This is a genomic window from Janthinobacterium sp. NKUCC08_JDC (assembly GCF_019345575.1).
In the GTDB taxonomy this organism is placed as follows: domain Bacteria; phylum Pseudomonadota; class Gammaproteobacteria; order Burkholderiales; family Burkholderiaceae_D; genus Janthinobacterium; species Janthinobacterium aestuarii.
The window spans coordinates 1-55,587 of the sequence record NZ_JAHKQW010000012.1 but is presented as its reverse complement, the minus strand read 5'-3'; the positions used below and the strand labels follow the sequence as shown (position 1 = coordinate 55,587).

At 62.2% G+C, this 55,587-nt stretch carries 57 protein-coding genes (1 of these 57 only partly in view); 12 read left to right on the top strand and 45 right to left on the bottom strand.

Going from position 1 to position 55,587, the window contains the following annotated elements; all coding sequences use genetic code 11:
• Nucleotides 1–252, bottom strand: partial view of a CHRD domain-containing protein gene (locus KO538_RS22665; RefSeq protein ID WP_070305399.1) — the 5' portion only. The gene continues 186 nt to the left of window position 1, outside the view; 252 of the gene's 438 nt are visible here — the first part of the coding sequence; the start codon lies at nucleotides 250–252; its stop codon lies off the left edge, out of view.
• 167 nt (nucleotides 253–419) lie between these two features.
• Nucleotides 420–977, bottom strand: coding sequence for a helix-turn-helix domain-containing protein (locus KO538_RS22660; RefSeq protein WP_034753667.1), 558 nt, complete (start codon nucleotides 975–977; stop codon nucleotides 420–422).
• A 253-nt stretch (nucleotides 978–1,230) separates the two neighbouring features.
• On the opposite strand from KO538_RS22660, the gene KO538_RS22655 reads away from it, so the two are divergent.
• Nucleotides 1,231–1,467: a hypothetical protein gene (locus tag KO538_RS22655; RefSeq protein WP_219329715.1), complete on the top strand. Its 237-nt coding sequence runs from the start codon at nucleotides 1,231–1,233 to the stop codon at nucleotides 1,465–1,467.
• Here KO538_RS22655 and KO538_RS22650 read toward each other — a convergent pair.
• From KO538_RS22650 to KO538_RS22635, 4 genes are read right to left on the bottom strand one after another with little or no spacing between them, the layout of a single operon-like run.
• The gene (locus KO538_RS22650; protein WP_219329714.1) at nucleotides 1,464–2,471 is read right to left on the bottom strand and encodes a spore coat U domain-containing protein; all 1,008 of its coding nucleotides are present in this window, start codon (nucleotides 2,469–2,471) and stop codon (nucleotides 1,464–1,466) included. The genes KO538_RS22655 and KO538_RS22650 overlap by 4 nt on opposite strands.
• Complete coding sequence (locus tag KO538_RS22645; protein ID WP_219329713.1) at nucleotides 2,471–4,819, bottom strand: fimbria/pilus outer membrane usher protein; 2,349 nt, start codon at nucleotides 4,817–4,819, stop codon at nucleotides 2,471–2,473. The genes KO538_RS22650 and KO538_RS22645 overlap by 1 nt, the downstream gene beginning before the upstream one ends.
• A 46-nt stretch (nucleotides 4,820–4,865) precedes the next feature.
• Nucleotides 4,866–5,594, bottom strand: coding sequence for a molecular chaperone (locus tag KO538_RS22640; RefSeq protein ID WP_235194250.1), 729 nt, complete (start codon nucleotides 5,592–5,594; stop codon nucleotides 4,866–4,868).
• Between the two features lie 12 nt (nucleotides 5,595–5,606).
• Nucleotides 5,607–6,137, bottom strand: coding sequence for a spore coat U domain-containing protein (locus KO538_RS22635; RefSeq protein ID WP_034753434.1), 531 nt, complete (start codon nucleotides 6,135–6,137; stop codon nucleotides 5,607–5,609).
• A gap of 208 nt (nucleotides 6,138–6,345) precedes the next feature.
• Here KO538_RS22635 and KO538_RS29480 point away from each other — a divergent pair, with 208 nt between their 5' ends.
• Both KO538_RS29480 and KO538_RS22630 read left to right on the top strand, forming a co-directional pair.
• Nucleotides 6,346–6,474, top strand: a complete 129-nt coding sequence (locus tag KO538_RS29480) for a hypothetical protein (RefSeq protein ID WP_257620510.1) — start codon at nucleotides 6,346–6,348, stop codon at nucleotides 6,472–6,474.
• 12 nt (nucleotides 6,475–6,486) lie between these two features.
• Nucleotides 6,487–7,293: a response regulator gene (locus KO538_RS22630; protein ID WP_034753432.1), complete on the top strand. Its 807-nt coding sequence runs from the start codon at nucleotides 6,487–6,489 to the stop codon at nucleotides 7,291–7,293.
• On the opposite strand, the gene KO538_RS22625 is transcribed toward KO538_RS22630, so the two are convergent.
• Both KO538_RS22625 and pnuC read right to left on the bottom strand, forming a co-directional pair.
• Nucleotides 7,290–9,857 (bottom strand): TonB-dependent receptor, encoded by a 2,568-nt coding sequence (locus KO538_RS22625; RefSeq protein WP_034753430.1) that lies wholly within the window; start codon nucleotides 9,855–9,857, stop codon nucleotides 7,290–7,292. The two genes, KO538_RS22630 and KO538_RS22625, sit on opposite strands and share 4 nt — an antisense overlap.
• A 329-nt stretch (nucleotides 9,858–10,186) precedes the next feature.
• Entirely contained in the window at nucleotides 10,187–10,777 is a 591-nt protein-coding gene (gene pnuC, locus KO538_RS22620; protein WP_080698630.1) for a nicotinamide riboside transporter PnuC, read from the bottom strand.
• 137 nt (nucleotides 10,778–10,914) lie between these two features.
• Here pnuC and KO538_RS22615 point away from each other — a divergent pair, with 137 nt between their 5' ends.
• Entirely contained in the window at nucleotides 10,915–11,676 is a 762-nt protein-coding gene (locus KO538_RS22615; RefSeq protein WP_034753428.1) for an ABC transporter substrate-binding protein, read from the top strand.
• A 6-nt stretch (nucleotides 11,677–11,682) separates the two neighbouring features.
• On the opposite strand, the gene KO538_RS22610 is transcribed toward KO538_RS22615, so the two are convergent.
• Nucleotides 11,683–12,384 (bottom strand): isochorismatase family protein, encoded by a 702-nt coding sequence (locus KO538_RS22610; protein WP_198511246.1) that lies wholly within the window; start codon nucleotides 12,382–12,384, stop codon nucleotides 11,683–11,685.
• A gap of 78 nt (nucleotides 12,385–12,462) precedes the next feature.
• Nucleotides 12,463–13,329, bottom strand: a complete 867-nt coding sequence (locus tag KO538_RS22605; protein ID WP_219329712.1) for a pirin family protein — start codon at nucleotides 13,327–13,329, stop codon at nucleotides 12,463–12,465.
• Between the two features lie 119 nt (nucleotides 13,330–13,448).
• Here KO538_RS22605 and KO538_RS22600 point away from each other — a divergent pair, with 119 nt between their 5' ends.
• Together KO538_RS22600 and KO538_RS22595 are read left to right on the top strand one after the other, a co-directional pair.
• Entirely contained in the window at nucleotides 13,449–14,354 is a 906-nt protein-coding gene (locus KO538_RS22600) for a LysR family transcriptional regulator (protein WP_034753424.1), read from the top strand.
• Between the two features lie 46 nt (nucleotides 14,355–14,400).
• Nucleotides 14,401–15,204 (top strand): metallophosphoesterase family protein, encoded by an 804-nt coding sequence (locus KO538_RS22595; RefSeq protein WP_219329711.1) that lies wholly within the window; start codon nucleotides 14,401–14,403, stop codon nucleotides 15,202–15,204.
• On the opposite strand, the gene KO538_RS22590 is transcribed toward KO538_RS22595, so the two are convergent.
• The 3 genes from KO538_RS22590 to bla form a co-directional block, all read right to left on the bottom strand.
• A complete protein-coding gene (locus KO538_RS22590) occupies nucleotides 15,201–15,374 on the bottom strand; it encodes a hypothetical protein (protein WP_175444615.1) in 174 nt (57 codons plus the stop codon). The two genes, KO538_RS22595 and KO538_RS22590, sit on opposite strands and share 4 nt — an antisense overlap.
• An 11-nt stretch (nucleotides 15,375–15,385) precedes the next feature.
• Nucleotides 15,386–16,594, bottom strand: coding sequence for an RtcB family protein (locus KO538_RS22585; protein WP_219329710.1), 1,209 nt, complete (start codon nucleotides 16,592–16,594; stop codon nucleotides 15,386–15,388).
• A 279-nt stretch (nucleotides 16,595–16,873) separates the two neighbouring features.
• On the bottom strand, nucleotides 16,874–17,818 hold the full coding sequence (gene bla, locus KO538_RS22580; RefSeq protein ID WP_219329709.1) for a subclass B3 metallo-beta-lactamase: 945 nt from the start codon (nucleotides 17,816–17,818) through the stop codon (nucleotides 16,874–16,876).
• A gap of 124 nt (nucleotides 17,819–17,942) precedes the next feature.
• On the opposite strand from bla, the gene KO538_RS22575 reads away from it, so the two are divergent.
• The gene (locus KO538_RS22575; protein ID WP_219329708.1) at nucleotides 17,943–18,746 is read left to right on the top strand and encodes a metallophosphoesterase family protein; all 804 of its coding nucleotides are present in this window, start codon (nucleotides 17,943–17,945) and stop codon (nucleotides 18,744–18,746) included.
• On the opposite strand, the gene KO538_RS22570 is transcribed toward KO538_RS22575, so the two are convergent.
• Entirely contained in the window at nucleotides 18,743–19,270 is a 528-nt protein-coding gene (locus tag KO538_RS22570; protein ID WP_034753411.1) for a dihydrofolate reductase family protein, read from the bottom strand. The genes KO538_RS22575 and KO538_RS22570 overlap by 4 nt on opposite strands.
• A gap of 41 nt (nucleotides 19,271–19,311) precedes the next feature.
• On the opposite strand from KO538_RS22570, the gene KO538_RS29475 reads away from it, so the two are divergent.
• On the top strand, nucleotides 19,312–19,908 hold the full coding sequence (locus KO538_RS29475; protein ID WP_257620508.1) for a TetR/AcrR family transcriptional regulator: 597 nt from the start codon (nucleotides 19,312–19,314) through the stop codon (nucleotides 19,906–19,908).
• Between the two features lie 30 nt (nucleotides 19,909–19,938).
• On the opposite strand, the gene KO538_RS22560 is transcribed toward KO538_RS29475, so the two are convergent.
• From KO538_RS22560 to KO538_RS22415, 31 genes are all read right to left on the bottom strand, one after another.
• Entirely contained in the window at nucleotides 19,939–20,616 is a 678-nt protein-coding gene (locus tag KO538_RS22560; protein WP_070305371.1) for a type 1 glutamine amidotransferase domain-containing protein, read from the bottom strand.
• 22 nt (nucleotides 20,617–20,638) lie between these two features.
• On the bottom strand, nucleotides 20,639–21,802 hold the full coding sequence (locus tag KO538_RS22555; protein ID WP_219329707.1) for an iron-containing alcohol dehydrogenase: 1,164 nt from the start codon (nucleotides 21,800–21,802) through the stop codon (nucleotides 20,639–20,641).
• Between the two features lie 91 nt (nucleotides 21,803–21,893).
• Nucleotides 21,894–22,502, bottom strand: coding sequence for a TetR/AcrR family transcriptional regulator (locus KO538_RS22550; protein ID WP_219329706.1), 609 nt, complete (start codon nucleotides 22,500–22,502; stop codon nucleotides 21,894–21,896).
• A gap of 363 nt (nucleotides 22,503–22,865) precedes the next feature.
• Nucleotides 22,866–23,687 carry a DUF2971 domain-containing protein gene (locus tag KO538_RS22545; RefSeq protein ID WP_219329705.1) on the bottom strand — a complete coding sequence of 274 codons (822 nt, stop codon included), beginning with the start codon at nucleotides 23,685–23,687 and terminating at the stop codon, nucleotides 22,866–22,868.
• A 338-nt stretch (nucleotides 23,688–24,025) separates the two neighbouring features.
• Nucleotides 24,026–24,157 carry a hypothetical protein gene (locus tag KO538_RS29470; protein ID WP_257620507.1) on the bottom strand — a complete coding sequence of 44 codons (132 nt, stop codon included), beginning with the start codon at nucleotides 24,155–24,157 and terminating at the stop codon, nucleotides 24,026–24,028.
• A 273-nt stretch (nucleotides 24,158–24,430) separates the two neighbouring features.
• Entirely contained in the window at nucleotides 24,431–25,210 is a 780-nt protein-coding gene (locus tag KO538_RS22540; RefSeq protein ID WP_219329704.1) for an enoyl-CoA hydratase, read from the bottom strand.
• Nucleotides 25,211–25,283: 73 nt separating this feature from the next.
• A complete protein-coding gene (locus KO538_RS22535; RefSeq protein WP_034753391.1) occupies nucleotides 25,284–26,480 on the bottom strand; it encodes an acetyl-CoA C-acyltransferase in 1,197 nt (398 codons plus the stop codon).
• A gap of 69 nt (nucleotides 26,481–26,549) precedes the next feature.
• On the bottom strand, nucleotides 26,550–26,996 hold the full coding sequence (locus KO538_RS22530; RefSeq protein WP_219329703.1) for a PaaI family thioesterase: 447 nt from the start codon (nucleotides 26,994–26,996) through the stop codon (nucleotides 26,550–26,552).
• Between the two features lie 62 nt (nucleotides 26,997–27,058).
• Nucleotides 27,059–29,458, bottom strand: a complete 2,400-nt coding sequence (locus KO538_RS22525) for a 3-hydroxyacyl-CoA dehydrogenase/enoyl-CoA hydratase family protein (protein WP_034753388.1) — start codon at nucleotides 29,456–29,458, stop codon at nucleotides 27,059–27,061.
• 14 nt (nucleotides 29,459–29,472) lie between these two features.
• A complete protein-coding gene (locus KO538_RS22520) occupies nucleotides 29,473–31,263 on the bottom strand; it encodes an acyl-CoA dehydrogenase C-terminal domain-containing protein (protein WP_034753387.1) in 1,791 nt (596 codons plus the stop codon).
• 78 nt (nucleotides 31,264–31,341) lie between these two features.
• Nucleotides 31,342–31,944 carry a TetR/AcrR family transcriptional regulator gene (locus KO538_RS22515; RefSeq protein ID WP_034753385.1) on the bottom strand — a complete coding sequence of 201 codons (603 nt, stop codon included), beginning with the start codon at nucleotides 31,942–31,944 and terminating at the stop codon, nucleotides 31,342–31,344.
• Between the two features lie 258 nt (nucleotides 31,945–32,202).
• Nucleotides 32,203–32,592: an RNA-binding S4 domain-containing protein gene (locus KO538_RS22510; protein WP_219329702.1), complete on the bottom strand. Its 390-nt coding sequence runs from the start codon at nucleotides 32,590–32,592 to the stop codon at nucleotides 32,203–32,205.
• The gene (clsB, locus tag KO538_RS22505; RefSeq protein WP_034753382.1) at nucleotides 32,589–33,752 is read right to left on the bottom strand and encodes a cardiolipin synthase ClsB; all 1,164 of its coding nucleotides are present in this window, start codon (nucleotides 33,750–33,752) and stop codon (nucleotides 32,589–32,591) included. The genes KO538_RS22510 and clsB overlap by 4 nt, the downstream gene beginning before the upstream one ends.
• Nucleotides 33,753–33,761: 9 nt before the next feature.
• Complete coding sequence (locus KO538_RS22500; protein ID WP_034753381.1) at nucleotides 33,762–34,583, bottom strand: endonuclease/exonuclease/phosphatase family protein; 822 nt, start codon at nucleotides 34,581–34,583, stop codon at nucleotides 33,762–33,764.
• Nucleotides 34,584–34,653: 70 nt separating this feature from the next.
• Nucleotides 34,654–34,920: a hypothetical protein gene (locus KO538_RS22495; RefSeq protein WP_070305354.1), complete on the bottom strand. Its 267-nt coding sequence runs from the start codon at nucleotides 34,918–34,920 to the stop codon at nucleotides 34,654–34,656.
• A 109-nt stretch (nucleotides 34,921–35,029) separates the two neighbouring features.
• Nucleotides 35,030–35,323: a hypothetical protein gene (locus KO538_RS22490; RefSeq protein WP_072457749.1), complete on the bottom strand. Its 294-nt coding sequence runs from the start codon at nucleotides 35,321–35,323 to the stop codon at nucleotides 35,030–35,032.
• A gap of 19 nt (nucleotides 35,324–35,342) precedes the next feature.
• Entirely contained in the window at nucleotides 35,343–35,807 is a 465-nt protein-coding gene (gene nudB, locus KO538_RS22485) for a dihydroneopterin triphosphate diphosphatase (RefSeq protein WP_070305350.1), read from the bottom strand.
• 84 nt (nucleotides 35,808–35,891) lie between these two features.
• Nucleotides 35,892–37,688: an aspartate--tRNA ligase gene (gene aspS / locus KO538_RS22480; RefSeq protein WP_035824170.1), complete on the bottom strand. Its 1,797-nt coding sequence runs from the start codon at nucleotides 37,686–37,688 to the stop codon at nucleotides 35,892–35,894.
• A gap of 69 nt (nucleotides 37,689–37,757) precedes the next feature.
• Complete coding sequence (locus tag KO538_RS22475) at nucleotides 37,758–38,399, bottom strand: DUF502 domain-containing protein (protein WP_034753372.1); 642 nt, start codon at nucleotides 38,397–38,399, stop codon at nucleotides 37,758–37,760.
• Nucleotides 38,400–38,438: 39 nt separating this feature from the next.
• Nucleotides 38,439–38,747: an FmdB family zinc ribbon protein gene (locus tag KO538_RS22470; RefSeq protein ID WP_046682127.1), complete on the bottom strand. Its 309-nt coding sequence runs from the start codon at nucleotides 38,745–38,747 to the stop codon at nucleotides 38,439–38,441.
• A gap of 79 nt (nucleotides 38,748–38,826) precedes the next feature.
• Nucleotides 38,827–39,429 (bottom strand): methyltransferase, encoded by a 603-nt coding sequence (locus KO538_RS22465; RefSeq protein WP_219329701.1) that lies wholly within the window; start codon nucleotides 39,427–39,429, stop codon nucleotides 38,827–38,829.
• Nucleotides 39,430–39,447: 18 nt separating this feature from the next.
• Nucleotides 39,448–41,019: a ubiquinone biosynthesis regulatory protein kinase UbiB gene (ubiB, locus tag KO538_RS22460; protein ID WP_128141126.1), complete on the bottom strand. Its 1,572-nt coding sequence runs from the start codon at nucleotides 41,017–41,019 to the stop codon at nucleotides 39,448–39,450.
• Complete coding sequence (locus KO538_RS22455) at nucleotides 41,016–41,654, bottom strand: SCP2 domain-containing protein (protein WP_257620525.1); 639 nt, start codon at nucleotides 41,652–41,654, stop codon at nucleotides 41,016–41,018. Before KO538_RS22455 ends, ubiB begins: the two co-directional genes overlap by 4 nt.
• Before the next feature lie 147 nt (nucleotides 41,655–41,801).
• The gene (locus tag KO538_RS22450; RefSeq protein ID WP_219329700.1) at nucleotides 41,802–42,743 is read right to left on the bottom strand and encodes a Tim44 domain-containing protein; all 942 of its coding nucleotides are present in this window, start codon (nucleotides 42,741–42,743) and stop codon (nucleotides 41,802–41,804) included.
• A gap of 31 nt (nucleotides 42,744–42,774) precedes the next feature.
• Nucleotides 42,775–43,509 (bottom strand): bifunctional demethylmenaquinone methyltransferase/2-methoxy-6-polyprenyl-1,4-benzoquinol methylase UbiE, encoded by a 735-nt coding sequence (ubiE, locus tag KO538_RS22445; protein ID WP_034753359.1) that lies wholly within the window; start codon nucleotides 43,507–43,509, stop codon nucleotides 42,775–42,777.
• Nucleotides 43,510–43,538: 29 nt separating this feature from the next.
• Nucleotides 43,539–44,780 (bottom strand): RNA polymerase sigma factor, encoded by a 1,242-nt coding sequence (locus KO538_RS22440; RefSeq protein WP_219329699.1) that lies wholly within the window; start codon nucleotides 44,778–44,780, stop codon nucleotides 43,539–43,541.
• A gap of 2 nt (nucleotides 44,781–44,782) precedes the next feature.
• Nucleotides 44,783–45,127, bottom strand: a complete 345-nt coding sequence (locus KO538_RS22435) for a YciI family protein (RefSeq protein ID WP_219329698.1) — start codon at nucleotides 45,125–45,127, stop codon at nucleotides 44,783–44,785.
• 98 nt (nucleotides 45,128–45,225) lie between these two features.
• Nucleotides 45,226–45,678, bottom strand: coding sequence for a gamma-butyrobetaine hydroxylase-like domain-containing protein (locus KO538_RS22430; RefSeq protein ID WP_070305340.1), 453 nt, complete (start codon nucleotides 45,676–45,678; stop codon nucleotides 45,226–45,228).
• Between the two features lie 9 nt (nucleotides 45,679–45,687).
• On the bottom strand, nucleotides 45,688–46,131 hold the full coding sequence (locus tag KO538_RS22425; protein ID WP_070305338.1) for an HIT family protein: 444 nt from the start codon (nucleotides 46,129–46,131) through the stop codon (nucleotides 45,688–45,690).
• Complete coding sequence (locus KO538_RS22420) at nucleotides 46,128–50,168, bottom strand: DUF3683 domain-containing protein (protein ID WP_219329697.1); 4,041 nt, start codon at nucleotides 50,166–50,168, stop codon at nucleotides 46,128–46,130. The genes KO538_RS22425 and KO538_RS22420 overlap by 4 nt, the downstream gene beginning before the upstream one ends.
• 258 nt (nucleotides 50,169–50,426) lie before the next feature.
• Complete coding sequence (locus tag KO538_RS22415) at nucleotides 50,427–50,918, bottom strand: YqaA family protein (RefSeq protein WP_034753347.1); 492 nt, start codon at nucleotides 50,916–50,918, stop codon at nucleotides 50,427–50,429.
• 201 nt (nucleotides 50,919–51,119) lie between these two features.
• Here KO538_RS22415 and ilvA point away from each other — a divergent pair, with 201 nt between their 5' ends.
• The 4 genes from ilvA (at nucleotide 51,120) to hprK (ending at nucleotide 55,397) form a co-directional block, all read left to right on the top strand.
• Nucleotides 51,120–52,655 carry a threonine ammonia-lyase, biosynthetic gene (ilvA, locus tag KO538_RS22410; RefSeq protein WP_034753344.1) on the top strand — a complete coding sequence of 512 codons (1,536 nt, stop codon included), beginning with the start codon at nucleotides 51,120–51,122 and terminating at the stop codon, nucleotides 52,653–52,655.
• Between the two features lie 111 nt (nucleotides 52,656–52,766).
• The gene (queF, locus tag KO538_RS22405) at nucleotides 52,767–53,609 is read left to right on the top strand and encodes an NADPH-dependent 7-cyano-7-deazaguanine reductase QueF (RefSeq protein WP_034753341.1); all 843 of its coding nucleotides are present in this window, start codon (nucleotides 52,767–52,769) and stop codon (nucleotides 53,607–53,609) included.
• A 333-nt stretch (nucleotides 53,610–53,942) separates the two neighbouring features.
• The gene (locus KO538_RS22400; protein WP_034753339.1) at nucleotides 53,943–54,425 is read left to right on the top strand and encodes a PTS sugar transporter subunit IIA; all 483 of its coding nucleotides are present in this window, start codon (nucleotides 53,943–53,945) and stop codon (nucleotides 54,423–54,425) included.
• A gap of 36 nt (nucleotides 54,426–54,461) precedes the next feature.
• Nucleotides 54,462–55,397: an HPr(Ser) kinase/phosphatase gene (gene hprK, locus KO538_RS22395; RefSeq protein ID WP_034753337.1), complete on the top strand. Its 936-nt coding sequence runs from the start codon at nucleotides 54,462–54,464 to the stop codon at nucleotides 55,395–55,397.
• The last annotated feature ends 190 nt before the right edge of the window (nucleotides 55,398–55,587 follow it).

Sequence of the window (55,587 nt, the reverse complement as noted above, 5' to 3'; positions counted from 1 at the left end):
CGCTTCATGGATATGCGCGACGGTGGCCACCATGCCCGTGTAGCGCACGCCGCCGCTGACGCTGCGGTCGTGGGCGACACGGATATTACTGCTGCCGCTGGCCGTGCTCGTATTGGCCGGCACTTCCTGCGCGCCCGTCAAGGTGACGTCATGGCCGCCCGGCTGATGCGGGCCATGGGAACAGGCGCCCAGCAGGGCGGCCAGCGCCAGCACGGTGGCGGCGCGGCGAGCGTGTTGTGGCAATGTAGTCATCGCAGTACTCCTTCAACGGACATCGGGTCACGGATGGCGCCTCGCCCTGCACAGCCAGGCCTGCGCCGCACTTGCATTGCATTGCATTGCATAGTGCGACGGTAACGCCATGCCGTGCAGTCCGTCTTGCTTTGCGCCAAACTCGGCGCACCTCCGCCAGCGCGTCTTCAGGCCAGATGCCCTTCCGCCACCCAGCCGCGGTTGGCGGCCGGCGCCTTCGGCTTGGGCGCGATGCCGCTGCTTTTTTCCGCGTCGAGGATGATGCTGCGCATGCTGTCGCTGGCGGCAGGCCCTGGCGCGAACGCGTAATACTCGTCATTGATGGGCAGGCCCGTCGTGGCGTCGACCAGCACCGGATCGGCGGCCAGGCCCGTATCGCGGCTGGCGATGACGAGGCTGGCGCCTTCGGGCGCGAAGTTTTCATTTCCCCAGGCGATAAACGCCAGCAAGACGGGCTTGAAGGCGCGCCCGGACTTGGTCAGCACATAGTCGTAGCGGGGCGGCTTGGCGCAATACAGGCGGCGCGTCATCAAGCCGCCTTCCACCAGGTCGGCCAGGCGGCGCGTCAAGATGGTGGGGGCGATCTTGAGGCTTTTTTCAAATTCGTCGAAGCGCGTCTTGCCATAAAACGCTTCGCGCAGAATGAGGATGCTCCACCATTCTCCCACCTTGCCCAGGCTGCGCGCAATCGGGCAAGGCAAATTATTAAAGTTGGTATGTTTCATGGTCATCTCCTCACATTGATTCAACACAACAATCGAAAAGTATTTCAGTTGCAACACGGAAACTTAGTGACTATCATTTTGAAAGTGATGGGCTTGCCCCTGCGGCGGGCTGAAAATACACGAAAACTCACACTTTCCTTGTTCAAGTACAATCATGGCTGGTTCTGCTCTCCCAATCCCGGTGCGAAAAACGGTGCCAGCCACGCCTTCCGGCGCTGCTGCCCACGCCCGTTTTTCACTCGATGCGTTCACAATGACCCCTTTGAAGCTTGCCGTACTGCCTGCCCTGCTCGCCCTGTCCCTTTGCCAGACCACCACCGCCGGTACCACCGCTTCCGCAACGCTGCAGGCCACCTTCGTCGTGCAGGAAGCGTGCACCATCGTCTCGCAGCGCAACATCACCCAGGTACGCTGCCAGCACAACACGCCTTATCTGCTGCACCAGCAGGCGACGCCATCGGGCGCCGGCCTCGTTACCGTCACGTTCTAAAAATAAATCGTTGCCGTCACCGTGTCCTTGTAGTCACCGGGGCGGGGCGACACCTGCGCCGGCACGCGGCCGTAAATCGTCAGCGGCACGCTGGCGCCCGTGCCCGTGCCCGTCACCATGCTCGTGCCTGCCGTGCCATCGCCCCAGGGCGCGCCATCGAGCGTGGATGACAGCAGGTAGCTGACCTTGTCCGTCGTTAAGAGGTTTTTCATTTGCCGGTTGGCCACATTGGCCGCCACGCTGCCGCCGTTCAGGGCAATCTGATAGGCGTTGTTGTTCACGCAGCGCACGGACAAGGTGCTGGTGCTGCGCAAGTTGCCCGTCAGGATGGAGGCGTTGGCGAACGCCATCGGGCTGGCCGCGATGGTGCAGTCATTGACGGCCGTGGCACTCACCGTAAAACCGAAGCTGCCGCTGGTGGCCGTGCAACCCTGCAAGTTGACGAGGCCATACGTCGTGTACGTGTAGGTGCCCACGCCGGCAAAGCTCGACGTATAGGCGGTATTGGCGTTGGCGACCGTGGGCACGGCGGCCAGGGCCGTGCCGGCAGGAATCTTCGCGTACACGGTAAAGGTGGTGGAATACGTGCCGGGCGGGGCCAGCAAGCCGGCAGACAGGGTCATGCCGAAGGTCGATGGCGCGCCCGCCACGCCGGCGCCGCCCCAGATTTTCGCCGTCGCATATGAACTGTCCACGTACACGTTGTACTCCATGCGGTTGCTGCCATTGCCCAGCTTGCGCGGCAGGGCCGAGGTGGAATTCGTGCCCAGCCCCAGCGAGATGCACACTTGCGCATTGGGCGTAAGCAACTGTCCCAGGTTCAGCGACGAAAACAGGCAGCTGAAGGTGCCCGTGGCCTGCGCCACGTAATCGGTGCCGGAAATCGGGCTGACGGAGCCGAAATTGATATTCGTCATGCTGACCGTGCAGGTATCGGCCGCCTGCGCCACACTACCCCAGGCGCAGCCCAGCAGCAAGGTCAACCATGGCAGCAGGCGGCGCATCAGCGGCCTCCTCCGGTGGCAGCGCAGCGCAACGGCCCGATCACGGGCAAGCCGCCTGCGGCAGGACGCACATACGCAAAGCCGACCGTGCACGCGCTGTCGCCCTCGCCCACTTGCAATTGATTCTGTTCGCGCAGATCGTCGACGAAAATGATGCCGTCAAATCCCACGACCGTCTGCTTGCCGTTTTGCACATGCAGCACGGGCAAGCCCGTGGCCAGCGGCTTGCCATCGGCGCCCTGCACGATGACGGTGGCGGCGCTGTAGCGCTCGACGGGAAACGCCGCCAGCACGCCGGCCAGGTGTTGCGGTACAACCGTCATATTGGTCACGGGTACGCGCGCGTCGACGTCGAGTTCATCGGTGGCGATGCTGATCTGGTTATTGCCATAGGGATTCAAATTCGGTACCAGCAGATAGCCGCTCCCGCCCGTCACGCCGATCTGGCGGTTTTCATGCAGCACAGGAATATTGCCCACGCCACCAGTGGAGACCAGCGCAAAACCGTTGCCCACCTGGCGCGTCGTCTCGACATGGCCATCCATCAATACCAGCGCGCCGGCCGCGCCCAGCGAGGAGGCATTGCCCATGCTGCTGCTTTGCGTGCGCGCGCTCACTCGGCCGTCATTGCCCAGGTATTCCACTTGCGCCTGCCGGTAGGCATTGCCGCCCACCGTGCCTGCCTGCAAGTTCCAGCCGAAGCCGCCGCCAAAGTCGGCCGCGCGCTGCGCGCTGACGCTGTGGCCGCTCTCGCCGTTTTGCCGGCTGGCGCTTGTGCTGATGGACAGATTATTGTCGAAGGCCATGCTCAGGCCGACATAAAATCCCCGCTTCTCGCGTTGCCGCAAATCCTGGAACAGGCTGGCGTTCAGGAACAGGCCGTGCAACAGGGTGGCTGAATAGCCCAGGGTGGCCAGCTTCGATGACGGTGCGCCCGGTGCGCGGTAGCGGATATAGCTGCTGCTGATGCTGCTTCCCGCCGGCAAGGGCAAACTTACGGTAAAGCGGTCCGCCGCGCGCACCACGGGGCTGCCGTCGCGCGAGGCCAGGTCGCCGAATCCGGCGCTGGCGCGCACGCTTTGCACGTCGACGCTGAAGCGCGGCCCCATGTATTGGTAGCCTGCGCCCAGCTGCGCGCCACGGCTGTGGCCGGCACTGGCCGACAGCGATCCGCTGAGCACACCCGCCTGGCCCAGCCGCACCAGCGCGCCCGCCCCCGCCTGATACAGGCCGGCAGCCAGTTCCGCATGGCCTTCGATGGTGAAGCTGTCGCTGACGCCATGGCGGACGGAAGCGCTGGCAACGAGCTGCCGCTCATAGCCGAACAGGCGGCGGCCATAGTCGCGCCGCACGGCGCCCGCCTCGACCGAATAATCGCTCAAGCCGGCAGCCAGCATGCGCGTATCGACATACAGGGGCAGCACGGTCGTCACGCTGCGCCCCAGGGCATCGCGCGTGATGAGGGTGGCTTGCCCGGCGCCATTGATGCCGGCCACCTGGTTCAGCACGAACGGACCGCTGGGCACGCTGGCAGCATATTGCTGCACGCCATTGACGTACAGGCTCAGCGACGAAGGCACGAGCGCCGTGCCATCGACGGAGGCGACGGGAAAGGTCAGCAGGTCGGGGCGCAGCTGGAAATTCTTGCGCCACTGCACGCCGCCCACGCGCACGGCGCGGCTCCAGCTGAGCGAAGACGAAATCAGGTCGCCCACTTGCCACGTCTGCAGGGTTTCGGGGTCGGCATGGCTCCAGAAGGTGTCAAAGCGCATGTATTTGCGCTGGTCCGACCCCAGGTTCACGGTGCCGGTATTGCTGAACACGCCACTGTCATTGAAATAGCGCAAGTCGTTGAAGATGGCGGCGCGCCGCGTCCGGCCCAGTTCCGCATAGGCTTCGTAATTGAGGACGGCGCCGGGCGTGACGCGCGACGGCGGCGTCTGCGGGGCCAGGCGCGCGTTGATTCGGTACGGCGAGCGCAAGTCGTCCGCCACCTGCAGCGACACGCTTTGGCGCGCCGCATCATAGTCATAGCTGAGTCCGGGAATCGCATCGAGCGCCACCTCGGTCTGACCGGGTGCGACCAGGCGCGCCGGGTCCAGCCCCAGCTGCTGCAAGTTCGCCACACTGCTGCGCAAGCCTTTGCCCACCTGGGTAAAGCGCAAGATCAGCCCGGTTGATTCAGCATTCACAGTCACCTCCAGATACAGTTCATTCGGCGCCATCGGATCGCTCGGCAAGCTGGCCGGTCCCGGATCGGCGCCCGTTTCGGCGGCCGATCCATCGGCCCTGGCCACCGGTGCCATGGCCAGCAACAGCAACAGCAAGGATGCCAGTGCGCGTCTCATGGTTTAACCCGGTTCGCGGCAAACCCGCCCGCCATGGCGGCCCGGTTCAAGGTGTCGAATTCGTGGCAACGAGCGCCTTTGCATTCACGTTTGCCGCAATACTCAACGGTCCATCCAGTTCGGCCTCCCTGGCGACGGGCAAGCGCCAGACGCGCATGCGTGCCGCCAGCACATAACCAAACAGCCCCTTGCTGATGACAAATTCCTTGCCCGCCTGGTTCGTCAACGTCATCGCACCGATCTGTGCATGGAAATTGCCGCTGTTCTTGACACGCAACATCCACTCGCCCCGCTCGCGAAACACTTGCCAGTCGAGTATTTCCTTGCCCGGCGCACCGGCCGGCAGCACGAACACGGGCACCGAATAGCGCAGGCGGATATCGATGCCGCTGCGGCCCGCTCCATCTTCGCGGCTGACTTCATCGATGAGCACGCGATACGTCTTTTCCTGCGCCACGGGACCGGCCTGGGCACGCACGAGGCGGATGGTCTGCCGGCTGTTGGCGGCGATTTCCACGATCGGCGGACTGGCCACCAGTTCCTGCGTCGGCGCCAGGGTTTCCTCGCCATCGCGCTGCTCCCAGGCGAACACCCGCACCTGTCCGTAGATGGGCTGGTCGCCGAGGTTTTGCAGGCTGATGCCGGCCGCATTCTGTGGCGCGCGCAAATTGAGCGTCACCGGCGAAATCTGCAGATTGGCGCCGTGTGCGCCCGCCGCACAGCAGGCCAGCAGCGCCAGCACGCTTTTCATCAGGGAAACAGCACCGGCCTTCACGCAGCGCCTGGCTTAAAAGTACACGGTGGCCGTGATGGTCGACTTGTAGGTATCGGGCGCCGGTGTCGCTTGCGGCGGAATATTGCCGTACACCGTGATCGGCTGCGATGAACCGTTGCCTGTGCCGCCGACGGTATTCGTGCCCTGGGTATCGCCCCACAAGGTGCTGCCGGCCGTCTGGTACAGATTGAACTGCACCGTCCCCAGGTTGCCGCCCGTGCCGCTCATATAGCGCGTGGTGCCGCTCGATCCCGTGCCCGAGCCGGCCGTCAAGCCCACGTTATACAGCGTGGTATTGGTGCAGGTGACATTCACGGTCGTATTGACGTTAACGGCAGTAGCCAGTACACCCTGACTTTGGCCAAAGTCGAGATTGGCCGCCGCGATGGTGCAATTGGCGATGATTTTCAGGGTGACGTCAAAGGTGGTGGTGGCGCTGCCATTCAGATACACGGCGGCGTCGGCGCTACGCGGCAGGAACGCCGTGGCGGCAACCGCCACGCTGGCGGCAACGATAAGGCGGGGAAAAATAACTCGCAACATGATACCTCCTGATGATGGAACATCATTAATGAGCCCACCAATATGAAGGGCATCGAGGATAGTCACGGTATTGCCGGCGTTTTCTCGGGCACGCAAACCAGGACGACAAAAAACTTGTGCCGAGAGTCAGGAACCCGGGGACTCCGGCATTGTTTGCAGCATTGGCAAAACAGATTTTTTGGCAATCGACATTGCTTAAAATCAATGCATGAGCGAATTATTGGCGATCTGGGAAATCCGCGCTTCTTCTGGCGGAGAAACATCTTTTGAAACACGAGAAAAGCAGAAAAAAAAGAAAAAGCAGGGCATAATAAGCAACAACTTGCTATTTGGTTAAGTCATCCATGCCATGCCATTGACCAGCGAAACCATCAAAAAGAATATCCTGCTCGTGGACGATTCCGCGTTCGAGCAGCGCATGCTGATGGAACTGCTCAGCGAGCAGCCCTATCGCTTCAGCATTGCCTTCAATGGCTACCAGGGCTACCAGCTGGCATTGGCCACGCATCCCGACCTGATCCTGCTCGACGTGCGCATGCCCGAGATGGATGGCTACACGGCGTGCCGTTTGCTCAAGGCCAATCCCGAAACGGAACAGATACCCGTGATCTTTCTCAGCGGCGCCGATGCCGCCAAGGAACGCATCATGGGCTTGCAGGTGGGCGGCGTCGATTACATTTCCAAGCCCTTCCTGCCGGAAGAACTGGCCGCGCGCATCCATATCCATCTGGGATTGATGCGTAGAAGCAACAGCACGCCACCGACAGCGCCCCCGGTCAGCGAGCGGCAGCAGCATCCGGACCTCGTGTTTGTCAATGCCGTCAAACAACTGATTCTCGACAACCTGGGCAGCCTGCCCAACCTGTCCGAAATCGCCCGCAGCGTGGGTACCTACCGCGAAAAGCTGACCCTGATGTTCCGCGAGCAGACGGGCATGACGGTCTTCGCTTTCATCCGTGAAGCGCGCATCGCCCGCGGCGTGGAACTGCTGCAGCAGACCGAGATCGACGTGCAGGATATCGCCCTGCTGATCGGCTTTCACAACGCGGGCAACTTCGCCACGGCCTTCCGCGAACGCATGGGCGTCACGCCCAGCGCCTACCGCCAGCGCCTGCATGAACAGACGGGCCAGCGGCAGGTGTCAAACGGTCATTAGAACTTGTAGTTCAGCTTGAGCGAGGCGAAGCGGCCGCGCGGGTCGGCCTGCGTATAGTCGAAGCCCGAGGCCGAGTAATCCCACGGCGCGCGCTTGTTGGCCAGGTTTTGCACGATGAAGGTGACGTTCGCCGCTGGCGTGACCTGCCAGCTGGTGGTCACGTCAAACGTGCTGAAGGCGGCCACGGATTCATCGAGATGCGTGTTTTGCGCATAGCTGCCCACGTAGTTCCAGGTGAGCGTGGACGACCACTTGCCCTGCTCCCACGTGGCCGACGTGACGCCGCGCCATTTCGGAATCGAGCCGAAATAATTGGTGCCGGCACCATCGGTGAGCGGGGCGCCGTCGGACAGCGGTTCGGCAAAGCGCAGCACGCGGCTCAACTGGCCGGCCAGGGTCAGCTTGCCCCAGTCCTTGTCGACGAAGCGCTGGCGCAGGTCGAGGTCGATACCCGACACTTCGCGCTGTCCCTGGTTGCGGTACTGGCGGTACAGGGTCGTGATGCGGCCATCGGCATCGCGCGTGATCTTCTGCGGCGCCGACGCTTCATTGGCGAGCGTGGTGGTGGCGCTTTCCGTGCCGATCACGCCATCTTGCTTGATGCGGTAGTAATCGAGGCCGATGCTCGAACTGCTGGTCGGCGACACCACCACGCCCAGGTTCAGGTTATTCGAGCGCTCCGGACGCAGCGCCGTATTGGCGATGGTAATGGCCGTCACGCCCCGCGTCTGCGTGGGCGTGATCGGGTCGCGCGGATCGAGCACGCTGACGTAGCTGACGGCCGTGCTTTGCGTGATTTCCGGCAGCGACGGCGCGCGGAAGCCGCGCGACACGGTACCGCGCACCAGCAGCCACGGCGCCGCCTGGTAGCGCGCGCTGGCCTTCGGCGAAAACGCATTGCCGAAATCGCTGTAATGGTCGGCGCGGCCCGCCAGATTGACGGACAGGTCTTTCACGACGGGCACGTTGAATTCGGCAAACAGGGCCGACACGCTGCGCGAACCGTTGATGATGTTGATGGCCGGACGCAGCTCCGTGCCCGACAACACGGCCGTCGAGGTTTGCGAATCCATCTTTTCGCGGCGCCACTGCGCACCGGCGGCAAAGCCCAGCGGACCGGCCGGCAATTGCCACAGGTCTTTCGCGGCCGAGAAATCGACGGTGTCGAGGGTCGACTCGGCCGGACGCAGGGTCGACAGGCGCAGGCGGTTGCGCACCGCTTCGCTGTTTTGCGACTGGTCGAGGAAGTTATAGCTGCCATCGGCCAGCACCTTCTGGAATTCGTAGCGGTTGACGAAGTTCTGCACGGTTTCTTCCAGCTTGCTGCTCGAGTGGCCCACGGCCGTATCCCAGTCCCAGCCCGCCAGCGTGCCTTTGACGCCCGCCAGCGCGCGGTAGAAGGTGACCTTGTCCTGTTTCAGGCGCGGTCCCAGGTCGAACAGGGTGGCCGTGAACGGCAGGGGCGTGGCGCCCGGATTGTTCGGATGGCCGACCGGCAGCACGACGGGGATGGTGTCGAGCGCCTGCGTGGCGTTGTTCCACACGCGCGTGGCATTGTTGACGGTGAGCGGCGCGCTGAAGGTCTGGTCGGCGCGCGAATAACTGTGCAGCAAGTCGACGTACGCTTCCGTGTCCGCGTTCAGTTTGAAGGTGGCGCGCGCGGCCGTGTGCACGCGCTGGATGCCGGGGATCAGGGTTTTATACGGCGACGGGTTATACGCGAGCACTTGCCCCGTCTTGCCGGGCGTGATGTCGCCATAATTGACCAGCTGCAGCGGTCCGCGCACCCCGCCCAGGGTCCGCGTCGGATCGCTGCCCGCATAATTGGTGGCTACCCAGCCCAGCGCGCCACGCTGCTGATTGCGGAAGTCCGCATCGCGCATCCACGCCACGTCGCTTTGCTGCAGCTTGTCGCGCTGCTGCGCGTCGATCGAGAAGACCAGGCTGTAGCCGTCTTCCTCGAGCTTGCCGAAACCCGTCTGCAGCGCCGCGCTCTTTTCATGCTGGCCCGTGCCTTCGGTCGAGCCGCCCCACTGCGCCGTGATGTCCGTGCCCGTGAATTCCTTGTACAGGATGATGTTGACGACGCCGGCCACGGCATCGGAACCGTAGATCGACGAGGCGCCATCCTTGAGCACCTCGATGCGCTGTACGGCCGCCATTGGCAGGCTGTTCAGGTCGACAAAGGTTTCCTGCAGGTTTTGCGCCGTCGCATAGCTGGCCACGCGCTTGCCGTTCACCAGGATCAGGGTATTTTTCTGGCCGATGCCGCGCAGCGACAGGCCCGACGTGCCGGCCGAGAAACTGCCCGTATATTGTTCGTTGTAGCTGTTGCCGCTGTTGGCGGAGATGGCGCGCAGCACATCCGACACGCTGGTCTTGCCGCTGGCTTTCAATTCCTTGGCCGTGATGACCTGCACGGCGCTGGCGCCCTCTTTTTCGCTGACGCGGATATTCGATCCGGTGACGTTGACGCGCAGCATGTCGTCCTCGGCATGGGCGATGGTGGAGACGGCGGGAAAGGCGGCGGCGATGGCAAGACTGATGGCGAGTGGTTTGAACATGGTTTCCTCTTATTGGGATTGCAGCCTTTTTCAGATAAAAAAGGCCGAGCAGGGGCACGCGGGCCGGGTTGGCCTGCGGGCAAAACGACGACGGGGGATGAAGGAATTACGGGATGCGTGGACGGGCACGCATCGGCATCCACTGCGCCATGCATTGCATGGTCAGCTGGTGCCGGACGGCGTAAAAACAGGCAGAAAGGGTAAAACGCAACATAAAAGACACCGGTAAGCGGGGAAAGGCCACTATATCCCGGTGTCTTTATGGGGTGAACGAATTAAAAATTGAATGTATATACGATTTAGATCTAAGGACTTGGTTTTTGGCAATATCAGGCGTCGGCCAGCGCCGGCGGCACGGCCGCCGCGCGGCGTGCCTGCACGCTCCACCAGTACCAGGAAATGACGGCGTTGACCCAGTAGGCCGCATACAGCACGGCCGTCAGGTGCAGGCCGCGGCTGTAGTAGAGCGGCACGGCGACGGTGTTGACGAGCAGCCAGAAAGCCCACGTTTCGATGCGGCGGCTCATCAGCAGGAATTGCGCGATGATGCTAAATACCAACACCGCCGAATCGATGAATGGCGCGTAGGCGTTCGTGAAGCGGTGCAGCAGCATGCCGTAGATGGCCACGGAGGCGATACCGGCCGGCACGACCCAGGCCAGGCTGCGCCAACCCGTGCGCGTGATCGGCAACGGCTTGCCGCCGGCGCCGCGCCGCCATTGCAGCCAGCCGATGACGCAGGTGACGATGAAAAACAGCTGCAGCATCACGTCGGCGTACAGGTTGACCTGGAAAAACAGCACGGCAAACAGCACGCAGCCGACCATGCCGATCCACCAGGAATGAATGTTGTTGCGTCCGGCCAGGATGATGGAAGCAGTCATCAAGACATTGGCGGCGATCTCGAGCGGGGGAGTCAAGCGGATTTCCTTTGGATGAAGACACGCCGCCACTATAGCCCATTTGATATCCGCAACCCGCCATGCACTGCTTGACTTCCGTGGCCATTCTGGCAAATTGCTAAGCAGTACCCCCTGAACCACTGCGGAGATGTTCCATGCGCTTGCGCCACGTGCTGCTTGCGGCAACGCTGCTTGGCAGCGTCCTGCCCGCCCTGGCCTGCCGCATGACGATGGCGCTCGAGCAATGGCCGCCGTATGTCTACCGCGACGCCCAGGGCAGTTATACGGGCCTGGACCTGGAACTGCTGCGCGCCATCTTCAAGGAAGCGCACTGCACCTTGGTCACCTTGCCGGAATTGCCGACGGCGCGGCGCCAGTTGCTGTTCCAGAAAGGCGAACTGGACCTGCTGCCCGCCGCGTCCGAGACGCCGGAACGCCAGTCCTATGCCCGCTTTTCCCTCTCGTATCGCGATGAAGCCGTCGGTGTCTTCAGCAAATCCGGCGCGCACGGCAACCACCGCCAGGTCGCCAGCTTCGCGCAGCTCGCGCGCGGCAAGTCCACCCTGCTGGCGCCCAAGGTGGGCTGGTACGGGGCCGACTATGCGGCGGCCCGTCCGGCAATGGAAAAAGACGGCCGCCTGAATACCTTCGGCAGCTTCCGGCAAGGCATCCTCATGCTCGACGCAGGCCGCGCCGACCTGTTGCTGGGCGACGTGCTGGCCGTGCGCCACGAAGCGCGTCTGCAGGGCGTGGCCTTGAACACCCTGCCCTTCCTGGCACTGCGCGCGCCCGTGCACCTGATGCTCAACGCGCGCACGACCAGCCCCGCCGACCTGGCGCAGCTGAACGCCGCCATCACGCGCCTGGAACAGCGCGGCGTGCTGGCGGCGATACGCAGCAGCTACGAAGCGCCGTAGCGGCGACTAACCCTTCGATGCCGCCTCGAGGATTTCCAGCTTCGTTTCGCGGCCATTCTTTTGCACGCCCTGCGCCTTGTCGTAGCTTTCGATCAGCGCGCGGTACGGCGGCACGATGTGGTCGGTCATGATGGCGGCGAATTCCATCGCATCGGCGCGGTTCCAGGTGCTCATCACTTCAGCCAGCACGGCATACGTGTCGATCGGCACGGCGCCCGCTTGCGTGACGCGTGCCATGGTGATGTCGGTGGCCATCTTCGACCAGTTGCCCGAGGCGTCGATGATGGCAAACACCTTGTAGCCGGCCGCCAGCGCGCTGATGGTGGGAAAAGCCATGCACACGCTGGTGAGCGTGCCGGCGATCAGCAGGGTCTTGCGGCCCGTCTTCTCGATGGCTTCGACCCAGGCCGGATTGTCCCAGGCGTTGATCTGGCCCGTGCGCGGGATGTAGACGGCTTCCGGATTGAAATGGTGGATTTCCGGGATCAAGGGGCCATTCGGGCCGTCGGGCACGGACGCGGTGGTAAACGTCGGCATCTTGGCCAGGCGCGACAGCTTGGCCAGCGCCGTGACGTGGCCGCGCAGCACGTGCTGCTCGATGTCGCGCACCAGCTGGAACAAGCCGCTCTGGTGGTCGATCAGCAGCATGACGGCGTCGTCGGGATCGATCATCGGTGGCAAACCTTGGAAGTTGGCGGGGGTGCTCATGGTGGTCTCCTGAAAAACCGTGCCGCGGGATGCGGCACAGGTACTACACAAATTCGCTACACAAACTCACTGCACAAATTACTTCGCGATGCGGGCGAAGCGGCCGCTGTTGAAATCCTCGAACGCCTGCGCGATTTCCGCTTCGGTGTTCATGACGAAGGGGCCATGGCCGACGATGGGTTCATCGATCGGCTCGCCACTGAGCAGCAGCACCACGGCGTCGTTGTTCGCCTCGACGGTGATGCTGTCGCCGTCGCGCTCGAACAGCGCCATCTGCGCTTCGCGCACCACGCTCTCGCCGTTGACCAGCACCGTGCCATGCAGGACGATCAGCGCCGTGCTCCAGCCGCGGGTCACGGGCAGCTCCGCCAGCTTGCCCTGGGCCAGGCGCACATCCCACACCTGCATCGGCGAGAACGTGCGGGCCGGGCCATGCTGGCCAGCGAAATCGCCGGCGATCACGCGCACGGAACCTGCATCGTCGGGCAGCGCCAGCGTGGGTATCGTGTCGCTGGTGATGGCCTGGTAGCCGGGCGCCGTCATCTTGTTTTTCGCCGGCAGATTCACCCACAGCTGCACCATTTCCAGGGTGCCGCCCGACTGCGTGAAGGCAGGCGAGTGAAACTCTTCATGCAGGATGCCGGCGCCGGCCGTCATCCACTGCACGTCGCCGGGGCCGATCACGCCGCCCTGGCCCGTCGAATCGCGGTGCGCCACTTCGCCCTTGTAGACGATGGTCACCGTTTCAAAGCCGCGGTGCGGGTGCGAGCCGACGCCGGGCGGACGGGTGCCGGGGGTAAATTCGGCGGGGCCGGCATAGTCGAGCAGCAGGAATGGGCTCAGCTGCTTGCCATGGCCGTTATACGAAAACATCGAGCGCACGGGGAAACCATCGCCTACCCAGTGCTGGCGCGGTGCGCTGTAGATACCTGTGACTTTGTTCATCTCGATCTCCTGTTGAGGTTTGCATTACGATGGAGACAGAATAGACCTGCAACGATGAAGCGGGTAGACGGTAAAATAGGCCATCAGCGTTCCAAAAATAGAACGATCAAGGAGATGGCATGCAAGATCTGAATGACTTGTATTACTTTGTGCAGGTGGTCGACCATGGCGGCTTCGCGCCGGCCGGGCGCGCGCTGGGCATGCCGAAATCCAAACTGAGCCGGCGCATCGCGCTGCTGGAAGAGCGCCTCGGCGCACGCCTGCTGCAGCGCACGACGCGGCATTTTTCCGTCACCGACGTGGGACAGACGTTTTACGAGCATTGCAAGGCGATGCTGGTGGAAGCGGAAGCGGCGCAGGAAGCGATCGAACTGACGCGGGCCGCGCCGCGCGGCACGGTGCGCCTGTCCTGCCCCATCGCCCTGCTGCAATCGCTGGTCGCGCCCATGCTGGCCGGTTTCATGCGCGCGCATCCGCAGGTGACTCTGTTATTGGAAGCGAGTAACCGCCGCGTCGACCTGGTGGCCGAAGGCATCGACGTGGCCATCCGCGTGCGTCCGCCGCCGCTGCCCGACAGCGACCTGGTGCTGCGCGTGCTGGCCGAACGGGGCCAGTGCATGGTGGGCAGCCCCTTGCTGTTCGCCGGTGCACCGCTGCCGAAGGCGCCGGCCGACCTGGCCGACTGGCCCAGCCTGGCCCTGGGCATGCCGCAACAGCACTACCAGTGGGATTTGCATGGCCCCGATGGGGCGCGCGCCCAGCTGCGCCATACACCGCGCTTCGTCACGGGCGACATGCTGACTCTGCGCGACGCGGCCGTGGCCGGCGTGGGCGTGGTGCAGCTGCCGACCATGATGATCACCGAGCAGGTGGCCAATGGCAGCCTGCTGCCGCTGATGGAGCAGTGGCGGCCGCAGCGCGAAATCATCCACGCAGTATTTCCCTCGCGGCGCGGCCTGCTGCCGGCCGTGCGCGCGCTGATCGACTACCTGGCGCACAGCTTCGCCGCGCTGCCGGAAGAGTGAAGGTTTTCAGGTACGATGGTGCTCTTTCAACAGGCGTGAAAACAGCATGCGTTTATTGATACTGTCGGACCTGCACCACGAGCTATGGCGCGACGAAGCGCCGCAGGGCGACCTCGCGCTCAGCTGCCCCGACGCCGTCATCCTGGCCGGCGACATCGACACGGGCTCGCGCGCCGTCGGCTGGGCCGCCAGCGCATTCGCGGGCCTGCCCGTACTGTACGTGCATGGCAACCACGAAGGCTATGGCCACCATCTGGACAAGGTGCGCCAGGAGCTGCGCGCGGCCTGCGCCGCCACGCCCAACGTGCATTTTCTCGATGCCGGCACCCACGTCATCGCCGACCAGGCAGCCAAGCAAGTGCGCTTCCTGGGCGCCACCCTGTGGACGGATTTCCGCCTGCTGGGCGACGATACGCGGCAAGCGGCCATGCGCGACGCGGAAGCCGTCATGAACGACTACAAGCGCATCCGCCTGGCCGGCATGGGCTTTCGCAAGCTGCGCGCGGCCGATACGGCCATGTTCCATGCGCAGCAGAAAGCGTGGCTGGCGCGCGAACTGGCGCAGCCCTTCGACGGACGCACGGTGGTCATCAGCCACATGGCGCCGTCGCTGTTGTCCGTCGACGATGCCTACGGCAGCGAAGGGTGTTCGCCCGCCTACGCCTCGCGCCTGGACGACCTGGCCGCGCAGGCGGACCTGTGGGTGCATGGCCACCTCCACGTCTCGCGCGACTACCGCATCGGCCGCTGCCGCGTCGTCAGCAACCCGTGCGGCTACAAGACGCGCAGCGGCACGCCGCAAAATCCCGCTTTTGATCCGAACTTCATCGTCGAACTGCCGGTCCGCTAATCGTCAGCTTTGAGGCGGCCCGCCAGCATTTGCTGCAGGCGGTGCTTGCCGGCCCGGCGCGCCGCGCGCGGCGACGCCTCCGACTGGTGCGCGCCGGCGCCGCCGCGCAGTTTCGCTGCCGCCACCAGCGGGTTGCGCGGCTTGGACGTGGCTTTCACTTTGATTTTCATATGCTCTCCTTTCAACCCTTGATGCAGACGACCTGGCGCAAGGTATGCACCACCTCCACCAGGTCGCTCTGGTGCGCCATCACGGCGTCGATATTTTTATAGGCGGCCGGAATCTCGTCGACCACGCCGCCATCCTTGCGGCATTCGATACCGGCAGTCTGCTCGGCCAGATCGAAGCGGTCGTAACGGCGCTTCGCCTCGCTGCGGCTCATGCTGCGCCCCGCTCCGTGCGAGCAGGAGCACAACGACTCCGGATTGCCCTTGCCGCGCACGATGAAGCTGCGCGCGCCCATGCTGCCGGGGATGATGCCCAGCTCCCCCTGCCGCGCCGAAATGGCGCCCTTGCGCGTCACGTACAAGTCGGCATTGCCATGCGTTTCGCGCGCGATGTAGTTGTGGTGGCAGTTGATGGCTTCTCCATCGAGCTGGAACGGCGGTGCAAACTTCGCCAGTACATCGAGCACGCGGCGCATCATCTCGCTGCGGTTGAGCAGCGCATAATCCTGCGCCCAGTCCACCGCTTCCACATAGTCGTCGAACACCGTGGAGCCTGCACTCAGATAGGCCAGGTCCGCGTCCGGCAGCTGCAGCTGGTGGCGCCGCATGTCCTTCTGCGCGGCGGCGATGAAGTATCGGCCGATGGCGTTGCCGATGCCGCGCGAGCCCGAATGCAGCATGATCCACACGCGCTGTTCCTCGTCGAGGCAGATCTCGATGAAATGGTTGCCGCCGCCGAGGGTGCCGGCCTGGCAGATCCACGTGCGTTCGAACTGGCGCAGCATCTTGGCGATACCGCGGTGACGCTCGACGATGTGCTCCAGGCGGCCGGCGAGGGGACGCGCGGCGCGTGCATGGCGCGAACCCTGCACGCGGCTCCAGTCGTGCTGCTCGAAACCGACGGGCACGTCCGCTTCGATGGCGCTGCGCAGGCGCGCCAGGTTGTCGGGCAAGTCGCTGGCCGTCAGGGTGGTGCGCACGGCGTTCATGCCGCAGCCGATGTCCACGCCCACGGCGGCCGGAATGATGGCGCCGCGCGTGGGAATCACGCTGCCGACGGTGGCGCCGATGCCGGCATGCACATCGGGCATGGCCGCCACATATGGATGGACGATGGGCAGGCTGGCGATATTGTGCAGCTGGCGCAATGCCTGCGCGTCGATATCGTCGGTAAAAATATGCACGGGCACATGGGCGCCGCGCAGGGTCTGATGAATGGGCATAACGATGTTCCTGATGTCTGCGTTATGCCGGGGTCCTGGTAAACCAAAAAACCCCGGCGAGTTTCCTCACCGGGGTTTTCAAGGACACCGGCTCGGGATCGGCAAGATGCCGATGGCCCCGAGCGTCATGCACGGGGCTAGTGGAAGTACGACTTGCTGCCAGCCTGCTCGAACATGGGTATCCTTTCTTTTGTTGGGTTAATCTGCACTGCGGACGATGATTCTGCACCGGATGCTGCAGTGCGTCAACCGCTTTTCATGGCGAACGCGCCAACGTTGTTATTTTGTCGCAGCCGCTTTTTCCTTGGCGATGCGCGCATCGAGCTTCGCTTCATTTTTGGCCGCGTAGCTGCTGCACGCCTGCGTATCGATGAAGGGATTCGGCGTGACGCCTTCCAGCAATTGCGTCAGCTTGCGGTCGCCGCCGGAATGGTCGGGATGGGCCGAGATCAGGATGTCGCATGGCAGTTTGGCGAAGTCCTGCATGACGCGGCGGAAGGCCGGCGTCAGGTCAGCATGGCGTTCATCGCCCAGGTAGTGAAAATCGTCGGCCGCCACCGGCGTGAGGCTGGCGCCAAACACGACGTTCAGGCAGTCCGTACGCTCCGCATCCTCGCACGACACCCAGGTCCAGCTGGTGCTGCCCGGCGTATGGCCGGGCGTGTAGCGCGCCGTGATGGTCACGTCGCCCAGCTGCAGGGTTTCGCCATCGGCGATTTCGCGCACGTTTTCCACGGCCGGCATGGGGTCGATTTCGCCCGCTTGCGGGTCCATGGCGAGCACCGAGCCCGCGCGCAGCGCCTGCGCGCCGAGCGGGCTGGCGACCACTTGCGCGCCGCTGTCGCGGGCCAGGGCGGCGATGCCGCCCGAATGGTCGAAATGCGCTTCCGTATTCAGGATGAACTTGATGTCTTCCAGGCGAAAGCCCAGCTCGAGGATATGCTCCTTGATGGCGGCCACCGATTGCGGCAGCGCGCCGTCAATCAGGATCAAGCCCTCGCGCGTATCAATCAGCACCACGCTCAAGCCGCCCGCGCCCACGTAATACGTGTCGCCGTGGATGCGTGCCGGCTGCTGCGGGCGGTTCCATTGCGCCGCATACGGCGAGGCGATCGGCTGCGTCAAGGGATCGATGGCAGGCGTTTCCGCATGTGCGGCAAACGGCAGCGCCATGGCGGCCAGCGCGATGCTGAGCAAGGACTTGGGAAGGAAGAAAGGCGGCATGCGGCTCCAGGGTAAGTTGCGGTAATCGATGCCACAGGGTAACGTCGCTACCCTTGCGCGGTCAAGCAGACGGACGCGGCAACTTGCGCTACGATAGAGGCCCAGTCACTGCACCCCTATTGCCATGCGTTTGCTGATCCTGTCCGACCTGCACCTGGAAGTCTGGGGTGACGACACACCCGCCATCGACCTTGCCGCCTGCCGACCCGACGTGGTGATCCTGGCCGGCGACATCGACACGGGCAGCAACGCCATCGCCTGGGCCGCGCGCACCTTCGGCGCCCTGCCCGTGCTGTACGTGCACGGCAACCATGAAGGCTATGGCCACCAGCTCGAACACATGCAGGACGCCGTGCGCGACGCCAGCGCCAGCGCGAATGCGCAAGGCGCCAACATCCGCCTGCTCGACGGCGACGCCGTGACGCTCGGCGGCATGCGCTTCCTCGGCATCACGCTGTGGACGGATTTTCTGCTGTTCGGCGAGGAGCGCCGGGACGAAGCATTGAGCGCGGCGCAAGCCTACATGCCCGACTACAAGCGCATCAGCACGGGCGGCGACACGCCGCGCCTGCTGTGCGCCAGCGACACGGCGCAGCTGCACGTACAGCACCGCGCCTGGCTGGAACAGCAGCTGGCGCAACCCTTCGAGGGCAAGACGGTCGTCATCACGCACATGGCGCCCTCGATGCTGTCGGTGGAAGCGCAATACGCGACCAATCTCGGCTCGCCCGCGTTTGCCTCGCAGCTCGATGCACTGGTGGCGCAGGCGGACCTGTGGGTGCATGGCCACATGCACGCCTCGCTCGACTACCGCGTCCAGGATTGCCGCGTCGTGTGCAACCCTTGCGGCTACAAGCGGCCCGACGGCACGCCGGAAAATGAACGCTACGATCCCGGCTTCATCGTCGATATCGCCAGCGCGGGCTAATTTTTCCGATAGCGCAGCTGCACCACGCCGCTGGGCAGCTGGCGCGTGCCGTCCAGGCGCCAGTCGCTGCGCGGCAAGCCGTCCTCGAACAGGCGCACGCCCTTGCCCAGCACCACAGGCAGCACGGACAAAGTCAGGCTGTCGATGACGCCCTCACGCAAACCGGCGCGGATAACGGCGCCGCCATCGAGATACACGTGGCGGCAACCCTCTTCCGCCAGCGCCTCCAGCACGTCCCGCACGCTGCCTTCGCGGCGCTGTTCGCCATGGCGCGGCGCGAAGCCGCGGTGGCTCAATACCTGCACGCGCTTGCCCGCATACGGCCACGGTTCGAACCCCAGCACGGCGTCATACGTGGTGCGGCCGATCAGCAAGGTATCGACTTGCTCCATCAATGCCGTGTAGCCGGTGGCATCGGGCGAGTCGGGCGCCAGTTCGGCCAGCCAGGACAGGTCGCCGTTCTCTCCCGCGATGCAGCCATCGAGGCTGATACCGAGAAAAACGCTGACGAAAGTTTTTTGCATGGGTGCTCCTTGATTTAATTCTACAGTGTAGAATTATGCCCATGAAAACCCAAAAACTTCAAGACCTGGAATCTCCCGTGCGCCGCGCCGGGCGTCCGCGCCGCACCAAGCCCGCGTTGGACAACGCCGCCATCCTGCAAGCGGCCCTGGCCCTGCTGGAAGAAAAAGGTGACGCGTTTTCCATGCGCGCGCTGGCGCAGAGCCTGGGCGTCGATGCCATGGCCCTGTATCACTACTACGCGGGAAAAGAGGAACTGTTGCTGGCCTTGATGGCGCAGCGTTTTGCCGCGCTCGATCCGCAGCAGCCGCCATTTACGCGACGCCAGGCAGCGCCACGACGTGTGCTCGCGCTGTGCGCGCTGTACCTGGAACTGGTCAGCGCCACGCCGTATTTCGTGCGCCTGATGGCGCGCGGGCTGGTGGAGCAAGCCGACGTGGCCCAGCGGTTCACGGCGCTGTTTGAGCAAGCCCTCGACGGTCTCGCGCTGGACAAGAAAACCCGGCTGCGCGGGCGCGATACGCTCGTCGATTTCCTGCACGGCTATGCGCTGGCGGGCAGGCCGGCCAGCGAGACGCAATGGCACGCCTCGGTCGGCCTGATCCTGGCGGGCATGGCCGCCGGACGCACTGCAGTGTGACGTCCAGCGGCCGGACGCACTACCCGGGCATCAGCCCAGCAGCTTGAGCAGCGCCTGCGCGGCCGCTTCAGACGATGCGGGATTCTGGCCCGTGACCAGCAAGCCATCGGTGACGGCGTACGGCTGCCAGTCGCCCAGTTTCGAGTAGACGCCGCCGTTTTGCTTGAGCATGTCCTCGACGAGGAAAGGCACGATGGCCGTCAAGCCGACGGCGTCTTCCTCGGTATTCGTAAAGCCCGTCACCTGCTTGCCGCGCACCAGCGGCGTGCCATCGGCTGCCTTCACGTGGCGCAGCACGCCGGGCGCGTGGCAGACGGCGGCGACGGGCTTACCGGCGGCGATCATCTGCTCGATCAGCGCGATCGAGTGCGGGTCTTCGGCCAGGTCCCACAGCGGGCCATGGCCGCCCGGGTAAAACACGGCATCGAAGTCCCCCGCCTTCACGTCGGCCAGCTTGCCCGTGTTGGCCAGCACAGCTTGCGCATCGGCGTCCTGCTTGAAGCGGCGCGTGGCGTCCGTTTGCGAATCCGGCTCGTCGCTTTTCGGGTCCAGCGGCGGCTGGCCGCCGTGGGGCGACACTACCGTCAGCTTCGCGCCCGCTTCTTTCAGGGCATAGTAGGGCGCGGCGAATTCTTCCAGCCAGAAGCCGGTTTTCTTGCCGGTATTACCGAGTTGGTCGTGCGAGGTCAGTACCATCAGGATGTTCATGTTGTGTCCTTTTATGTCAGGGTTACAGTGCTGCTTCGAGGATACGGCGGCTGCGCGCGAGGTCGATATCGCGGTGTTCGCCGAGTGAGGTCATGCCATGTGCTTCCAGTTGCGTCAGTACCGCTTCCACCGCTTCCTGGCCCAGCTGATAGGCCGACAAACGGGTCGGGATGCCCAGGCCTTCAAAGAAGGCGCGCGTGCGGGCGATGGCGGTATCGATGCGCTCGTCGTCGCTGCCCTCCGTGATGTTCCAGACACGTTCACCATACTGTAGCAATTTGCCGCGTTTCTGCTCGCGCTGTACGTCCAGCAGGGCCGGCAGCACCAGGGCCAGGGTGCGTGCATGGTCGATGTCGTACAGGGCCGTCAGCTCGTGGCCGATCATGTGGGTGGCCCAGTCCTGCGGCACGCCGGCGCCGATCAGGCCATTCAGGGCCAAGGTGGCGGTCCACATCAGGTTGGCGCGTGTTTCGTAGTCGTCGGGCGAAGCGACCGCCTGCGGCGCGATCTCGATCAGGGTCTGCAGCAGGCCTTCGGCAAAGCGGTCCTGCACCTTCGCCTGCACCGGATAGGTCAGATACTGTTCCGTGGTGTGCACAAAGGCGTCGACCAGGCCATTGGCCACCTGCGTGGCCGGCAAGGTAAACGTTTTGCTCGGGTCGAGCACGGAAAACTGCGGGTACAGCAGCGGGTTGCGAAAACTCAGCTTGTCATGCGTGGCTTTTTTCGTCACCACGCCGCCGCTGTTCATTTCCGAGCCCGTGGCCGGCAAGGTCAGCACCGTGCCGAATGGAAGGGCGCGCAGCACATTAGCGCCACCGCGCTCGGCGATTTCCCACGGCTCGCCATCGTACAGGGCGGCTGCGGCGACGAACTTGGTGCCGTCGATCACGGAGCCGCCGCCGACGGCCAGCAGGAAGTCCAGCTTTTCGCTGCGCACCTGCGCCACGGCGCGCATCAGGGTTTCGTAGCTGGGGTTGGGTTCGATGCCGCCAAACTCCTGCACGCTGCGCTGGCCCTGCGCAAGCGCGGCGCGCACTTCGGCCAGGGTGCCCGTCTTTTCCGCGCTGGCGCCGCCGTACAAAATCAGCACGCGCGCATCATGCGGCACCAGGGTGGACAATTTGGCGACGGTATCGGCGCCGAACACGATCTTCGTCGGGTTATGGAATTCAAAATTCTTCATGCTGCTGCTCCTTTATTATTAGACTGGTCGTCTAGAATGCAGTTCAAAAAATGCGGACATGGTGCGTCCGCTTGTTTGCTTGGTTTGCTGCCTATCGGTCGCTGTCCGGCGGCAGCTGCAACATCGCCAGGGTCGCACGCCACGCTGTTTGCAAGGCGCTGGCGTCGCGCCGCAGCTTGGTCAGCATGGCCGCGCCCAGCCACAGCTGGTACAAGGTGGCGGCCATTTGCGCCGGATCGGCCACCGATGGCAAGGTATCGTCCACCCTGCCCCGCGCGATGGCCAGGGCCAGTCTGGCGATGATGCGATGCGTGCCGTCGAGCAGCGCCACGCGCATCGGTTCCGACATGTCCGCCACCTCGCTGCTGAGCTTAACCACCAGGCAGCGGCAGTCGCAACCGCTGCCATCAAAGCTTGCGCTGGTCCAGCTGGCCCAATACGCCATCAGCGCCTGCGCCGCGTTCTGGCCCGGCTGGCCCAGCACGTCTTCCATTTCCGCCAGGTAGCCGGTGACGTAATCTTCCAGCATCGCTTCGCCAAACAATTCCTTGGACTTGAAGTAATGGTAGAACGAGCCCTTGGGCACGTCGGCGGCCGACAGGATCTCGTTCAGCCCCACCCCGGCAAAACCCTTGCGCGTGATGATGGCCTTGCCTTGGTCGATAATGTGCTGGCGCACGTCGGTGTATTCAGCTTTCATGCGAGGCATTGTAGCACAATTAGACCAGTCGTCTAGAAGAAAATTAGACCCAGAAAAATTCTGGGGTCAGACCCTCACGGCCGCTAACGCAGAGGCTTGTGCTAACGGGCGCGGGGGTCTGACCGTTGAGTCTCCCATAAGTCAGGACTGGAAATTGTGAAAATCAAGGGCTCACCACGAAAATTCTCGCATAAGTCGGGACTGAATCTCACATAAGTCGGGATTACTCAGCGAAATCTCACATAAGTCGGGATTATTCAGATTGCTCATTTTCTTTGCAGATGAGCTTCCTCTTTTTTTCACTGGAGCCCAAAAAAATTAAGGGACGTATGTCCCTTGACTGAAGCTAGTGCGCGGGCAATCCTAGCAGTCCATCACTTGGAGGCCGACGTTTGGCACAAACTCGATCTTCTTCAGCGCCACGTGTGGGGCCCGATTCGCCAACGCGGCTTCGACCGTGGCGCGGTCTTCAGGGGACATCCTGAAGCCGAAAATCACCTCCTTGATTGCATCAGGCGGTACTTCAAACAAATGGATTGGTAGCCCGTTCGGCACCTCTATCACTTCTTGGGCCTGAGGCAGAAACTTGATGACCCGCGATTCTTTTTCGTAGCCCCAGCACTCCGCCTTTGTGAAGAACAGCTCTTTGGGGGGTACGAGGGTCCCCGCGTCCACAAAGACAACGGGTGGCGTGTTCGTGTAGTCGACCGGCACCAATTCGCCGCAATTCTCTGGCTCGCCCTTATTCGGGCGGAAGAAGTTACTGTCGGAATCAAAGCCCACGGCAAGCCCTCTATACGTGTCGGCATAATGAGCCCACATTGGTGCGCTACTTGGATCTGTCGTCAGAGACAAAACACCAACGTTCTGATTGGTCACCCTCATAAACGAGTTGAAGTGTTCGCGCTCCTTTTCCTGTGGGTCCATCGAACCCTCCAGTTGTTGGGCAGCCGACGTCAATAAAGCGCGTACTTTCTCTTGCGGAACGTAGGGGTGCTCGATCTGATAGCGCATGATGGCCGGCTCGAGATTCCGGGCGGTAATGGCTCGGGCGTAGTTGTCTGGATCACGAAGACAAATCTTGGGGACCAACTCAAGCGGGTCATTCAGGTCGCCTGGTGGGGTGAAACGAATCTTGAAGTTCGTGAAGAACCTCACTGTCGGCATGTATTTGTAAATTAGCATTTGAATAAAAATTCCTAAAGAACCACTCGCAATCAATTGCAGGATCTAGGTCCATAGAGTCCTCATCGTCGCCTTCTGGGCTAGTCGCGAGGCGCTGTCATTAGTCCTTCCGGAATTATAGCGTAGCCACTTTCCGGCCTCTCGGCCTAGCCACACGTCTTTGTCGGATCTCTATTACTCCTTGGTGCAAGACAGCTACGACACGGTTGGAGATCGAAATTTCTCGTAATAGCTGCTCCAGCGCCTAGCTGGAGCCACCACGTTCCGGTAGCTGATTTCCGGCCAGGACCACATCGGCGCCGCCGGCGCGTTACGCTTGAGCACCGCGGTGACCAACACTACGTGGACAGTGTGCTCCAGCTGCTGGCCAGCGCCTGAGCGGCGCCACCCTGTTCCGGCAGCTGATCACCGGCCGGATCCTCGCCGACGCCGCCGGCGCGCCGCGCGGCCCCCGCAGTGGCCAACGCCACGTCGACAGCGCGCACCGGCCGCTGCTCGGCGCTTGGCCGGTGCCATCAGCGCAACGTCGAAACTACCCGAGAAGCATCGGCGCAACATGTCCGGTTTGCCGGGGCGTGGTTAGTGGCGCACTGAGCTTTTCAGACGTATATTTGAACAAATTGCCAAAAAAATTCCGTTTCAGCAACTTCTGTTCAACTTATGCGAAAAAAATCCCGACTTATGCGAGAAAAATCCCGACTTATGTGACATTCAACGCTGACCCCGGCAGCCGGCCAGTCGGCTTAGGCAAACTTCTTGAAATCCGGCTTCCGCTTTTCAAAGAACGCCGTAAACGCTTCCTTCGCCTCGGCGCCACCCAGCATGGCGCTGAACAGTTTGTTTTCCTCGGCGATGGCCGCCTTCATCGGCTCCATGCGGCTTTGCTTCATCAATCGCTTGGTGGCGCGGATGGAGGCCGCTGGCAGGGCTACCAGCTTGGCCGCCTGGCCTTGCGCGTACGTCATCAAGTCGTACAGGGGCACGACTTTCGAGACCAGGCCCATTTCCAGCGCTTCGCTGGCCGGGAACGCTTCGCCCAGCATCAATTTTTCCGCCGCGCGCGGGTACCCGGCCAGTTGCGTGAGCAGCAGGCTGGAGCCGAATTCCGGGCACAGTCCCAGCTGCGTAAACGGCATCGAGAAGCTGGCGTTGTCGGCCGCATAGACGAGGTCGCAATGCATCAGCAAGGTGGTACCGATGCCGATGGCGGGACCGGAAACAGCCGCCACCACGGGCTTGCTGCTGCCGTACAGGGCGCGCATGAACTGGAACACGGGGCGGTCATGGTCGAGCGAGCCATCTTTCGGGCGCGCCGTCTTCATGAAGTCGTCGAGGTCGTTACCGGCCGTGAAAATCTCGCGCTTGCCGCAGATCAGGATGGCGCGTACTTCATCATCGGTCTCGGCCGCCACCAGCGCGTCGGCCAGGGTCTGGTACATGGCGCCCGTGATCGCATTCTTGCGTTCCAGGCGGTTGAATTCCAGGGTCAGGATGCCCTCGCTCTTGCTGCACAAAATATCCATGTCGTCTCCAAAAAGATAAAGGGCGCCGGGGTAATCCCGCAGCGCCCTGTTTTATTGCTTTAGCCCGTCGAACTTAGACGCGTTCGAAAATACCTGCCGCGCCCATGCCGGCACCGACGCACATCGTGACCATGCCGTACTTCTGCTTGGTGCGCTGCAGTGCGTGGATCACGGTGGCGGCGCGGATGGCACCGGTCGCGCCCAGCGGGTGGCCCAGGGCGATCGCGCCGCCCATCGGGTTGACCTTCGATGGGTCCAGGCCCAGGTCGCCGATGACGGCCAGGGCTTGCGCGGCAAACGCTTCGTTCAGCTCGATCCAGTCCAGCTGGTCTTGCGTGATGCCGGCGGCGGCGCATGCCGCTGGAATGGCGAATTTCGGACCGATGCCCATGATTTCCGGCGGCACGCCGCGCACGGCGAACGAGGAGAATTTCGCCAGCGGGGTCAGGTTGTGCTCGCGCAGGATTTTTTCGCTGACGATCAACAGCGCGCCGGCGCCGTCGGACATCTGCGAGCTGTTGGCGGCCGTCACGCTGCCCTTGGCGGCGAAGACAGGCTTCAGTTTTGCCAGCGACTCCATCGACGAATCGGCGCGCGCGCCTTCGTCGGTGTCGACGGTGCGGCGCGTTACATCGACCTGGCCGGTAGCCAGGTTCGGCGTGCGCGTGATGATTTCCACGGGCGTCGTTTCCGCCTTGAAGAAACCGGCTTGCTGCGCGGCGATGGCGCGGCGGTGCGATTCAACGGAGAACGCGTCCTGCTGTTCGCGCGACACTTTCCATTGCTGCGCCACTTTCTCGGCCGTCAGGCCCATGCCATAGGCCATGCCGATGTTCTCGTCGCTGAACATGTCCAGGTTCATCGATGGGTGGTGGCCCATCATCGGCACCATCGACATCGATTCGATGCCGCCGGCGATCATCACGTCGGCTTCGCCCACGCGGATGCGGTCGGCCGCCATGGCGATGGCCGTGATGCCCGAAGCGCAGTAACGGTTGACGGTGACGCCGCCCACGGTTTTCGGCAAGCCGGCCAGCAGCACCGAGTTACGCGCGATATTGAAGCCCTGCTCCGCTTCCGGGAACGAGCAGCCGATGATGGCGTCGGTGATCAGTGCCGGGTCGAGGCCAGGCGCTTGCGCCAGGGCCGATTGCAGCACGCGCACCAGCAGGTCGTCCGGGCGGGTGTTCTTGAACATGCCGCGCGGCGCCTTGCCGATCGGGGTGCGGGTTGCAGAGACGATGTACGCGTCTTGAAGTTGTTTGCTCATTTTATGCTTTCAAAGATGTTGAACGAGGTTCGTGTTCTGTCGAATGTCCGGGACTGCTCAGGTAATCTCTTATCGCTTCTGCGACAAATACCAGTCCACCGTCACCTGTGCCGCCAGCGTGCCTTCGGCGTCGAAAATATCGACTGCCACGGGAAACGCCACCTTGCCATCCTGCGCCAGCTGCGCCTTCAAGGCAACCAGGTCGCCCGGTACCCGGCCTTCGGCGCGCGTCGCGCCCCGGGCCACCTTCTGGTACTGGATGCGCGACTCCTTGGCCACCGGGCGCAAGCCCAGTATCAGCTCGGCGAAGCCGCCAGCCATGGCCGCGCCGGAAGCCGTTTCGGCCAGGGTAAACAAGGCGCCCGCATGCTGCGTGCCCAGGTGATTATTCAGTTTTGGATCTTCCGGCATCGACACCTTCGAGGTGCCGGCGCCGATGTCGTCGATGCTGATCCCCAGCAGCCGCACGAAGGGCAAGGTGTCCATCATCTGTTGTTTGATACGGTCATACACCATGCTTGGCCTCACGCGCAGCAATACTTTAAGAATAATGGACAGGATCGTCATCGACGTCAGGCTTAGTTGCGTACCGGCTTACCGGTTTGCATCATGCCCATGATCCGTTCCTGGGTTTTCGGATGGTTCAACAGCTCCAGGAACGCCTTGCGTTCCATATCCAGCAGCCACTGTTCGCTGACGAAGCTGCCCTGGTCCACGTCGCCGCCCGATACGATCTCGGCGATCATCTCGCCCAGCTTGAAATCGTGCGCCGAAATGAAGCCGCCGTCGCGCATGTTGACCAGCTGCGCCTTGATGGTGCCCCAGCCGTAACGGCCCGTGACCTGGATCAGCGATGGGAGCGCTGGACGGAAGCCGGCGTCGAACATGGCGCGCGCTTCGACCTTGGCCACGTGCAGCAGCTCGTAGGCGTTGAACACGATCACGTCGTCTTCCTTCAGGTAACCCATCTTCTTCGCTTCCAGCGCCGATTTTGACACGTTGGCGGTGGCCGCATTGGTGAAGCCCGTTTTCAGGAATTGCAGGATGTCGTTACCCTTGGCTTCCTTGTAGGCGCGCTGCGCCGCTTCCTTCAAGCCGCCGCCGGCAGGAATCAGGCCCACGCCCACTTCCACCAGGCCGATATACGACTCGATCGAAGCCACGCGCTTCGATGCATGCAGCGCCAGTTCGCAACCGCCGCCCAGTGCCAGGCCAGCGACCGCGGCGATCACCGGCACGTTCGCGTATTTCAGCGACATGAAGGTGTTCTGCAGTTCGGCGATGATCGGATCGACGGCTTTCACGCCGCCTTGCATGAACGCCGGCAGGGCCGATTGCAGGTCGGCGCCGGCCGAGAACGCGCCGCCTTCGGCTGCGTCCGCGTGCCAGATCACCAAGCCCTTGAAGTTCTTCTCGGCTTCGGCCAATGCGAGTTTGAGGCCGTTGATCACGCCTTCGCCGATCACGTGCATCTTGGTCTTGAACGAGATGATCAGGACATCGTCGCCCGTATGCCAGACGCGCACGGATTCGTCTTCGAAGACGGTGGTGCCGGCGGTCTTGCCATCGATGGCGCCGCTGCCCAGGACGGGCGCGCGGAATGGCTGGCGGTCATACACGGACAAGGTCGAACGTGGCACGAAGCTGTTCGACACGGCGGAGTACGAACCTTCCGGCGTGTGCACGCCGCCTTTTTCAGCGACCGGACCTTCGAAGACCCAGGCTGGCAGCGGCGCGTTGCACAGCGCGTGGCCAGCGTCGATGTCTTCCTTGACCCAGTTGGCCACTTGCAGCCAGTTCGATGCCTGCCACGTTTCAAACGGGCCGACGTTCCAGCCGAAGCCCCAGCGCATGGCGAAGTCGATGTCGCGCGCATTGTCGGCCACGGTGTCGAGGTGGATGGCGATGTAGTGGAAAGCGTCGCGGAAGATCGCCCACAGGAACTGGCCTTGCGGGTTCGTCGATTCGCGCAGCGCCTTCATCTTCTTGACCGGATCCTTTTCTTTCAGGATGCGGGCAATGATGTCGGCGGCCTTGGCGCCGCCAGCCACGTATTCACCGGTGGCGAAGTCCAGGCGTTGAATTTCCTTACCGACCTTCTTGTAGAAGCCTGCGCCGCTCTTCTGGCCCAGCGCGCCTTTTTCCACCAGCTTGGCCAGCACTTCCGGCGTCTTGTAGACGGCGGCGAACGGATCGTTCGGCAGGTAGTCCTGCATGGTCTTGATCACATGGCCCATGGTGTCCAGGCCGACCACGTCCGCCGTGCGGAAGGTGCCCGACTTGGCGCGGCCCAGCTTGGCGCCAGTCAAATCATCGACGACGTCCACGGACAGGCCGAATTTTTCAGCTTCGTGGACGATGGCCAGGATGCCGAACACGCCAACGCGGTTGGCGATGAAGTTCGGCGTATCCTTGGCGCGTACCACGCCCTTGCCCAGGGTGGTGGTCAAAAAGCCTTCCAGCTGGTCGCTGATTTCAGGCTTGGTGAACTCGGTCGGGATGATTTCGACCAGGTGCATATAGCGCGGCGGGTTGAAGAAGTGCACGCCGCAGTAGCGCGATTTCAGGTCGGCGTCGAAGCCTTCGGCCAGCTTGGTGATCGACAGGCCCGAGGTGTTCGAGGCGAAGATCGCGTTCGGGCCGATGTGCGGTGCGACCTTCTGGTACAGGTCGTGTTTCCAGTCCATGCGCTCGGCGATGGCTTCGATGATCAGGTCGCAACCGGCCAGCAGGTCCAGGTTGTCTTCGTAGTTGGCGACCTGGATCAGCGCGGCGTCATCCTTGTTGCCCAGCGGGGCAGGCGACAGCTTTTTCAGGTTCTCGATGGCGCGCAGCACGATGCCATTCTTTGGACCTTCCTTCGCTGGCAGGTCGAACAGCACGACCGGCACTTTCGCGTTGATGCAATGGGCGGCGATCTGCGCACCCATCACGCCGGCGCCGAGGACGGCTACTTTTTTAACGATGAAATTGGTCATATTTTCCTCAAGTCTTAGAACAGGTCTGCGTCGAGTGCCATCAGGTTGGCCGAACCGGAACGCGCCTGACGGATCAGGGTTGCCGTTTCTGGCTGCAAGCGGGCGAAGTAGAAACGTGCGGTAGCCAGTTTGGCGGTGTAGAACTTGTCGCCGCTGGATTCTTTTTCGAGGGCGATCTTGGCCATCTGCGCGAACAGGTAGCTGTAGATCATGTGGCCGACGACGCGCAGGTAAGGCACGCATGCCGCGCCCACTTCGTCCGGATTCTGGAAGGCCTTCATGCCGATTTCCATGGTCAGCTTGGTGACTTTGTCGCCCAGGTCGCCCAGTGGGGTGACGAATTCGCTCATCGCTTCATCGGTGCCGTTGTCTTCGACGAAAGCCTTGATCTTTTCGCCGAACTTGCGCAGCTTGGCGCCGTTGTCGCCGAGGATCTTGCGGCCCAACAGGTCCAGCGACTGGATCGTGTTCGTGCCTTCATAGATCATGTTGATGCGCGCGTCGCGCACATACTGTTCCATGCCCCATTCCGAGATGTAGCCGTGGCCGCCGAACACTTGCATCGCGTCCGAAGTGGCGATCCAGGCGTTGTCGGTGATGAAGGCCTTGATGACAGGGGTCAGCAGCGCCACTTCGTCGGCCGCTTCCTTGCGCACGTCGGCGTCGGGGTGGTGCAGTTCGCGGTCGATCTGCAGCGCCACGTACGAGGTGAAAGCGCGCGCGCCTTCGGCGTAGGCTTTGCCCGTCAACAGCATGCGGCGCACGTCAGGGTGCACGATGATGCGGTCGGCCGGCAGTTCCGGGTTCTTGATGCCGGACAGCGAACGCATTTGCGTGCGGTCCTTGGCGTAGATCAGCGCGTTCTGGTAGGCGATTTCCGTCAGGCCCAGCGACTGCATGCCCACGCCCAGGCGGGCCGCGTTCATGAAGACGAACATGGCGTTCAAGCCCTTGTTCGGCTGGCCGATGATCCAGCCTTTCGCGCCGTCCAGGTTCATCTGGCAGGTCGAGTTACCGTGGATGCCCATTTTTTCTTCGATGGCGCCGCAGGTGATCGGGTTGCGTTCACCGACCGTGCCGTCCGCGTTCGGCAGGAATTTCGGCACCAGGAACAGCGAGATGCCTTTCGAGCCTTCCGGCGCGTCCGGTACGCGGGCCAGCACCAGATGCAGGATGTTTTCCGCCATGTCGTGCTCGCCGGCCGAGATGAAGATCTTGTTGCCGGTGATGGTCCAGGAACCGTCCGCCTCAGGCAGCGCTTTCGAGCGCAGCAGGCCCAGGTCGGTGCCGCAGTGCGGTTCGGTCAAGCACATGGTGCCCGTCCATTCGCCCGACACCAGTTTCGGCAGGTAGACTTCCTTCTGGTGGTCGGTGCCGTGTTCCTTCAGGCACTCGTAGGCGCCGTGCGACAGGCCCGGGTACATGGACCAGGCCTGGTTCGACGAGTTCAGCATTTCATAGAAGGAATTGTTCAGCACGACAGGCAAGCCCTGGCCGCCGTATTCCGGATCGCAAGCCAGTGCCGCCCAGCCGCCTTCGACGTACTGCTTGTAGGCTTCCTTGAAACCTTTAGGCGTGGTCACGCTTTTCGTGACGGGGTCGTGGTGGCAGCCTTCGCGGTCGCCGGAGTGGTTCAGCGGGAACAAGACTTCGGAGGTGAATTTGCCGCCCTCTTCCAGCACCTGGTTGATGATGTCGGCGTCGACGTCGGCATACGACGGCATTTGCTTCAGTTCTTCTTCCACTTGCAGGAACTCATGCAGGACGAATTGCATATCCCGGATTGGCGCGACGTATTGACCCATAATTTTCTCCTGAAGGCGATTAGCTAAAGTGTTGTACTTGTAAGTGCGTGTGCGTTGTTGCGGATACTGCCTGACGGCTTATTTGCTTGTGACGGAATTCTGGTACGACGCCAGCAGGCGGATAAAGCCCGCTTGCGCCCGTTCGATGCTGCCCGGCACGCGCAGGAAGCGCGCGTCGTGATGCAGGGCCAGGATCAGGCCATACATCTCGTACACCAGTTGCTGGGCGTCCGTGTCCGCTTTCAGGTCGCCCGTGGCGATCGATTGCTCGACACAGCGCAGCAGCGCGCCCTGCCAGGCCCGCACCATGGCCACGAGGGCCTCGCGGATGGGACCGGGACGGTCGTCATACTCGACGGCGCCGCTGATATAGATGCAGCCGGAAGCGATTTCCACGCTGACCCGCTTGACCCAGCGTGCAAACATCGATTGCAGGCGCTGGATGCCGCGTGGTTCTTTCATGCTGGGGAAAAAGACTTCTTGCTCAAAACGATAGTGGTAGAGCTTCAGCACTTCCATCTGCAAGTCTTCGCGCGAGCCAAAGTGGGCAAACACGCCCGACTTGCTCATGTTCATTTTGTCCGCAAGCAGTCCGATGGTCAGGCCTTCCAGGCCGTCGCGGCTGGACAGGTCCAGCGCCACGTCGAGGATGGCTGCACGGGTCAGTTCGCCCTTGCGCATGAATTTGACTGAAGTATTCAAGAGGTCCGTTCTCAAAGTGAGGTTGCCGATCTGGCGGACGGAAGCGAGGGTAAAAAAAAGCACGCCTCGAAAAAATCCGAACGCTCGTACTATTATCCACTACCACGTAAAAGTCAAACGGGAACTTTAGAGCCGGTGTTCTATTGGTGCAGCGCAGCATTTTTTGGCCGCGTGTTTGTAGCGATTTCAGACAGGCAAAAGCGTCGCGCGCCCCTGCCGCCTGGGTAGCAGCGTTCCTCAGTCGAGGTCGCCTGCCTTGCTCAATTGACGGCGGTCGCGCTTGGTCGGCCGCCCCTTGATGGTGCTGCCCGGCTCGCGGAACAGCTTGCGGTCCTCGACCAGCTGCTCGCGGCGGGCGATGCTGGCCGGCGTTTCGCCATACAGCAAGCGCGCCACGGGCGCCGCGCTGCGCTTGTCGGACAGGCCCAGCACAGCCACTTCCCACGTCTCCGCGCCATTGTCGATGGCCAGCTCGTCGCCCACGCGCACGCTGCGCGCCGGTTTCACGCGCTCGCCGCCCACTTTGACCTTGCCCGTGTCGACAGCTTCGCTGGCCAGCGAGCGCGTCTTGAAGAAGCGCGCCGCCCACAACCATTTGTCCAGCCTTACCGTTGTCATCTCGCTCATGCGTACTTGCCTACTGAAAAAATGCGCATCACCAGCCGGTACGCGAGGAACGCGGCTTCATAGCCGATGCGCCGGAAGCGGCCGATGTGCTTGAAATCGTCCTGGTGAATGACGATGCCGTCGGCCACGCCCTGCTCGATATGCTGGCGCAAGCTTTGCGCGAAGGCCACGTCCTTGATCACCACGTTCGCTTCCTGGTTCAGGAACAGGCTCAGCGCGTCAATATTGCTGGAGCCCACCGTCGCCCAATCGTCGTCGACGACGGCCACCTTGGCGTGCAGCTGCGTCTTGCGGTATTCGACGATTTTCACCCCGGCGGCCAGCAGTTTCGGATAAAACGAGTGCGCCACGGCATCTTGCATACGGAACTCGCCCACGCCGATCAGCAGCACCACGTCGACGCCCCGCTGGGCCGCCTGGGCCAGGGCATGGCGCAGCTTGTGTCCGGGCGCGAAATACGGGTTGGCCAGCATCACGCTTTTACGCGCCTGGCCCAGCGCCTGCAGGTAGGCGCGCTGGATGGTGCGGCGGTTGCGCAGGTTGTCGCGCACGACAAAGCCGGCCACGACGGGGTTCTTCGCCAGCTCCTTGCTGACGACGCGCATCTTGCGGTACAGCTTGATACGCCGCACCAGATTCATCTTGCCCAATCGCGCCCACTGCGCCTGCACTTCTTCGTGGATGGCATCGACCAGCGGGCCCTTCACCTGCACGGCGAAATCCCAGCGCGGCGCTTCCAGGCTGATGTTGTGGTCGTAGTCGCAAAACATGTCGTCGTTGATATTGATGCCGCCCACCAGCGCGATCTCGCCATCGGCCACGCAGATCTTGCGGTGCGTGCGCGTGATGCCGCGCCGGAACCACGGGTTGAAGATGCGGTGGTGCACGCCGGCCGCTTCCAGCTGCGCATGCATGGCATTGACCCGGCGGTTGCCCGTGCCGAACCAGTCCGTGATCATGCACACGAGCACGCCGCGCGCGGCGGCACGCTTGAGGGCGTCGAGCACCAGGGTGCCCGTGGCGTCGTCGGCAAAGATATACGTTTCGAAATAGACTTCCGAGCGCGCACCGTCGATGGCGGCTATCAGCGCGGGAAAGTAATCGGTGCCGCAATACAGCAGCTTGATGTCGTTATGGGCGATAAAATTGACTGTACGCATGCCGGCAGTCTACGCGAGTTTCAAAGCGGCAACGATCGGCGCGTGGTCCGACAGTTTTGCCCACAAGGTGCCATGCATCACTTGCGCGCCTTCCACGTGGAAACCGCGCACATAGATGCGGTCCAGGCGGAACCATGGCAAGGCGGCGGGAAAGGTGCGCGCCGGCACGGGGATCGGCGTTTTCGTCTGGCGCCGCGCCAGGGTGCGCACCAGGTCGCCCAAGGCCGAGTTCGACGCCCGCTGGTCGAACACCTCGACCACGCCCAGCGCATTGCGCAGCTTGTCGCTGAGCGTGTTGCGCCAGTCGTTGAAATCGCCGGCAATGATGACGGGTTCGCCATCGGGCGCCGATTCCATCACGGCGTCGATCAGCGCCTGCGTCTGGCGTCCCCGTCCCGACTCGAACAGGCCCAGGTGGACGACATAACAGTGCACGTCGGCCTGCGGCGTCTTCAGCACACAATGCAGGATGCCGCGCTGCTCGTAGGCATGGTCGGAGACGTCGTGGTTGGTTTGCGACGCGATGGGAAACTTGCTGAGCAAGGCGTTGCCATGGTGGCCGTGATCGTACACGGCGTTCATGCCATACGCGGAATGGTGCTCGGCACCGGCAAAGAACTCGTGCTGCGACGCTTCCGGCCAATGCTTGTGGCCGTTTTTCTCGGCACCATAGCGGGCCGCATTGCGGTCATGCTTGCCTTGCACTTCCTGCAAAAAGACGACATCGGCATGAAACAGGGCGATCGCCTGTTTTAAAGCATGTACGCGGGGCAAGCCTCGCACGGAGGAGACACCCTTGTGAATATTATAAGTTGCTACGCGGATTTTCATGCATTGATTCTACTCCCAGACGGGCCCCGCGCGGCGCCAGCGTAGGTGCGCGTGCGCACCTACGGCAGCTTTATTTGCCTGCAGCCGACAGCAGCAGACTACTAGCGGCACTGATGCTGCCGACGATGGCGCCTGTCACCCACAAGCCCTTTATTAAACTGGGCGCGCTGCTCCAGCTGAACGGTCCGCGTCCGCCAGCGAAGAAACGCGGATGCAGCAAAAATCCCAGCATCAACAAGGGCAAGCCCGCCTGCGGAAAACTGGCATGCGGCTGCTCCGGGAAACAGACGGCATACAGGCTGCCCAACACCCAAGACAGGAATAGCACACTGATCATGCGCTGCCGTAAAGAAAGTTGAGACCAATTCAGCATGCCATCCTCTCGTCATCGCTGACGTTGTTATTCATATCAAAATGTTGCCGGGTAATCGTTCGCTATCGGGTGTTCAGGCCAGCATGCGTCCCACGCCCGCCGTCACGCTGACGAGCAGCGCCGTGATGCCGGCCGCCCAGACGATCTTGACCAGCAACGGTGCGCCGCGCCAGGCCACGGTGCGCTTGCCCTTGGCAAACGCGCCCGGGTGCAGCAGCCAGCCGATCGCCATCAGCGGCATGCCGATCGGCGGCGTGCGGCCGGGCACGGTGGAACTGAACAGCAGGAAGATAAAGCACAGGCAAAAAACGATGCCCAGGGTGCCCAGCAGTTTTTGCTGCGCAGTCAAATGTAACCAGTTCAACATGGAATGCTTTCTAGGAAAATCAGGTGGGACGCGCCAGGCCCGTCATGGCCGGCAATTGCAGAATCGCTTCCGCGTTGGACGACGAGAAACAGCGGTCGGCCGCCGCCAAGTACGGCAGCCACGCATATTGCAAGTGTTCGCGCGGGCTCAGGGTGATGGCGATGTCGCGCGGCACTTGCACGCTGAACACGTGCTCCGTGTTGCGCGTCACGCCGGGCGCATAGCGGTGGCGCCAGATCGGATAGATCTCGTACACATTAGACAATTTCCAGTCGCGCAGCACGATATCGTGTCCATCGGCAACGATGCCGGTTTCCTCGAACAGTTCGCGCGCGGCCGTCTGCAGCAGCGGTTCGTCGACGGCATCGACGGAACCCGTCACCGATTGCCAGAAACCGGGCTGGCCCGCGCGTTCGATGAGCAAGACGTCAAGGTCAGCCGTATGAATGACGACCAGCACGGAAACAGGGATTTTATGAGTCATATCAACAATGAAAAAGGCGCCACGACAGCGCCTTTTTTTGCATAGTGGATCAAACAGCGGCCGCCGGGGCAGCCGCATGCTTCATTACACTACTTTTGGCTCGGCGCTGCGCAAACGGATGTGCAGTTCGCGCAGTTGCTTCTCGTCCACTTCCGACGGCGCATGGGTAAGCAAGTCTTGCGCACGCTGGGTTTTCGGGAAGGCGATCACGTCGCGGATCGATTCGGAACCGGTCATCATGGTCACGATACGGTCCAGGCCGAATGCCAGGCCGCCATGCGGTGGCGCGCCGTATTGCAGGGCGTCGAGCAGGAAGCCGAACTTCAGCTGCGCTTCTTCGGCGTCGATCTTCAGTGCGCGGAACACTTTCGACTGCACTTCTTCGCGGTGGATACGGATCGAACCGCCGCCCAGTTCCCAGCCGTTCAAGACCATGTCGTAGGCCTTGGCGATGCAGGCGCCCGGATCGCTTTCCAGCATGTCTTCATGGCCGTCTTTCGGCGCCGTGAATGGATGGTGGGTCGCCGTCCAGCGGTCCGCTTCTTCGTCGTGCTCGAACATCGGGAAATCGACCACCCACAATGGCTTCCACACGTCTTCGAACAGGCCGGCTTTCTTGCCGAACTCGCTGTGACCGATTTTCACGCGCAGCGCGCCGATGGCGTCGTTGACGACCTTGGCCTTGTCCGCGCCGAAGAAGATCAGGTCGCCGTCTTGCGCGCCCGTCTGCTCGAGGATCGTGGCCAGCACGTCGGCAGGCAGGAACTTGACGATCGGCGACTGCAAGCCTTCAGGACCCTTGGCTTTCTCGTTGACCTTGATGTAAGCGAGGCCCTTGGCGCCATAGATGGCGACGAATTGCGTGTAGGCGTCGATTTCCGAACGGGGCATGCTGCCGCCTTGCGGTACGCGCAGGGCAACCACGCGGCCGCCTTTCATGTTGGCGGCGCCGTTGAAGACCTTGAATTCGACCGACTTCATGACTTCCGTCAAATCGGTGAAGGCCAGCTTGACGCGCATGTCCGGCTTGTCGGAACCGTACAGGCCCATCGCTTCGGCGAAATCCATCACCGGGAACGGGTTCGGCAGGTCGATGTCCAGGGTGTTCTTGAAGACGACGCGGATCATGTCTTCGAACAGGTCGCGGATTTCCTGTTCCGTCAGGAACGAGGTTTCGCAATCGATCTGCGTGAATTCAGGCTGGCGGTCAGCGCGCAAGTCTTCGTCGCGGAAGCACTTGGTGATCTGGTAGTAACGGTCGAAGTTAGCGACCATCAACAGTTGCTTGAACAACTGTGGCGATTGCGGCAAGGCGAAGAAGCTGCCCGCGTTGACGCGCGACGGCACCAGGTAATCGCGCGCGCCTTCTGGCGTCGACTTGGTCAGCATCGGCGTTTCGATGTCGATGAAGCCCAGCGCGTCGAGGTACTTGCGCACTTCCATCGTCACCTTGTAGCGCAGGCGCAGGTTGTTCTGCATTTGCGGGCGGCGCAGGTCCAGCACGCGGTGCGTCAGACGCGTCGTTTCCGACAGGTTGTCGTCGTCCAGCTGGAACGGCACAGGCACGGAAGGGTTCAGCACTTCCAGCTCCGAGCAGACCACTTCGATCTTGCCGGACTTCAGGTTGTTGTTGATCGTGCCTTCGATACGGTTGGTCACGACGCCCGTCACGCGCAGGCAGAATTCGTTGCGCACGGCTTCGGCGACCTTGAACATTTCCGCTTGTTCCGGGTTGCAGACGATTTGCACCAGGCCTTCACGGTCGCGCAAGTCGATGAAGATCAGGCTGCCGTGGTCGCGGCGGCGATGTACCCAGCCGCACAGGCTGACGGTTTGTCCCAGCATGGCTTCGGTAACGAGGCCGCAGTATTCAGTACGCATAGACATAAAATTCTCAGTTCAGGTTAGTGAGTGTTCAATCCGGCCACGTCCCACGTGGGACGCCTGCCTTTATTCTTTGGCTGCCGGGGCCGGTACAGCAACAACTTCCGCAGGCGCCACCACGCCCATCGAGACGATATATTTGAGCGCCGCATCGACGCTCATGTCGAGTTCGACGACATCGCTGCGCTTCATCATCAGGAAAAAGCCCGATGTCGGGTTCGGCGTCGTCGGCACATACACGCTGACAAAGTCGCCCACCAGGTGGTTCGCCGCATCGCCGCCCGGCACGCCCGTCAGGAAAGCGATGGTCCAGGAGTTCTGGTGCGGATACGGCACCAGCACGGCCTTGCGGAACGCATTGCCCGACGGGGAAAACAGGGTATCCGACACTTGCTTGACGCTCGAATACAGGGAATTGACGATGGGTATGCGTTGCAGCAATTTTTCCCACAGCTTCACCACGTAATTGCCGACCAGGTTATTCGTCAGCAAGCCCGTGAAGAACACGATCAGTACCGTCAATACCGTGCCCAGGCCGGGAATGGTGCTCAGCGCGGGAACCTTGTGGCCGAACCAGACGCTGGGCTGCGTACTGCCGGGCACCAGCAACAGCGACTGGTCCATCGTGCTGATCACCAGATTCAGGACCCAGGCCGTAATGGCCAGGGGCACCAAAATCAGTAATCCGGTAATAAAGTATTTACGCATCAGTTTCTCGGTAATGGATCGTATCGGCGCGGCGCGCTCTCAGTCCGCTTTCGGCGCGGTTGCAGCCGGGGCGGGTGCAGGCGCAGCAGCAGGCGCGCTGTCGGCGGCCGGGGCAGGCTTGGCGTTATCGGCCGGGCCCGTCGGAATGGCCGTGGTGGGCGCCGTGCCGCCGCGGAAATCGGTCGCGTACCAGCCGGTGCCCTTCAATTGGAAACCGGCGGCCGTCAATTGTTTCTTGAAACTGGGCTTGCCGCACGACAGGCACACCGTCAGTACTGGATCGGAGATCTTTTGCAAGACATCCTTGGCAAAACCACACTCGTCACAACGGTAAGCGTAAATCGGCATCTCTACTCCGAGAAAATCATCAAAAACCCTGAATTATAAAGCTTTTCCTTTGCCCTCAACGGAAATTGACCGGTCCGCCTCAGTCCGCCCGGCGGCGCCAGCTCATCCAGCGCTCCTTGCCAGCGAAGACGGCGATGGAATCGTCGACGGCTTCATCGGCCAGGCAGTCGAAATGCGGGGCCAGCAATTCCTGCAGTTTCTCCCGTGAAATACCAAATGGCGGTCCCTTGGCATTGTCGTCAAAGAAAAAGTAACCGGCCAGCATGGCGCCCGGCGCCAGCAGCTGCGCCCAGCGGGCCGCCACTTGCGGCCACATCGCGCGCGGCATGGCACAGAGGAAAGCCCGCTCATAGATCAGGTCCAGCGACGCAACAGGTTCCCAGGCAAAGAAATCCGCTTCCACCACCTGCCCTGCCCGTTCGCCGACGACGGCGCGCGCGGCAGCCACGGCAGCCGGCGAAAAGTCGATGGCCGTGGCATCCCAGCCGTGATCGAGCATGAAGACCAGCTCATAGGCCGAGCCGCAACCGGGAATCAGGCAGCGCAGCGGCGCCGGGCTGCCGGCGACGAAGCTGCGCAGGCGCGTGGGCACGCCGCCGTGATCCCAGGGCGTAAATTGCTTCTCGAAACGCTCGTCCCAGAAGGCGGGCGAGAGCGGGTCGCGGGTTTGGAAGTCAGCCATCACTTACGTCCTCAGCCTTTAAAACGGCAGTTGATGCCAGCGCATGAACACTTGCAAGCCCAGCGCGCCGAGGGCGAAGGCGCCCACGAAGTACACGATAAAGCTCAGCAAGCGATTCGTCTGGCGTTGCTCCGCCAGCAAGGTTTTCATCAATTCCACATCGTTTTCGCGCGGCTCGCCATGCACGGTCAAAGCCTGGTGCAGCAAGCGCGGCAGTTGCGGGAAGATGTGCGCATAACGGGGCGCCTCGGCGCGCAGGCGCTCCATGAAGCCTTGCGGTCCCACCTGGTTGCTCATCCATTTTTCCAGGTAGGGCTTGGCCGTTTGCCACAGATCCAGTTCCGGATCCAGCTGGCGGCCCAGGCCTTCGATATTGAGCAGGGTCTTTTGCAGCAGCACCAGTTGCGGCTGCACTTCCACATTGAAGCGGCGCGACGTCTGGAACAAACGCAGCAATACCTGTCCAAAAGAAATATCTTTTAGCGGACGGTCGAAGATCGGCTCGCAACAGGCGCGCACGGCCGCTTCCAGTTCATCGACGCGCGTGTCTTTCGGCGCCCAGCCCGATTCGATATGCGCCTCGGCCACGCGCTTGTAGTCGCGGCGGAAGAAGGCGAGGAAGTTTTGCGACAGATAATCCTTGTCGTAGTCGTTCAAGGTACCGACGATGCCGAAATCGAGCGCGATGTAGCGGCCGAACGATTCCGGCGCGATCGACACGAGAATATTCCCGGGATGCATGTCCGCATGGAAAAAGCCGTCGCGGAACACTTGCGTGAAGAAAATCTCCACGCCATCGCTGGACAGTTTGCGCAAATCCACACCGGCCGCCACCAGGCGCTCGGTCTGCGACACGGGAATGCCGACCATGCGCTCCATGACGATGACGCTGCTGGAGCAGTAATCCCAGTGCATTTCCGGTACCAGCAGCAAGTCCGAGTTGGCGAAATTGCGGCGCAGCTGGCTGGCGTTGGCCGCTTCGCGCATCAGGTCCAGCTCGTCGTGCAGATATTTGTCGAACTCGCCCACTACCTCTTTCGGTTTCAAACGCTTGCTGTCGGCCCACAGGCGACTGGTCCAGTCGGCGGCGATGTGCATCAGGGCCACGTCCTCGTCGATCAGCTTTTTCATGCCTGGACGCAAGACCTTCACGGCCACTTCGCGCCCGTCTTTCAGAGTGGCGAAGTGCACCTGGGCAATCGAGGCGGACGCCACCGGTTCGCGCTCGAAGTGGGCAAACAATTGATCCGGGTGGGCGCCGAGCGACTTGGTGATTTGCGCGATGGCCAGGTCGGAATCGAAAGGCGGCACCCGGTCTTGCAGCCGTGCCAGTTCTTCGGCGATGTCGAGCGGCATCAGGTCGCGCCGGGTCGACAGCACCTGGCCGAATTTGACGAAAATCGGGCCCAGCTCTTCCAGCGCCAGGCGCAGGCGCAAGCCCCGTGGCGACGACAGATCGCGCCAGAAAATCAGGGTGTCGATCAATTTGGCGGTGCGGGGAACTTGCAGACCAGAAATCGCTATCTCATCCAGACCGTACTTGATGGAAACACGGATGATTTTAAACAGGCGCAGGAATTTCAATATCATGTAGACAAATCCGGTGAGGAAGACTGCGGCTGGACGGCGGCGGCCGCCTTTTCCAGCCGGGCAAGGCGCTTGGCCAGGCGTTCGACGTCATCGCGCACGCGCGTCACGCCAGCGGAATACTCTTGCAGGGTAGAAGGACGGATCAGCATGGGTTGTTCGTCGAGAAAATATTCGGCCACGTTTTCCGCCAGCTTTTGCTGGCCCGTGCGCACAAACGCGGCCGCATCCTTGGCGCCGGCAACGAGGCGCGTGGCCAGCATGGGGCCGACGACCTTTTCCAGGTCGTGCTCGGCCTCCCAGCGCAAGCCCTTGCTCAATTGCGAAATCGCATTGGCAAACTCGGCATCGCCTTCGATCTTGACGTAGGAAAACGCCCGCTCGCGGTTTTGCAGGATCAGCGGCATGTCGGACAATTTTACGCGGATGGTGACGTTGGCCGGCATGTCGGCCGGCGCCGCTTCCAGCATGCCGGCGCTGTCGACACGCAGGCGCAGGGCCACGGCGCCCGTGTCGATGCAGGCCAGCTTGCCGGCGTGCACGGCCAGCTGCTGGCGCGCCCACGGCTCTTGCGCCAGCAAGTGGTTAATAGTCGCGATGACGGGCGTCATCAGGGAAAGGTCGGAAAGTGGTGCCATCATGTTGCGCGCTTCGCGCCCCCAAAAAGAAAAAACCGCCCGTAAAACAACGTGGGCGGTTTCGATCTTACCAGTTCAGCAGGCAATATCTGTTAAGCATCATGCATTCCGCATGGACTTAAGCCATTATTCAGCAAGTTTTTACAATTAATTCAATTGCTGGATGCCTGCCAGGACCCAGCCGCTATTGCCGCTGACGGGTTTCGACATATTCCACACTTCCGCGAACGGTTCCGCCGCGGCGCCCGGCGCCGAACGGATAAGGCCCACAAACTTCACGCTGGCCAGGTAATCGTTGACGCTCGTCTCGATGCCCAGCAGCTCGGCATCGATGGTGACGACATCGGTAAAGTCTGCCTGCGTGCCCCGCTCCTGGATTTGCATGCGCAGTTCCGCATACACTTCCGGCGACGTGAATTCGCGGATATCGTTGACGTCGGCCTTGTCCCAGGCCGCTTGCAGGCGAATGAAATTGCTTTTCGCGTGGCGCAGGAAGGCTTCCTTGTCGAAGTCGCTTGGCACGCCCCATGGCGCGGCAGCCGGCACCGGCTTGTCCAGGCCGACGCCGGACGAGACGGGCTGCAGCGGCGGCAGCGGTGGAATGCGCGAACCGATGTCAGGCACGTTGCCCGCTGGCGCAGGCTGGTTGCCGAAGCCGGCGAACGGCGCATTGCCGCTGCTGTTGCCAGCACGCTTGCCGCGCACCATGCGATAGATGAAGAAGACCACGCCGGCCAGCAAAGCCACCATCAGCAAGGTGCTGATCATGCTGGCCAGGGCGCCGCCCAGGCCGAAGTGCGACAGCAGCGCGCCCAGACCCAGACCGAGCAAGGCGCCGCCCAGCAAGCCCTTCCAGCGGCTCGGTGCCTTGGCGGCAGGTGCTGGCGCAGGAGCCGGCGCCGGTTGCGCCTGGCGTGGCGTGGCAGCCGGTGCCGGCGCTGGGGCCGGCGCGGGCGCCTGGCGGCTCACGCTTTGCGACTGACGACCTATCGAACGGCCACCGCCCATGGGACGGGCCAGCGCCTCGCCCAGCATGGATACCGTGGTCGCGGCCAGCATCATGCCGACCATAAATTTCTTCAATTTCATTCCATCTCCTAAAATCACCAACGTTGATGCATTACATCTTGATACCGGTGTGCAAAGCGGCAATGCCTGCCGTCAAATTGTAGTACTGCACGCGCTCCAGACCCGCCGTTTCCATCATGGTCTTCAGGGTTTCCTGGTCCGGGTGCATGCGGATCGATTCCGCCAGGTAGCGGTAGCTTTCCGCGTCGCCGGCGATTTTCTGTCCGAACCACGGCAAGACCGAGAACGAATACAGGTCGTACGGCTTTTGCAGGGGAGCGGCCACCTTGGAAAACTCCAGCACCAGCAGCTTGCCGCCCGGTTTCAGCACGCGGCGCATTTCCGCCAGCGCCACATCCTTGTGCGTCATGTTGCGCAGGCCAAAGGCCACGCTGACACGGTCGAAATAATTATCGGGGAATGGCAGTTTTTCCGCGTCACACAACAAGGTGGGGGTGAGCAAGCCGCGATTCAAGAGGCGGTCGCGGCCCACGCGCAACATCGATTCATTGATATCGGTCAGCCAGACTTCGCCGGTAGGGCCCGCCTGCTTGGCAAACGCCTTCGACAGGTCGCCCGTGCCGCCGGCGATGTCGAGCACCTTGAAACCGGGACGCACGCCCGCATTGGCAATGGTGAACGTCTTCCACAGACGGTGCAGCCCGCCCGACATCAAGTCGTTCATCACGTCGTATTTGGCAGCGACGGAATGGAACACCTTGGCGACTTCGCGCACTTTGTCGTCTTCTGCAACTGTTTTGTATCCGAAATGGGTCGTATTGGTCATGGTAGGCAGTCTGTTTGAACTTGGGAGCATTATACAAGCGGCAGGCGCATTTCCCCGTGACGCCGGAGAAGGTATTGCCTTTCCACTGCATTCGACGCCAGCATGGCCGCCCGGGCATACGCCGCCAGCGCCCCCTGCCGGTCGCCCTGGCGGCGCAGCAAGTCGGCCCGGGCCGCATGCAGATAATGCGATAGCGTCAGGCTGGGCACGGCTTCCAGGCGATCGAGCCACGCCAGGCCGTGTGCGGCCCCATGCGCCATGGCGCAGGCGATCACGGCATTTAGCAAGATCAAGGGTTCCGGCTTGTGCCGCAGCAAGGCGCCGTACAGGGCGCTGATCTGGCGCCAGTCCGTCTGGCTGGCCGTGGGCGCTTTGGCGTGCAAGGCGGCAATCGCCGCCTGCAGCTGATATGGCCCTGGCGCGCGCGCCGGCAAGGCCAGTTCCAGCACGGCCAGTCCCTCGGCAATCAAGTCCCCCTGCCACAGGCGCCGGTCCTGCTCTTCCAGGGTCAGCAGATAGCCTTCAGGCGATAGCCGGGCCGGGCCGCGCGACGCCTGCAGCAGCATCAGGGCCAATAGCCCCTGCACTTCGGGCTGGCCCGGTTGCAGGCTGTCGAGCAAGCGTCCCAGGCGCAGCGCCTCGGCGCACAGGTCCGTGCGCAGCAGGGTCTCGCCGCCGCTGGCGCAATAGCCTTCGCTGAATACCAGGTAAATCACGTGCAGCACCTGCGCCAGCCGTGGCTGCAATTCTTGTTCCGGCGGCAACTCGAAGGGGATGCGCGCTTCGGCGATCTTGCGCTTGGCGCGCAATAGCCGCTGCGACAGGGCAGCTTCCGCCACGCCGAAGGCCCGCGCGATCTCGCCCGTGGACAGGCCACACAAGGTGCGCAGGGCCAGCGCCACCTGCGCCTCGGGTGCCAGCGCCGGGTGGCAGCAGATGAACAGCAGGCGCAGGCGGTCGTCCCCGATGGCCGGCGTTTCCTCTTCCACGGATACAGTCAGGCCGGACAGCACGGCCTCGGCATCGCTGACGCTTTTGCCCGCCCGGCGCACGTGATCGAGCCCCGCATTGCGCGCCACGGAACTGAGCCAGGCGGCGGGATTATCGGGGATGCCCGTGCGCGGCCACAGTTCCAGCGCCTTGCGGCACGCTTCCTGCAACACATCTTCCGCCAGGCCCAGGTCGCCGAAACGCCGCATCAGGCCGGCCAGCACCCTGCCCCTTTCCTGGCGAAAGACGTGCTCGACGGCCGCAATGGCGTCGCCGGCCATGTTTATGCCGTGACAGGCCGCACTTCGATGGTGCCCAGCGAGGCCACCGGGCAACGCCCAGCCCAGGCCAGCGCCTCGTCCAGGTTGGCGCAGGCTAGCAGATAGTAGCCGCCCAGCTGCTCCTTGGTTTCCGCGAACGGCCCATCCGTGATGACGGGCTTGCCATTGCGCACCCGCACGCTGATGGCGCCGGCCACGGGCGCCAGCTCGGCCCCGCCGCGCAGCACGCCGGCCGCCTCCAGCGCCTGCGTATAGCTGGCAAAGTCGGCCATCAGGCTGGCCATCTGCTCGTCTGGCATGGCGGCATAGCGCGCCTCGTCGGCGTAGATCAGGATCATGTATTCCATAGTCTCTTCTCCAAAAGAAAAATGCCCGCAAGCGCGGGCATTCATACGACGAACGGGGCGGCGGCAATCCGACAAGATTACCGCATTATTTTTTCAGCTTAATGCTTATGCCCGCAGCTCGGTCCGTGCACATGGCCGCCGGACGACTGCTTGACCGTCATGTCCGCCTTGGCGTCGCGGCCGCTGTCGCCGGGATAGCCGGCTGCCGCCAGCTGGTCCAGGTAGGCTTGCCACAACTTGTCTTTTTCCGCGCCCAGCTTGTACAAGTATGCCCAGGTGTACAGGCCGGAATTGTGGCCATCGCTGAAGGTCGGTTGCACGGCGTAGTTGCCGACCGGCTCGATGCCCGTGATGCCGACCAGGCGTTTGCCTAATTGCAAAGTTTCCTGGCCCTTGCCATGGCCCTGCACTTCGGCCGACGGCGAGTACACGCGCAGGTATTCGAACGGCAGCGCAAATTCGCTGCCATCGTCGAAAGCCACGTCGAGCACGCGCGACTGGTTGTGCACGGTCAAGCCGGTCGGTTGCGGTGTTGCTGCTTTTTCAGTCATGACGATACTTTATGCGGATAAACGTTGAATGATGGCGTCGCGCAAGGCCGGCAGCAGCGCGCGGCGCGCGGCCAGCACTTCGGGTGCCGTCTCGCGCTGGACCACGGCCCAGCTGGGGTTCGGGAAATGCGCGTCGTCGCGGTAGCGGGGAATCACGTGCCAGTGCACGTGCGGCGTCATGTTGCCGAAACTGGCCACATTGACCTTTTCAGGCTGCATCACTTCACGCACGGCCAGCTCGACTTGCCACACGACTTCCATGACGTAGTTGCGCTCGCCAGGCGTGAGGTCCGTCATTTCTTTCACGTGCTTGTTCCAGATCACGCGGCAAAAGCCGGGATAGGCGGCGTCATCAACGGCCACGACGGACAGGCGCTCGCTGCGCCACAGCAAGGCTTCACAGCCCTGCTTGTTGGCAAAGCCGTCCAGCAATGTGCACAGATCGCAGGTCACACCAGCACCCGTTCAATGCCGCCGTCATTGGCGCGTTTCACGTAATCCGGCATCCAGTTCTCTCCCAGCAAGTGTTTGGCGATCTCGACAACGATGTAATCGGCCGTCGTGCCCGAATCGTCATTGTAGCGCGACAGGCCTTGCAGGCACGATGGGCAGCTGGTGAGGATTTTTACGTCACCCGTAAAGCCGTCGCCGCGCAGCTTGTCGGCGCCCTTGACCATCTCTTCTTCCTTGCGGAAACGCACTTGCGTGGAAATGTCCGGGCGCGTGACGGCCAAGGAACCCGATTCGCCGCAGCAACGGTCATTCTTCTCGATCTTCACGTTATCTACCGTGCTGATCAGAGAATTGATGGTCTTGCCAGACTCCTGCAGCTTCATCGGATTGTGGCATGGCTCGTGGTACATATAGCGCGTGCCGTTGACGCCTTCCAGCTTGACGTTTTTCTCCAGCAAATACTCATGGATATCCATGATGCGGCAGCCAGGGAAAATCTTCTCGAACTGGTAGGTGGCCAGCTGGTCGTAACACGTGCCGCACGAGACGAGCACCGTCTTGATGTCCAGGTAATTGAGCGTGTTGGCCATGCGGTGGAACAGGACGCGGTTGTCCGTCATCATCTTCTCGGCTTTGTCGAACTCGCCCGCGCCCCGCTGCGGATAACCGCAGCACAGGTAGCCCGGCGGCAAGACCGTCTGCACGCCCACTTCCCACAGCATCGCTTGCGTGGCCAGGCCCACTTGCGAGAACAAACGCTCCGAACCGCAACCGGGGAAGTAGAACACGGCTTCCGTATCGGCCGTCGTCGTCTTCGGATTACGGATGATCGGAATGACCTTGTCATCTTCGATGTCGAGCAGCGCGCGCGCCGATTTCTTCGGCAGGTTGCCCGGCATTTTCTTGTTGATGAAGTGGATCACCTGCGCCTTGACGGGCGGCTTGCCCGTCGATGGCGGCGGCGCCTTGGTTTGCTTCTTGGCAAATTTCTTCAGCAAATCATGACCCAGGCGCTGCGCCTTGTAACCCCAGCCGATCATGACCTTGCGCGTGGCATTGATGGTCACGGGATCGGTGGCGTTGAGGAACATCATCGTGGCCTTGGTGCCCGGATTGAAGCTCTTCTTGTCCATCTTGCGCAGCAAGTTGCGCATGTTCATCGACACGTCACCGAAATCGATGTTGACCGGGCAAGGCGTCACGCATTTATGGCAAACCGTGCAATGGTCGGCCACGTCCTCGAACTCTTCCCAATGCTTGATGGAAATACCGCGGCGCGTCTGCTCTTCGTACAGGAAGGCTTCGATCAGGGACGAGGTCGCCAGGATCTTGTCGCGTGGCGAGTACAGCAAGTTGGCACGCGGCACGTGGGTCGAACACACGGGCTTGCACTTGCCGCAACGCAAGCAATCCTTGACGCTGTCGGCGATGGCGCCGATGTCGCTTTGCTGCATGATCAAGGATTCATGGCCCATCAGGCCGAACGATGGCGTGTAGGCATTGCGCAAGTCGGCGCCCATGCCCGGCAGATTCAGCAGTTTGCCCTTGTTGAAGCGGCCTTCCGGATCGATGCGCTGCTTGTAGCTGCGGAAGTCGCCGATTTCTTCTTCGGTCAGGAATTCCAGCTTGGTAATGCCGATGCCGTGTTCGCCGGAAATGACGCCATTGAGCGAGCGGGCCAAAATCATGATGCGGCCCACGGCTTCGTGGGCGTCTTGCAGCATTTCGTAATTGTCCGAGTTGACGGGCAAGTTCGTGTGCACGTTGCCGTCGCCCGCATGCATGTGCAGCGCGACAAACACGCGGCTACGCAGGATGCGCGCGTGAATCGCGGTGGCCTCGTCGAGGATCAGCTTGAAGGCGGCGCCATTGAAAATCTGGCGCAGCTGGGCGCGGATTTCCTGCTTCCACGTGATGCGCACGGTGCGGTCCTGCACCACGTCGAACAGGGTGGCGTTCGGCTGCGTTTCCAGGCGTGCCTCGAAGACAGGCAGCAAGCGCTCCATGCCCAGTTCGGCCAATTCATCCTTCGCGTCGACCAGCGGACGGTCGAGCTGGGCCAGCAGATAAGTCCAGCGTGCCGTGACTTGCGCCAGCAACTGCTGCGCCTGCTCGGCGCGGTCGCCCAGCATTTCAGCATCATCGACGCGGTCGTCGGACGCATCGTCGCTCTTGCCGATTGGCAAGTTACCCTTGGCAAAGAACGCGCTCAGGGCGTCGGCCAGTTGCAGCTTGTTCTTGATCGACAGCTCGATATTGATGCGCTCGATGCCATCCGTGTATTCGCCCATGCGGTTCAGGGGAATGACGACGTCTTCATTGATCTTGAACGCATTGGTGTGCTTGGCGATCGCCGCCGTGCGGGCACGATCTAACCAGAATTTCTTGCGCGCTTCCGGGCTGACGGCGACAAAACCTTCGCCCACGCGGGTGTTGGCGATGCGCACCACTTCCGACGCCGCTTGCGCGACGGCGTTTTCATCGTCGCCGACAATGTCGCCAAACAGGGCCATCTTCGGCAGCACGCCCCGTTTCGACTTGGTGGCGTAGCCGACGGCGCGCAGGTAGCGCTCGTCCAGATGTTCCAGGCCCGCCAGGCGGATGCTCGTGTATTGCTCGCCCTTGGCCGGCAAGCCGTCCAGGTAATCCTTGATTTCCACGATCGACGGGATCGCATCGCGCGCCTGGCCAAAGAATTCCAGGCAGACGGTGCGGGCGAATTTCGGCATCTTGTGCAAAATCCAGCGCGCCGACGTGATCAAGCCGTCGCAGCCCTCTTTCTGGATGCCCGGCAAGCCGGCGAGGAATTTATCGGTCACGTCCTTGCCCAGGCCCTCCTTGCGGAACTTGCGGCCAGGAATTTCCAAAATTTCCGTCTTGAACGGCGCGTTCGGTTTTGTCGCGTCGCGCGTGCTCGGGTGGCGCCATTCCAGCTGGAAACGTGCCAGTGCGATATCGTGGATCTTGCCCAGGTTATGGTCGAGGCGGGTGACGTCGAGCCAGTCGCCGTTCGGGTCAACCATGCGCCACGAGGCCAGGTTGTCCAGCGCCGTGCCCCACAGCACGGCTTTCTTGCCGCCCGCATTCATGGCCACGTTGCCGCCGATACACGAAGCGTGGGCCGAGGTCGGATCGACGGCAAACACGAAACCGGCCTTTTCGGCCGCTTCCGACACTTTGTTCGTGATCACGCCCGCGCCCGAATTGATCGTCGCGTATTCGTGCGTCAGGCCAGGCAAGACCGTCATTTCCACGGCGCCCAGGGTGATGAGTTTTTCCGTGTTGATGACGGCCGACATCGGCGTCAGCGGAATCGCGCCGCCCGTGTAGCCGGTGCCGCCGCCGCGCGGGATGATGGTCAGCCCCAGCTCGATACAGCCTTTGACAAGGCCGGCCATTTCTTCTTCCGTGTCGGGCGTGAGCACGACGAACGGGTATTCCACGCGCCAGTCGGTGGCGTCCGTCACGTGCGACACGCGCGTCATGCCGTCGAAGCGCACATTGTGTTTTTCCGTATAGCGGCCCAGCACCTTGACCGTGCGCTTGCGCAAGTCGTAGGTCTTGCGGAATTCGTCGCCAAAGTCAGCCACGGCCTTGCTGGCGGCCTTCAGCAGCAGCTCCACGTTGGCGCTGCGCGCCTTGGCCACTTCCGGCGCTTCGCCGGCTGCCAGCGCGTCGCCGCCGGCCGCATCGATGGACAGGCGGCGCTTGTCGACTTCGGCCAGGCGGTGATGCAAGGCATCGATCAAGCCCTGGCGGCGCTTCGGATTGTCGAGCAAGTCATCCTGCAGGTAGGGATTGCGGCGCACGACCCAGATATCGCCCAGCACCTCGTACAGCATGCGGGCGGAACGGCCCGTCTGGCGGGCGCCGCGCAGCTCGTCGAGCAGGCGCCAGGAGTCCTCCCCCAACAGGCGTATGACGATCTCGCGATCGGAAAACGACGTGTAGTTATACGGGATTTCGCGCAGGCGGCTTGCTGCGGGACCATTCGGCGTTTCTGCCAGTAAAGCTTGGATTTGTGCGGGAGCGTTCATGGAGTGTGGTGACGATATAGACTGGACCCTAAAGGGCCATTTTATCTTATTGCGCCGCACCATGCGGGAACAGCCTTATGCCGCCCAAGGTTTAAGCACCTCATCCGCCCCCATAGCAAATATGGAAAAGCCTTCTTTTACGCGAATAAAAAACCAGTTTCCATGATTTTTTGACGCAAAAATGCCAAGAATCGGACTCTATTGCAAACTATCGACCTGCCCAAAAATGGGGCAAACTGGCGTTGCAGGCAGTCCCATTCAGGCCAGCATCTGGCCGATCCGGTGCCATACGCCATCGGGCACGTACAGCAGCAAGCCCGTCATGGTCAGGTAGCGCGCGCACTTGCCGACGGCCATGTAGGCAACGCTGGGCCAGAACGGCAGCTTGAGCCAGCCAGCCAAAGTGCACAGGGGGTCGCCCACGAGGGGCAGCCAGGCCAGCAGCATGGTCTTGGCGCCATAGCGGGCCAGCCAGCGGAACCAGCGCGTGTCGCGCTCCTTGGCGAACGCCTGCTTGGCCCGGTAGCCGAGCCAGTAGTCGACGATACCGCCCAGGGTATTGCCCAGGGTGGCCACGCCGATGGCGGCCCAGAACAGCGCGGGATTGGCCTTGATGACGGCAAACACGGCCGGCTCCGAGCCGAGCGGCAGCAAGGTGGCGGAAATAAAGCTGATCAGAAAGACCGATGTCAGCCCGACTTCCGGTGCTGCGATCAGCTGCAGCAGCCAGGCGATTGCGGATTCGATCATGGAACACTTCGCGATGCAGTAAGGCTCTCCATTATAATGAAGAGCAGCCTGGGCGCCGCACACATCGCGCCGGCCGGCAAAGGCATACCCGCCCGCAGTTCCACAGAGCATTATTGTCGCCAGGCTATCCGCCGCGGCGCCGCCGCTATCGACAGACACGCTCCAGACCCTTTCTGGCCCAGAATCACTTGCTTGCAGACTATGAACATCGACTACCTCAAGAAAATCCTGACCGCCCGCGTCTATGACGTCGCCACCGAAACGCCGCTGGAACTGGCCCCTGCCCTGTCGCAGCGCCTGAACAACCAGATTTACTTCAAGCGCGAAGACATGCAAAGCGTGTTCAGCTTCAAGATTCGTGGCGCCTACAACAAGATGTCCAAGCTCAGCGAAGCGGAACGCAAGCGCGGCGTGATTTGCGCCTCGGCCGGCAACCATGCCCAGGGCGTGGCCCTGTCCGCCGCACGCATGGGTTGCCGCGCCGTCATCGTCATGCCGACCACCACGCCGCTGGTGAAGGTCGAGGCGGTCAAAGGACGCGGCGGCGTGAACGTGGAAGTGGTGCTGCACGGCGAGTCCTACACGGATGCCTACAACCATGCGCTGACCCTGGAAAAGGAACAGAAGCTGACCTTCGTGCACCCGTTCGACGACCCGGACGTGATCGCCGGCCAGGGCACGATCGGCATGGAAATCCTGCGCCAGCACGCCGGCCCCATCCACGCCATCTTCGCCCCCATCGGCGGCGGCGGCTTGATCGCCGGCATTGCCGCCTACGTGAAACAGATTCGCCCCGACATCAAGATCATCGGCGTGCAAAGCGTCGATTCGAACGCCATGGCCCGCTCGCTGAAGGCGGGCGAACGCGTCACCCTGAACGACGTGGGCCTGTTTGCCGACGGCACGGCCGTGCGCCTGGCCGGCGAGGAAACCTTCCGTCTCGTGCAGGCGTATGTCGATGAAATCATCACGGTCGACACGGACGCCATCTGCGCCGCCATCAAGGATGTGTTTACGGATACGCGCAGCATTCTGGAGCCGTCCGGCGCGCTGGCCATCGCCGGTGCCAAGGCCTATGTGGAACGGGCCAGCCTGACCAAGCACCCCGTCAACAATGAAACCCTGGTCACCATCGCCAGCGGCGCGAACATGAATTTCGACCGGCTGCGTTTCGTCGCGGAACGGGCTGAACTGGGCGAATTCCGCGAAGCCGTGTTTGCCGTCACCATGCGCGAACAGCGGGGCAGCTTCAAGCGTTTCTGCTCGCTCATCGGTGCGCGCAACGTGACGGAATTCAATTACCGCATCAGCGATGAAAAAGCCGCGCACGTATTCGTCGGCATCCAAATTGCCGACCGGCATGAGTCGAGCGTGCTGGCGAAAACCTTCGAGGAACACGAATTCAAGACCCTGGACTTGACCCACGACGAACTGGCCAAGTCGCACATCCGCCATTTGGTGGGCGGCAAGAGCCGACTGGCCCAGGACGAGTTGCTGTACCGCTTCGAATTCCCCGAGCGCCCCGGTGCGCTGATGCGTTTCCTCGACAGCATGGCGCCGAACTGGAATATTTCCCTGTGCCATTACCGCAGCCAGGGCGGCGACGTGGGCCGCATCCTGATCGGCCTGCAAGTGCCGCCCGATGAAATGGGCGAGTTTGCCCGCTTCCTCGATACCCTCGGGTACCGTTACTGGGATGAGAGCAGCAATCCTGTGTATAAATTATTTTTGGGGTAATCACCCCAATTGCAAATGCTGGGGTCCGACCCGTCGGGTCTGACCCCTGTCCTTGCCGTTGGGCTGAAATAGGCTACCATGCGTCCTTGACTGAATTCACGCCACACGACCATGACCACCACCAACGATCTCGCCGAACAATCTCCCCTGGGCAAAAGCTCCGCCTACCGCACCGATTACGCGCCGGAATTGCTGTTTCCGATTCCGCGCCAGGGCAAGCGCGACGAGCTGGAACTGCGCGGCACTCTGCCCTTCTTCGGCCTCGATATCTGGAATGCGTACGAACTGTCGTGGCTGAACCAGCGCGGCAAGCCGCAGGTGGCCATCGCCAAGGTCAGCGCGCCGGCCGATTCGCCGAACATCATCGAGTCGAAATCGTTCAAGCTGTACCTGAACTCGTTCAACCAGACCAAGCTGGACAACCCCGAAGCGCTGCTGGCCCTGCTCAAGCAGGATTTGTCGAACGGCTTCGGCGCGCCCGTGCAAGTGGAACTGACCTTGCAGGAAGATTTCGGCAAGCTGAAAATGGGCGAATTCGACGGCGTACTGCTCGACCGCCTGGACCTGGAAATCACGCAATACACGCCTTCGCCGCTGCTGCTGAAAGCCGCCCTGGATGAAGCGCCGGTGGAAGAAAAACTCGTCTCGCATTTGCTCAAATCAAATTGCCTGGTGACGGGCCAGCCCGACTGGGGCAGCGTGCAGATCGAGTATGCGGGACCGCAGATCGACCAGGAAAGCCTGTTGCGCTACCTGATCGGCTTCCGCGAGCACAATGAATTCCACGAGCAATGCGTGGAGCGCATCTTTGTCGATATCTTGCGTCAGTGCAAGCCGCAAAAACTGTCCGTGTATGCGCGCTATACGCGCCGCGGCGGCCTCGATATCAATCCATGGCGCAGCAATTTCAGCACGGGTACGATGCCGGGCAATCTGCGCAATGCGCGCCAGTAACACCAAACACCACCACGCAACCATGCCAGCAGGAATGTTGGCTGTGTTTTAAAACAACGTTGCAGTAGTGCCGCAGAGCATGTCACAGACGCTGAAAAATCGGAAAATCGGCATTCGGCGGCGGAAAAACCGGCGCGCGCCGTGTTTTTAATCAAGAAATAGCCGATACACGCCGATGTTATTTTTTTGCTAAAATGATGGCCACGTGGGCTGTAGCGCCCACTGCGCCCGCAGCCGGCGTATACTGTTGAGAATTGGCGTTACAGGCCGCCGAAACAGGCCTATAATTCGGCTCGCAAGCCCTCTGCGCATTGCACCATTTCATTGAGTGTCATGACTAATCTTAGCAAAATATTATCCCTCGAAAACGTCCTGCTGGACCTGGAAGTCTCCAGTAAAAAGCGCGCCTTCGAGCAAGCCGGCCTGATCTTCGAAAACAATTACGGCATCGCCCGCTCTACCGTTTCGGACAATCTGTTTGCCCGTGAACGCCTGGGCTCGACTGGTCTGGGCCATGGCGTGGCCGTGCCGCATGGCAGAGTCAAGGGCAGTAAAACCTTGAAATCGCCGCTGGGCGCCTTCGTGCGCCTGGCCGAGCCGATTCCGTTCGAATCGCCCGATGGCAAGCCCGTCAATCTGCTGTTTTTCCTGCTGATTCCTGATCATGTCACTCAGCAACATCTGGAAATCCTGTCGGAAATCGCCGAAATGTTTTCCGACGATGCCTTCCGTACGGCGCTGGCCACGGATCCGGAACCGAAATCCGTGCATTCGCGCATCGTCAATTGGCAACCCAGTCTGCAAGCGGCGGGTTAAACTTCAGGTATTCCTCCACTCCTGAAGAAGACTGCCATGTTGCAAACGCCGCTGACGATACAACGCCTGTACGACGATAATCGTGAAAGTCTGCAACTGGGCTGGTTCGCCGGCTTCCCCGGCGGCGAGCGCCTGATCTCGGGCGACGTCTCGTCGGCCGCCGACCAGGTCGGCCACTTGAACCTGATCCATCCGGGCCGTATCCAGGTCTTCGGCCACCAGGAAATTAATTACTACCAGCGCCTGAAGGTCAACACGCGTACCCACGTGATCGGCGAGCTGATCGCCGGCGGCCCGCCCGCGCTCATCATCGCGCAAGGGCTGGAAACGCCGCCCGACATCCTCGCCATCTGCGACGAGCAAAACATTCCCCTGTTCTCCACCCCGCTGCCGGCCGCGCAAGTGATCGACTTCCTGCGCGTCTACCTGTCCAAAAAATTGGCGCAGCGCATCATCATGCATGGCGTGTTCATGGACGTGCTGGGCGTGGGCGTGCTGATCACCGGCGATTCGGGCCTGGGCAAGAGCGAGCTGGGGCTGGAGCTGATTTCGCGCAGCCACGGCCTGGTGGCCGACGACGCCGTCGAATTCTCGCGCATCGCGCCGAACATGATCGAAGGCCGCTGCCCGCCCCTGCTGCAAAACCTGCTGGAAGTGCGGGGCCTGGGCTTACTCGACATCAAGGCCATCTTTGGCGAAACGGCCGTGCGCCGCAAGATGCGCTTGAAACTGATCGTGCATCTCGTGCGCCGCAACGCGCTGGAAGAAGAAGTCGAGCGCCTGCCTTTCCTGTTCCCCACGGAAGACGTGCTGGGCCTGCCCGTGCGCAAGGTCGTCATCCCCGTCGCCGCCGGCCGCAACATCGCCGTGCTGCTGGAAGCGGCCGTGCGCAATACCATTTTGCAACTGCGCGGCATCGATACCTTGCAGGAGTTCATGGAGCGGCAACGACTCGCCATGAGTGGCGATTAATGTTGCCAAGGAGTTCGCCCTTGCAAGGGCGAACCGTTACGCAGGCACGCAGCAGTGCTGCGTGAATTCCCTGCTGCACCAACGACTCGCCATGAGTGGCGATTAATGTTGCCAAGGAGTTCGCCCTTGCAAGGGCGAACCGTTACGCAGGCACGCAGCAGTGCTGCGTGAATTCCCTGCTGCACCAACG

Bases quoted from the DNA above. Each gene is read 5' to 3' on its own strand.
- KO538_RS22660 (WP_034753667.1), bottom strand. From the start codon at position 977: ATGAAACATACCAACTTTAATAATTTGCCTTGCCCGATTGCGCGCAGC.
- KO538_RS22655 (WP_219329715.1), top strand. From the start codon at position 1,231: ATGACCCCTTTGAAGCTTGCCGTACTGCCTGCCCTGCTCGCCCTGTCC.
- KO538_RS22650 (WP_219329714.1), bottom strand. From the start codon at position 2,471: ATGCGCCGCCTGCTGCCATGGTTGACCTTGCTGCTGGGCTGCGCCTGG.
- KO538_RS22645 (WP_219329713.1), bottom strand. From the start codon at position 4,819: ATGAGACGCGCACTGGCATCCTTGCTGTTGCTGTTGCTGGCCATGGCA.
- KO538_RS22635 (WP_034753434.1), bottom strand. From the start codon at position 6,137: ATGTTGCGAGTTATTTTTCCCCGCCTTATCGTTGCCGCCAGCGTGGCG.
- KO538_RS29480 (WP_257620510.1), top strand. From the start codon at position 6,346: ATGAGCGAATTATTGGCGATCTGGGAAATCCGCGCTTCTTCTGGCGGA.
- KO538_RS22630 (WP_034753432.1), top strand. From the start codon at position 6,487: ATGCCATTGACCAGCGAAACCATCAAAAAGAATATCCTGCTCGTGGAC.
- KO538_RS22625 (WP_034753430.1), bottom strand. From the start codon at position 9,857: ATGTTCAAACCACTCGCCATCAGTCTTGCCATCGCCGCCGCCTTTCCC.
- KO538_RS22615 (WP_034753428.1), top strand. From the start codon at position 10,915: ATGCGCTTGCGCCACGTGCTGCTTGCGGCAACGCTGCTTGGCAGCGTC.
- KO538_RS22610 (WP_198511246.1), bottom strand. From the start codon at position 12,384: ATGAGCACCCCCGCCAACTTCCAAGGTTTGCCACCGATGATCGATCCC.
- KO538_RS22605 (WP_219329712.1), bottom strand. From the start codon at position 13,329: ATGAACAAAGTCACAGGTATCTACAGCGCACCGCGCCAGCACTGGGTA.
- KO538_RS22600 (WP_034753424.1), top strand. From the start codon at position 13,449: ATGCAAGATCTGAATGACTTGTATTACTTTGTGCAGGTGGTCGACCAT.
- KO538_RS22595 (WP_219329711.1), top strand. From the start codon at position 14,401: ATGCGTTTATTGATACTGTCGGACCTGCACCACGAGCTATGGCGCGAC.
- KO538_RS22590 (WP_175444615.1), bottom strand. From the start codon at position 15,374: ATGAAAATCAAAGTGAAAGCCACGTCCAAGCCGCGCAACCCGCTGGTG.
- KO538_RS22585 (WP_219329710.1), bottom strand. From the start codon at position 16,594: ATGCCCATTCATCAGACCCTGCGCGGCGCCCATGTGCCCGTGCATATT.
- bla (WP_219329709.1), bottom strand. From the start codon at position 17,818: ATGCCGCCTTTCTTCCTTCCCAAGTCCTTGCTCAGCATCGCGCTGGCC.
- KO538_RS22575 (WP_219329708.1), top strand. From the start codon at position 17,943: ATGCGTTTGCTGATCCTGTCCGACCTGCACCTGGAAGTCTGGGGTGAC.
- KO538_RS22570 (WP_034753411.1), bottom strand. From the start codon at position 19,270: ATGCAAAAAACTTTCGTCAGCGTTTTTCTCGGTATCAGCCTCGATGGC.
- KO538_RS29475 (WP_257620508.1), top strand. From the start codon at position 19,312: ATGAAAACCCAAAAACTTCAAGACCTGGAATCTCCCGTGCGCCGCGCC.
- KO538_RS22560 (WP_070305371.1), bottom strand. From the start codon at position 20,616: ATGAACATCCTGATGGTACTGACCTCGCACGACCAACTCGGTAATACC.
- KO538_RS22555 (WP_219329707.1), bottom strand. From the start codon at position 21,802: ATGAAGAATTTTGAATTCCATAACCCGACGAAGATCGTGTTCGGCGCC.
- KO538_RS22550 (WP_219329706.1), bottom strand. From the start codon at position 22,502: ATGAAAGCTGAATACACCGACGTGCGCCAGCACATTATCGACCAAGGC.
- KO538_RS22545 (WP_219329705.1), bottom strand. From the start codon at position 23,687: ATGCTAATTTACAAATACATGCCGACAGTGAGGTTCTTCACGAACTTC.
- KO538_RS22540 (WP_219329704.1), bottom strand. From the start codon at position 25,210: ATGGATATTTTGTGCAGCAAGAGCGAGGGCATCCTGACCCTGGAATTC.
- KO538_RS22535 (WP_034753391.1), bottom strand. From the start codon at position 26,480: ATGAGCAAACAACTTCAAGACGCGTACATCGTCTCTGCAACCCGCACC.
- KO538_RS22530 (WP_219329703.1), bottom strand. From the start codon at position 26,996: ATGGTGTATGACCGTATCAAACAACAGATGATGGACACCTTGCCCTTC.
- KO538_RS22525 (WP_034753388.1), bottom strand. From the start codon at position 29,458: ATGACCAATTTCATCGTTAAAAAAGTAGCCGTCCTCGGCGCCGGCGTG.
- KO538_RS22520 (WP_034753387.1), bottom strand. From the start codon at position 31,263: ATGGGTCAATACGTCGCGCCAATCCGGGATATGCAATTCGTCCTGCAT.
- KO538_RS22515 (WP_034753385.1), bottom strand. From the start codon at position 31,944: ATGCGCAAGGGCGAACTGACCCGTGCAGCCATCCTCGACGTGGCGCTG.
- KO538_RS22510 (WP_219329702.1), bottom strand. From the start codon at position 32,592: ATGAGCGAGATGACAACGGTAAGGCTGGACAAATGGTTGTGGGCGGCG.
- clsB (WP_034753382.1), bottom strand. From the start codon at position 33,752: ATGCGTACAGTCAATTTTATCGCCCATAACGACATCAAGCTGCTGTAT.
- KO538_RS22500 (WP_034753381.1), bottom strand. From the start codon at position 34,583: ATGAAAATCCGCGTAGCAACTTATAATATTCACAAGGGTGTCTCCTCC.
- KO538_RS22495 (WP_070305354.1), bottom strand. From the start codon at position 34,920: ATGATCAGTGTGCTATTCCTGTCTTGGGTGTTGGGCAGCCTGTATGCC.
- KO538_RS22490 (WP_072457749.1), bottom strand. From the start codon at position 35,323: ATGTTGAACTGGTTACATTTGACTGCGCAGCAAAAACTGCTGGGCACC.
- nudB (WP_070305350.1), bottom strand. From the start codon at position 35,807: ATGACTCATAAAATCCCTGTTTCCGTGCTGGTCGTCATTCATACGGCT.
- aspS (WP_035824170.1), bottom strand. From the start codon at position 37,688: ATGCGTACTGAATACTGCGGCCTCGTTACCGAAGCCATGCTGGGACAA.
- KO538_RS22475 (WP_034753372.1), bottom strand. From the start codon at position 38,399: ATGCGTAAATACTTTATTACCGGATTACTGATTTTGGTGCCCCTGGCC.
- KO538_RS22470 (WP_046682127.1), bottom strand. From the start codon at position 38,747: ATGCCGATTTACGCTTACCGTTGTGACGAGTGTGGTTTTGCCAAGGAT.
- KO538_RS22465 (WP_219329701.1), bottom strand. From the start codon at position 39,429: ATGGCTGACTTCCAAACCCGCGACCCGCTCTCGCCCGCCTTCTGGGAC.
- ubiB (WP_128141126.1), bottom strand. From the start codon at position 41,019: ATGATATTGAAATTCCTGCGCCTGTTTAAAATCATCCGTGTTTCCATC.
- KO538_RS22455 (WP_257620525.1), bottom strand. From the start codon at position 41,654: ATGGCACCACTTTCCGACCTTTCCCTGATGACGCCCGTCATCGCGACT.
- KO538_RS22450 (WP_219329700.1), bottom strand. From the start codon at position 42,743: ATGAAATTGAAGAAATTTATGGTCGGCATGATGCTGGCCGCGACCACG.
- ubiE (WP_034753359.1), bottom strand. From the start codon at position 43,509: ATGACCAATACGACCCATTTCGGATACAAAACAGTTGCAGAAGACGAC.
- KO538_RS22440 (WP_219329699.1), bottom strand. From the start codon at position 44,780: ATGGCCGGCGACGCCATTGCGGCCGTCGAGCACGTCTTTCGCCAGGAA.
- KO538_RS22435 (WP_219329698.1), bottom strand. From the start codon at position 45,127: ATGGAATACATGATCCTGATCTACGCCGACGAGGCGCGCTATGCCGCC.
- KO538_RS22430 (WP_070305340.1), bottom strand. From the start codon at position 45,678: ATGACTGAAAAAGCAGCAACACCGCAACCGACCGGCTTGACCGTGCAC.
- KO538_RS22420 (WP_219329697.1), bottom strand. From the start codon at position 50,168: ATGAACGCTCCCGCACAAATCCAAGCTTTACTGGCAGAAACGCCGAAT.
- KO538_RS22415 (WP_034753347.1), bottom strand. From the start codon at position 50,918: ATGATCGAATCCGCAATCGCCTGGCTGCTGCAGCTGATCGCAGCACCG.
- ilvA (WP_034753344.1), top strand. From the start codon at position 51,120: ATGAACATCGACTACCTCAAGAAAATCCTGACCGCCCGCGTCTATGAC.
- queF (WP_034753341.1), top strand. From the start codon at position 52,767: ATGACCACCACCAACGATCTCGCCGAACAATCTCCCCTGGGCAAAAGC.
- KO538_RS22400 (WP_034753339.1), top strand. From the start codon at position 53,943: ATGACTAATCTTAGCAAAATATTATCCCTCGAAAACGTCCTGCTGGAC.
- hprK (WP_034753337.1), top strand. From the start codon at position 54,462: ATGTTGCAAACGCCGCTGACGATACAACGCCTGTACGACGATAATCGT.